Origin of the sequence: Sphingomonas sp. SRS2 (assembly GCF_000971055.1) — a bacterium.
In the GTDB taxonomy this organism is placed as follows: domain Bacteria; phylum Pseudomonadota; class Alphaproteobacteria; order Sphingomonadales; family Sphingomonadaceae; genus Rhizorhabdus.
On record NZ_LARW01000077.1, the window covers coordinates 1 to 55,538 of the forward strand.

Genomic DNA, 55,538 nt, shown 5'->3' on the forward strand with positions numbered 1-55,538 from the left:
GATCAGCGCCTCGGCCGACCGTGACAAATGCAGTCAGGACAATTGCGCGATCAGCGCCTGCGCCGCAGCCGGGTTGCGCTCCTTCGCGCCGCTGATGAAGAAGACAAAGGCGTCCTTAACCGCCGCCATCGTGCCCTTCACGTGGCCGGCGACGCCCATCTCGCTATGGACGAAGATGATCTTGCCGTCGGGGGCGATGACATAGGAGGTCCGGTCGGTCCGGCCAGACGAGATGCCGATCATCTTCAGCGGCACGTCATAGCCCTTGATCATCGCCGGAGTGGCGACGCCGACCGCGAATTTGTTGCGGCATTCCTTGACCGAGAAGCGGTTGAGATCCTCGATGCTATCAGCGGCCATGCCGATCACCGTGGCGCCCATCCGGTTGAAATCGTCGGTCGCCTCCGCGAACTCATGCGCTTCGACCGTGCAGCCCGGCGTGAAGGCGGCCGGAAAGAAGTAGAGCACCACCGGTCCCTTCTTCAGCGCCGTGGCGAGCGAAAAGCGGGAATTCTTGCCGGCGAGCGCCGCCTGGGTCTCGAAAGCGGGGGCCTTGGCCCCGACCGGCAACGCAGCCTGAGCCATGCCCAGTGGCAGAACGAGGGCGGTAAACAGGCAGGCGACATTGAGCAGCGAACGCATGCGATTCTCCATTGGAAAAAGCGGGATGGGGGGGATCATGATCAGCCGCGGCGCGGCGTGACCTCTCCGGCAAGTTGTGGCGGCGGCATCTGCCAGGCGTCGCCCGGCATCAGGAAGCGGACATTGCGGTTCGCGAAATCGATCGAGACCCGGTCGAACATCTGCAACGCATCCATGCCAAGCAGCAGCGCGGGCTTCTTGTCGAGGCCGAGGCGCTGAAAGATTTGCGGATCGGCGAAGGCGATCGGCATGTTGTTGAGCGTCGCGCCGCCAATGCGGATATGTTTGACTGCGGTGTACTCCGCCGGGGTCGTGCCGCCGGTGACGCTGGTGATGCTGATCGGTATCGAGCGGCCCAGCTTGCCGCGACGCGCCAGCCGGTCGCGTAGCGCCGGATTGCCGATCGATACCGCCGAGCCGGTGTCGATGATCACCGCGATCTTCTGCCCTTCGGCTTCGGCATCGATGAGAATCAGCTGGCCAAGCTTCCGGCGCGCGGTGACGACGATCTCGTCGCTGACGGTGCGGCTGTTACGCGGCGCATCGCTGACCGACATCCGCATCTTGCGGAAATCGAGGACCACCCGCTTGGTTTGCAGGCTGTCGATGCCGAGCATGCCGACCGCACCGAGATGATATTCGGCGAGTAGCGGGGCCTCGAGATCGGAAAGCTGGTTACCCCGAGCGGTCAGCCGCAGTTCGGGGACCATCGCGGTGTCGACCGAGTCGCTGCCCGCAATGCTGAGCAGGGTGACGCGCCCGGCGGGGGCCAGTGTCAGCCGCTTCGCCAGTTCCCGCGAGATCACGGTGCGCTCGGCTCCGGTGTCCACGACGAAGTGATAGGGGCCGCCGCCGTTGATGGTGACGGGAACGGTCAGCCGCGCGCTCAGATCGCGGCCGCCCTGGACGTGGTCGGTTTCGGCGCTTTCGGGAGTGGCGGCATTCGCGGCGCAGGCCAGCAGGCCAAGGGCGGCGAGCGCCATCACGCGGTGACGAATCGACAGGAACGCGCGCATCGGCCTCTCCCAGATTATACCGGCAGAATACGCCTTTGGCGGCCCGCCTACAACATGAACGTCGCCCGCGACACGGAACCAGCCCCGTCCAGGCCGGTTTAGCGACCGTGCAGAAGTGATCGGAGAGTGACGACCATGAAGAAACTTATGATGATCGGGCTCGCAGCCGCGAGCCTGTCGGCAATTGCCATGCCCGGCGCGGCGTTCGCCGGCGATGAGGACGACGCCCGCGTCGCGATCGCGGCGGCCAAGGCAAAGCTCGATTCGGCTGAAAAGGCCGGTGTCGGCGGCAATGCCGGTGACGTGCTGAACAAGAGCCGGACCATTCTCGAGGAGGCCAATGCCCGCTTCAAGAAGGATGAGGACCGCCATGCGACCGTGCTGGCCAATGAAGCCAATGCGCTGGCCGATCTCGCGGTCGCCACCGCCGAGTTGCGTGCGCTCGAAACCGAGCGTTCCAAGATCGCCGTGAATTAAGGAATACATCATGAACAAATTCATGCTCAGCCTAGCGGCCGCCACGGCACTCGCGGGCGTCGCCGCCCCGGCCATGGCCGACAAGACCGACAAATTCGTCACCGATGCCTATCGCGAGAAGATCGCGGTTGCGCGTGCCGAGCCGGGCGTCGCCGAATATGGTCAGGTCTATCTCGATCGCGCGTCGGACCGGATCGCGAAGCTCGACAAGAAGCTCGACAATGACAAATCGGGTCAGGCAGAAGCCGTCGCCGGCGAGATCGACGCGCTGCTCGCCACGGCCCGCGCCCGCGCCCGCATCGCCATGCTGAAACAGGATGTCGACCAGGCCAAGGCACAGGCGGCGGCGAAGACCAATGACAAGCTCGCCAGCGCCGAAGCCAGCGCAGCATCCGCGCAGGCCGACGCCGCCTCGGCGCGCGCCGAGGCCGAGAAGCTGAAGTCCGAGATGCGCGACTATCAGCTCAAGCAGACCCAGCTTGGCGCGACCCTCGTCCTTCAGGATGTGGTCTTCGAAACCGGTAAGGCCGATCTGAAGGCCGGTTCGGCGCAGCGGCTCCAGCCGCTTGCGCAATATCTCCAGGCCAATCCCGAGGTGAAGGTCCGCATCGACGGCCATACCGACTCGCAGGGCGCGGACGCCTATAATCAGCAGCTGTCGGAAGCGCGTGCCCAGGCCGTGCGCACCGCGCTGGGCGGCATGGGCGTCGCGCCGGACAGGATCACCGCCGTCGGCCATGGCGAGAGCCAGCCGGTCGCCGACAACAAGATCGACGCCGGCCGCCAGCAGAACCGCCGCGTGGAAGTCACGCTGGTGGGTCAGCAGGCAGCGTCCTTTGCTGCCCTGAAATAACCCGTCGCGCTGTTAAGGCGCGTCAAAATGCCCGTCCGCCGACCTGGTGGGCGGGCATTTTGCCGTCCCGCTTGTTGCGGTCGGACAACAACGCGGCTTATGTGCGGTGCGTCATCCGCGTTTCAGCGGTGAAATCCTGAGACATGAAAGGGCCGTAGAGCAACGGCATGAAGTTTGACGGTCGCCTTTCCAGCCTGTCACGTCCCGCTCTCGCGGTGGCGGTGCTCGCGCTGTCCGCGTGCAATGCCGGCCCGAATTATCGGCCGCCCAGCGCCTCTGCGCTCGGCATTCCCGACCAGTTCAACGCCTCTCCCACGATCACCGCCGAACAGGATATTGCCGATCTCGCGCGCTGGTGGGAGAGCTTCGAGGACCCGGTCCTCACCCAGCTGATCGACCGCGCCTTTGCCGGAAATCTCGACGTCAGCGCCGCCGCCGCCCGCCTGCGTCAGGCGCGCGCCGCCTTGCGCGGCACCCAGGGACAGGCGCTGCCCAGCGCCGGGGTCAGCGCCTCGGTCTCGCGCAGTATCGGCGCCGACAGCAACGCCCGGATCGACACCACCACCGGCCAGACGATCAGCACGGGCGGCGACACCACCATTTATCGCGGGGGGTTCGACGTTGCGTGGGAGGCCGATCTGTTCGGCGGCATCCGCCGGTCGATCCAGGCCGCGCGCGCCTCGGCCGAGGCCAGCGAGGCCGATTTGCGCTTCACCCAGGCGAGCATCGCCGCCGAAGTCGGGCTCAACTATGTCGACGCGCGGCTCGCGCAGATCCGGCTGCGCATCGCGCGTGAGAATCTGTCCTCGCAGGATGAGACGTTAGAGATCGTCGGCTGGCGGCGACAGGCGGGGCTGGTGTCCAGCCTGGACTATGAGCAGGCGCGCCAGCTTCGCGCGCAGACCGCCGCATCAATCCCGACGCTCGAAAATGATTATATGACAGCGGTCAATCATATCGCGGTGCTGCTCGGCGAGGCGCCGGGTGCGGTGACGGCGCTGATCGATCCGCCTGCCTCGATTCCGCTGGCTCCCGGGGTTGGCGCGCCGATTCCCGCGCAGGTGATCGAGCGCCGTCCCGATGTCGCCAGCGCCGAACGCAGCCTCGCCGCCGAAAGCGCCCGTATCGGCGTGCAGACTGCGCAACTCTATCCGGCGTTGCGGCTGTCGGGCTCCTTCGCGGGGTCGGCCACGTCGGTCGGCGATGTGATCAGCGGGGGAATCGGCGGCCTCGTCGCTGGCATCACCGCGCCGATCTTCGAGGGCGGGCAGATTCGCGCCGCGATTCTAGGCCAGCGCGCGGCGACCGATGCCGCCTATGACGCCTATCGCCTAGCGGTGCTGACCGCGCTCGAGGAAGCCGAGAACGCGCTCAAGGGCCGCGAGGTCGCCGAGCGGCGCGAGGCCGATCTCGCGGTGAGCTATGAGGCAGCCAACAACGCCGCGCGCTATGCCCGGCTGCAATATCGCTCAGGGCTCATCGACTTCCAGTCATTGCTCGACAGCGAGCGCAGCCTGTTGTCGAGCCAGGACGCGACCGCATCGGCGCGTGCCGCGAGGGCGGGCGCGACGATCCAGCTCTATAAGGCCCTGGGCGGAGGGTGGCAGAATGCGCCTATCCCGGCCCCGGGCCCCTATGAAAGCGGTGCGACCGCGACATCCGGAATGAAACGCTGATGACGACCGAACCCGAAAAACAGCCCGAGCAGGATCTCGACGAATTCCTGGGTGTCGAGCCGAGCTCCCCGCGCGCGGCATTGTTCCGGCGGATCGGCATCGGCCTCGCGGTTGTCGTGGTGCTGATCATCCTGTGGCGGCTGATCTGGGGCGGCGACGACAAGGCCGCTTATGCGACCCGCCCGGTTGAGCGCGGCGACCTGACCGTCATGGTTTCGGCGACCGGCAATCTTGCCCCGACCAATCAGGTCGAGGTGGGCTCGGAACAGTCGGGCACGGTGGTCGAGGTCTATGTCGACAATAATGACCGGGTGCGCAAAGGACAGCTGCTCGCCAAGCTCGACCCGTCACGGCTGCAGGATTCGGTGAATCAGGCGCAGGCCGGCCTCGCCTCGGCGCAGGCCGGGGTCGAGCAGGCCGAGGCGACCGCGTTGCAGGCGCGAGCGACCTTGCGGCGGCAGGAGAATGTCTGGCGATTATCGGGCGGCAAGGTGCCGTCCGCGACCGAGCTCGACGTCGCCCGGGCCGATGCGGCCAGGGCGGCGGCCGGCGTTTCGACGGCGCGGGCGGCGGTCGATCAGGCGCGCGCGTCGCTGTCGTCGGCGCAGACCGCGTTATCGAAGGCGTTCATCAAGTCGCCCGTCAACGGCCAGGTGTTGTCGCGCTCGATCGAGCCGGGACAGACGGTCGCCGCCTCGCTCAATTCACCGGTGCTGTTCACGATCGCCGAGGACCTGAGCCAGATGCGGCTGGAGGTGAAGGTCGACGAGGCCGACGTCGGGCAGGTGAAGAAGGGCCAGAAGGCGACCTTCACCGTCGACGCTTTCCCCGGCCGCACCTTTCCCGCGATGATCGAGAGGGTCGATATCGGCGCCAATGCGACGACCAGCGGTACGTCGACGACGACCGCCACCACGACCAGCGGGGTCGTCGCCTATACCGCGCGGCTGACCGTGTCGAACGCACAGGGCGTGCTGCGCCCCGGCATGACCGCGACCGCCGACATCATCACCACTGAGAAGAAGAATGTCGTGCTGGTGCCGGTGGCGGCGCTGCGCTTCTCGCCCGATCGCAAGGCGGCGGCGAGCGGCGGTCTGACCAGTGTGCTCGCGCCACGCCCGATGCGACGCGGCGGCGGAAGCGGCAGCCGCGAAGCATCGATCGGACGCGGCAGCAAGCAGACCGTCTATGTCGTCGCCGATGGCGGCAGCAAGCCCGAGCCGGTGGAGATCACCGTGGGCGAAAGCAATGGCAGCCAGGCCGAAGTGACCGGGGGTAAACTCGCCGAGGGCGCACAGGTCGTGATCGGTCAATATGCGGCCGATGGCGGCGGCTCCGGTGGTGGTTCCGGCGGCGGTCAGTCGGGCGGCGGTTCGGGTGGTGGACAGCGGCGCAATGCCCAGTGACATCGCCCTCGGCGAAACGCTGATATCGCTGCGCGGCGTCACCAAGGTCTTCGGCGAGGGCGCGACCGCCTTCTCGGCGCTGAAGGGCGTGGACATCGATATCGCGCGGGGCGATTTCGTTGCGGTGATGGGGCCGTCGGGATCGGGCAAGTCGACGACGATGAATATCCTCGGTTGCCTCGACGTACCGACCGACGGGCAGTTCCTGTTTCGCGGCCATCATGTCGAACGGCTCGAACGCGATCAGCGCGCATTGCTGCGGCGGCGCTATCTCGGTTTCGTCTTCCAGGGGTTCAATCTGCTCGCGCGGACCACCGCGCTGGAGAATGTCGAACTGCCGCTGGTCTATCGTGGCGAAGACAAGGCGCGTCGCCACGAACTGGCGATGGCCGCGCTCGACAAGGTCGGCCTCGCCGACTGGTGGGATCATACCCCGGCCGAACTGTCGGGCGGCCAGCAGCAGCGTGTCGCGATCGCGCGCGCGATCGTCACCCATCCCGACGTGTTGCTCGCCGATGAGCCGACCGGCAATCTCGACACCGAACGCTCGATCGAGATCATGGAGCTGCTCACCGACCTCAACCAGAATAGCGGCATCACCGTGCTGATGGTGACGCACGAGGCCGAGATGGCCGCCTTCGCCCGCACGATCATCCACTTTCGCGATGGCCTGGTCGAGCGGATCGAGAACAAGGATGGGGCGGGGGTGAAGGCGTGATGGCGAATATCGTCCGTCGCCTCGGCGGAGGCCGGGGCCGCCAGAGGCTCTTGCTGCAATGCCTACCCGCATTCGGTAGCGGCCCCGGCCTCCGCCGGGGCGACGGTAATGTGCGAGTGCGCGCCTGATGTATGCCACCACCTTCCTCCTCGCGCTGCGCGAGATACGCCGGCATCTGCTGCGCTCCTTCCTGACGATCCTCGGCATCGTCATCGGGGTGTGGGCGGTCGTCACGATGGTGACGCTGGGCAATGGCGCGACCGCGGCGGTGAAGCAGCAGATCTCCAGCCTCGGCTCGAACGTTTTGCAGGTCCGCCCCGGCCAGGGCTTCGGGCGCGGCGGCGGCGGTCCGCAGCCGGCTGATTTCAAGATCGAGGATCTCGACGCGATCCGCACCCAGCTGGTCGGCGTCACCGCGGTGGCGCCACTGGTCCAGTCAACCGGCGTGGCCGTGTACAATGCCGCCAACTGGTCGACGACGGTCAACGGCACTAACCGCGAATATTTCATCGCCCAGCCGTGGACCTTCACGAGCGGGCGGGAATTCAGCCCCGCGGAGGAGCAGGCCGGCAAGGCGGTGTGTATCATCGGCAACACCGTGCGCTCGCGCCTGTTCCGGGGCGCCGATCCGGTCGGCAAGCGCTTCCGCATCAAGAATATCTCGTGCGAGATCATCGGCGCGCTCGCATCGAAGGGGCAGGGCGGCTTCGGCAACGATCAGGACGATATTGTGCTGATGCCGTACAAGGCGGTGCAGCGGCGTATGACCGGCAACCGCGACGTCCGTACGATTATGGTCTCGGTCGACGACGCCTATGACAGCCAGCAGATCCAGGCTTCGCTCAAGAAGTTGCTGCGCGAGCGCCGCCATCTGACCGCCGATGCCGACGACGACTTCAACATCTTCGACACCAAGCAGATTTCGGACACGCTGTCGGGGACGACCCAGATCCTGACCTCGCTGCTCGGCGCGGTCGCGGCGGTGAGTCTGCTCGTCGGCGGCATCGGGATCATGAACATCATGCTCGTTTCCGTGACCGAGCGGACCCGCGAGATCGGCATCCGCCTCGCGATCGGCGCGGTCGCGCGCGAGGTGCTGCTGCAATTCCTTGGCGAGGCGGTGACTTTGTCGTGTCTCGGCGGCCTGCTCGGCCTGTTCCTGGCGCTGATCTCGACGATCGTGCTCGCGCCGGTGCTGCAGGTGCCCTTCATCTTCGATCCACAGATCAATTTGCTGGCCTTCTTCTTCTCGGCGCTGATCGGGGTGGTGTTCGGATATTTTCCGGCCCGCCGCGCGGCGTCGCTCAACCCGATCGAGGCGTTACGGCACGAATGAGACGCGCGATCCTCCTCCTCCTCCTCCTCGCGCTCGCCGCGACGCCGCTGACCGCGAAGAAGGCCGAGCTGCCGCCCGCGGTCTGCCTCGAACCGATCAAGGCGCAGCTGTTCATGTCACCGGTCGGCGAACCCTTTCGCCCCAAGGAGGATGCCGACGATCCGGTCCGCCGCTGGTTCGAGCAGGCCGATCGCGACCACGACGGCAAGCTGACCACCGGCGAGATGATGCTCGACGCCGACCGCTTCTTCGCGCGGCTCGACAAGAATGGCGACGGTGAGCTGCTGCCCGATGAAGTCCATGCCTATGAGGACGGGGTTCCCGAAATCCGGCTCTACCAGGCGCGGCGCGAGCCCGAGGCCGGCGCGAAGCCGCGCGACGGGGAGCGGGAGCGCGCGTCGAAACGCAAGCCCGGCGGACTGGCCTATGGCGGCGCGATGGGCGCGGGGCGCTACGCCTTCCTCAACATCCCCAATCCGGTCGCGGCGGCGGACAGCGACGTCAACCGCGCGGTAGACGCGAAGGAATTCCGTACCGCGGCGGCCGAGCGCTTTCGCGATCTCGATCCCAACCAGGTCAAGGCGCTGAGCTTCGCGCTGCTGCCGAAGACGCCGGCGCAGGTCGCCGCCAATGCCGCCTGCCTCGACCGTGTGAGGGAACAGGCGAAGGAGCGCCGTCGATGAGCCTCACCAACCCCTCGATACTGGTCGTCGATGACGATGCCGAGCTGCGCAACCTGATCACCGAATTCCTGCGCGCGAACGGGCTGCGGGTCGAAAGCGCCGCCGATGGAACGGAGATGGATTCGCGGATCGCCGCCGAGCGCCCCGATCTGATCGTGCTCGACCTGATGATGCCGGGTGAGGACGGGTTGTCGATCCTGCGCCGTGTGCGCAAGCCCGGTGGCCCTGCCGTGATCATGCTGTCGGCCATGGGCGAGGACACAGACAGGATCATCGGGCTGGAAGTCGGCGCGGACGATTATCTGCCCAAACCCTGCAACCCGCGCGAGCTGCTCGCCCGCATTCGCGCGGTGCTGCGCCGGCGCGGCGAGGAGGGGGCGATTTCCGCGTCGGGTGGCGCGGTGCGGCGCTTCGGGCCCTGGACGCTCGATATCGTCCAGCGTGAGGTGCGGCGGGCAGATGCGCCGGCTGCGCCGCTGACCGACGCCGAGTTCCGCGTACTCGCCGCATTTCTCGATCGGCCGCAGCGCGTGATGAGCCGCGATCAGCTGATCGAGGCGGGCAAGGGTGTCGACAGCGAAGTGTTCGACCGAGCGATCGATGTGACGATCAGCCGGCTGCGCAAGAAACTCGGCCCCGACGATCCGATCCGGACGATCCGCAACGAAGGCTATATGTTCACCCTGAAGGTCGAGGGTGAGTGATGACTCGCGGCGGCGGCCTTTCGATCTTCTGGCAGACGCTGCTGCTGCTGCTCGCCAGCGTTGCGGTGGTGTTCGTCGTCACGGTCGGCCTGTTCCTCGCCTCGCCACCGCCGCGCCCGGATTTCAACAGCCTGTCGGACATTGCCGAGGCGTTGTCTGGCCGGAAGCTGCCGCGCGAGCGGATTTGGGATATGGTCAACCCGCACGACAAGGGTGTGAGGAAGGAACGCCGCAGGGACCGGGACCGGGGCGATGCCGATGAACGTGAACGCGAACGGCGGCTGAGCATCGTCGAGCGGCCCGCCGCGCCGCTGTCCGAGGGCGCGATGATCAGTTCGGAAGCGTTCAGCGAGCGTCTCGCGGCGCGGATCGGCGTCCCGACCGCTGACGTCCGACTCTATTTCGAGCCCGACCAGCGCAGCAACATGCCTTTCCACAGCCGCCACGAACGCCGCGTGATCGTGCGCCGGGGCGAGCCGATCTTCTTTGATACCGTCGTCGCGGGGTTGCGCACCGATGCGGGCTGGCGCGTGGTGCGCACTCCGCCGCGCGCCTGGATCGCTCCCTGGCAGCAGCGCATTCTGATGCTGTTCGGGGTGAGCGTGCTGGTGATGATACCCTTCGCCTGGATATTCGCGCGCGCGCTCGCCCGGCCGATCCGCCGGATCGCCGACGCCGCCGATCGGCTGGGCGCGAATCCACAGGCGCCGCAGATCACCGAGGAAGGCCCCGCCGAGCTGCGCGTGACCGTCCACGCGCTCAATCGGATGCAGCAGCGGCTGTCGGCCTATCTGACCGAACGGACCAACATGATCGGGGCGATCGCGCACGACCTGCGCACGCCGCTCGCGCGTATCGCCTTTCGTATCGAGGGCGCCCCCGACGAAATGCGCGAGAAGGTTCAGGCCGATATCGAGCAGATGCGCGCGATGATCGCTGCCACGATCTCCTTCGTCCGCGACACCGGCAGCATCAGCGTCGTCGAGCCGATTGCGCTCGATCAACTGCTGCGCGACCTTGCGGGCGATGAGCAGGAGGTTGGTCGGCCGGTGACGCTCGGCGCGGTCGATCCGGTCGAGGTGTCGGGCGATCCGATGGCGCTGCGCCGGCTGTTCCAGAATCTGATCGACAATGGCGTCACCTATGGAGGCGGGGTCGAGATCGGCGTCGCGCACATCGATGGCGAAGCCGAAATCCGCGTCGCCGATCGTGGGCCCGGCCTGCCGGCGAGCGCATTGGAGGCGATGTTCCGCCCGTTCGAGCGCGGCGAGCCATCGCGCAATCGCAGCACGGGGGGCATCGGACTCGGGTTGAGCATCGCTCGGGGCATCGCACAGGAGCATGGTGGCAGCCTCGTTCTCGTTAACCGTCCGGGCGGCGGGCTTGAGGCCATCTGCCGGTTGCCGATCCGCTCCTAGGCTTTGCCTTTTGGGCGATGGCGGGGAGAAAAGCCGGTCGCGCCGCGTTCATGCTGACGGCTCGCGACGGGTGGCGCTTGGCAGGCCGACATCATTGTTGTAATTTTATTCCAACGAGCTATAGCTAAAATATGGGTCAGGAATACTGACCATTTAGAAGCAGAGGATGAGCAGTCCATGACCGGCCGTAACCTGCCGCCCTTGTCGCTCCACATACCCGAGCCCGCGTTCCGGCCGGGCGATGAGGCCGACTATAGCGCGTTCGAGATGCCAGTCGCCGGCGCGGTGGCGCGGCCCGGGATCGACATGCATCCAGCCGCCATTCGCGACCTGCCTTATGAAATGATCCGGGTGCTCGACGATGATGGCATGGCGCAAGGGCCGTGGAATCCGCGGCTCGCGCCGGAGACGCTGCTCAAGATATTGCGCAGCATGGTGCTGACCCGCGCTTTCGACGACCGGCTCTATCGGGCGCAGCGCCAGGGCAAGACCAGCTTCTACATGAAATGCCTGGGCGAGGAGGCAACCTCGGTCGCGGCCGCGCACGCCCTCGATTATGACGACATGCTGTTCCCCAGCTACCGCCAGCAGGGCCTGCTGATCGCACGCGACTGGTCGATCGTCGACATGATCAACCAGATCTATTCGAACAGCGCCGACCGGCTGAAGGGCCGTCAGCTGCCGATCATGTATTCGGTCAAGGGTGCCAATTTTTTCTCGATTTCGGGCAACCTGACCACCCAATATCCGCAGGCGGTCGGCTGGGCGATGGCGAGCGCGGCGCGCGGCGATACCCGCATCTCGGCGGTGTGGTGCGGCGAGGGATCGACCGCGGAGGGCGATTTCCACTCGGCGATGACGTTCGCGTCCGTTTATCGCGCGCCGGTGATCATGAACGTGATCAACAACCAGTGGGCGATCTCGTCCTTCTCGGGTTTCGCGGGGGCCGAGGCGACGACCTTCGCGGCGCGCGCGGTGGGCTATGGCATTGCAGGCCTGCGCGTCGACGGTAACGATGCCCTCGCCGTCTATGCGGCGACGCAATGGGCGGCGGACCGGGCGCGGGGCAATCATGGCCCGACGCTGATCGAACATTTCACCTATCGCGCCGAAGGCCATTCCACCTCCGACGATCCGAGCAAATATCGTTCCGCCGAAGAAGGGGTCAAATGGCCGCTCGGCGACCCGATTGCACGGCTCAAGCAGCATGTCATCGCGCTCGGTATCTGGGATGAGGAGCGCCATGCTGCGCAGGACAAGGAACTCGCCGAGATGGTGCGCGCCGCGCAGAAGGAGGCCGAGAAGAACGGCCTGCTTCATGACGGCCTGAAGCTGTCGTTCGACAGCATGTTCGAGGATGTGTTCGAGGAGATGCCCTGGCACCTGCGCGAGCAGCAGCAACAGATGCTCGAAGAGCGCAAGGCGGCGGGAATATGAGCGTGATGGCGGAAGCTGCGGGCGAGACCCGCACCATGAACATGATCCAGGCGATCAATTCGGCGCTGGATGTCAGCATGGCCCGCGACGACAAGATCGTCGTGCTGGGCGAGGATGTCGGCTTTTTCGGCGGCGTCTTCAAGGCGACCGAGGGCCTGCAGAAGAAGCACGGCAAGACTCGCGTCTTCGACACGCCGATCAGCGAAAACGGCATCATCGGCGTCGCGGTCGGCATGGCGACCTATGGCCTGCGCCCGGTGCCCGAGATTCAGTTCGCCGACTATATCTATCCCGGGCTCGACCAGCTCGTCTCCGAAGCAGCGCGGCTGCGCTACCGCTCGGCGGCTGAATATACCGCGCCGATCACAGTGCGCACGCCCTTCGGGGGGGGTATCTTCGGCGGACAGACTCACAGCCAGTCGCCCGAAGCGTTGTTCACCCATGTCTCTGGCGTGAAGACGGTGATTCCGTCCAATCCCTATGACGCCAAGGGCCTGCTGATCGCGGCGATCGAGGATAACGATCCGGTCATCTTCTTCGAGCCCAAGCGCATCTATAACGGCCCGTTCGACGGCCATTATGATCGCCCCGTGTCGCCCTGGAGCAAATTCGCCGAAAACGAGGTGCCCGAGGGCTATTACAAGGTGCCGCTGGGCAAGGCGCGCGTCGTGCGCGAAGGCAATGACGTCACCATTCTCTGCTATGGCACGATGGTGCATGTCGCGCAGGGCGTGGTCGCCGACACCGGCGCAGACGCCGAGATCATCGATCTGCGCACGCTGGTGCCGCTCGACATGGAAACGATCGCGGCCTCGGTGAAGAAAACCGGCCGCTGCCTCGTGCTCCATGAGGCGACCAAGACCAGCGGCTTCGGCGCGGAACTGTCCGCGCTGGTCCAGGAACATTGCTTCCATTCGCTGGAGGCCCCCGTGCAGCGCGTGACCGGCTGGGACACGCCATATCCCCATAGCCTCGAATGGGCTTATTTCCCCGGCCCCGTGCGGCTGACCGAAGCGCTCAAGCGCGTGATGCAGGATTGATCCGAGATGGGAACCTATAGCTTCAAACTCCCCGACATCGGCGAGGGCATTGCCGAAGCGGAGATCGTCGCCTGGCATGTCTCGGTAGGCGACGTCGTAGAGGAGGATGCGCCGATCGCCGATGTGATGACCGACAAGGCGACCGTCGAGATGACCGCTCCGGTCGCCGGCAAGATAGTGAAGATCGCGGGCGAGGCCGGCGAGATGATCGCGATCGGCTCGATCCTCGCGGTGTTCGAGACCGAGGGCGACGAGGCCCCCGCGTCCGAACCGGCGCCTGCGGTCCAGACCGCGCCCAATGAGGCGGCGCAGGTCGTGAAGCCCGATCCGGTGCCTGAGCCTGTCGCCGAGGCGAAGCCGGAACCTGTTGCCGAAGCGCGGTCCGAAGCCGCGCCCCCCGCCAGCGCCGGACATGCCCGCGTCCTCGCCTCGCCGGCGGTGCGCCAGCGCGCCAGGGATCTCGGCATCGACCTGTCGCATGTGAAGACTGCCGAAGGTGGTCGCGTCCGCCATGCCGATCTCGACGCCTTTCTCAGCTACAATAGCGGCGGCGGTTATCGCCCTGCGGGCGGCAAGCGCGCCGATGAAGCGATCAAGGTGATCGGGATGCGCCGTCGCATTGCCGAGAATATGGCCGCGTCGAAGCGCACCATCCCGCATTTCACCTATGTCGAAGAAATCGACGTAACCAAGCTCGAGGATCTGCGCGCCGATCTGAACGCGACGCGTGGGGCCAAGCCCAAGCTGACGATGCTGCCGCTGCTGATCACCGCGATCTGCAAGACGCTGCCCGATTTCCCGATGATCAACGCGCGCTATGACGACGAGGCGGGGATCATCAACCGATCGGGCGCGGTCCATCTCGGCATGGCGGCGCAGACCGACGCCGGGCTTATGGTCCCGGTGATCCGCGACGCGCAGGACCGCAACGTGTGGCAACTCGCGACAGAGATCACCCGCCTCGCGGAGGCCGCGCGCGCCGGCAAGGCGAAGTCGGAGGAATTGTCGGGCTCGACGCTGACGATCACCTCGCTCGGCCCGCTCGGCGGCATCGCGACGACGCCCGTGATCAACCGGCCCGAGGTTGCGATCATCGGCCCGAACAAGATCGTCGAGCGCCCGGCGTTCGACAAGGACGGTAATATCGTCGCCGCCAAGCTGATGAACCTGTCGATCAGCTGCGACCACCGCGTCGTCGACGGCTGGGACGCCGCCAGTTTCGTCCAGGCGCTCAAGCGGCTGATCGAGACGCCCGCGCTGTTGTTCGTGGATTGATCTATTGCGTCGCCCCGGCCTCCGCCGCGGCGACGCGGATGGCTTGCGCTCCCATGTCCCGGAAGGCTAGAGAGCCCGCCACTCAACGATAGATTCAGGATGGGGCGGCAATGGCCGGTCATAGCAAATTCAAGAACATCATGCACCGCAAGGGTGCGCAGGATAAGAAGCGCTCGTCGCTCTTTTCCAAGCTCAGCCGCGAAATCACCGTCGCGGCGCGGATGGGCCTGCCCGATCCGGCGATGAATGCACGTCTGCGCTCAGCGGTGATCACCGCGCGCAAGGAAGGCCTGCCGAAGGACAATATCGAGCGCTCGATCAACAAGGCATCGTCCAATGACGGCGCGAATTACGAAGAGATCCGCTATGAGGGCTTCGGCCCGGGCGGCGTCTCGCTGATCATCGAGAGCCTCACCGACAATCGCAACCGCACCGCGACCAACGTCCGCACCGCGGTCTCGAAAAATGGCGGCAATCTCGGCGCGGGCGGATCGGTCAGCCATGCCTTCGACCGGCTCGGCCTGATCAGCTACAGCGCCGCCGCGGGTGACGCCGAGAAGGTGTTCGAGGCCGCGCTCGAAGCCGGCGCCGAGGATGTCAGCTCATCCGAGGACGGCCATGAGATCTGGACCGCGCTCGATTCGCTGCACGAAGTCGCCAAGGCGCTCGAGCCTGTGCTGGGCGAACCCGAAGGCGCGAAGCTCGCCTGGCGTCCGCAGACGATGGTGACGGTGGGCGAGGACGACGCCGCCAAGCTCCTCAAGCTGATCGACGCGCTCGACGACGATGACGATGTCCAGACCGTGTGGGGCAATTATGACGTGCCCGACGATGTAATGGCGAAGCTGGGCGGCTGATCCGGGGTCGCCAAACCACAGGGTCGTCATCCCAGCGAAAGCTGGGATCCCACTGCCTTTCGGCGCCCCGTTCCTGACAGGCGATAGGGGAACTGAGATCCCGGCTTTCGCTGGGGTGATGAAAGGGCGTTATTCCCCCGACGCTTTTCGCTTCACAAATCCGGCCACTTGCGCAAAACAGAACATGTTATGAACATGGCTCGCGCGCTCCGATGATATTGATAGGCTTCGATCCTGGCCTCGGCACCACCGGCTGGGGTGTGATCGCGGCTGACGGCAACCGATTGTCGCACATCGCAAATGGTCAGATAAAGACCGAGCCGTCGATGGAACTGGCGCGGCGGCTATCGCTGCTACACGGCGCGCTGGTCGACGTGATCCATCAGCACCAGCCCGATGGCGCGGCGGTCGAGGAGGTTCTTGGCAACAGCAACCCGCAGTCGACGCTGAAGCTCGGTCAGGCGCGCGGCGTCGTGCTGCTGTCGGCGGCCAATGCCGGGCTCCATGTCGGCGAATATCATCCATCGGTGCTCAAGAAAGCGGTGGTCGGGACGGGCGGCGCGGAGAAGAGGCAGGTGCAGGCGATGGTCCAGGTTCTCCTGCCCGGCGTGAAGCTCGCCGGGCCCGACGCGGCGGATGCGCTCGCGGTCGCCATCACCCATGCCCATCATCTCGCCAGCGCGCGCGCGATGCGCCGGGTGGTCGCATGATCGCGCGCTTGCGGGGCGTGCTTGCCGAAAGCACGGCGGATCATGCCGTGCTCGATGTCGGCGGGGTCGGCTATCTGGTCTGGTGTTCGGGCCGTACGCTGTCGGCGATCGGTGAGGTCGGCGGCGATGTGCTGCTGTTCACCGAAATGCAGGTGCGCGAGGACGCGATCACCCTCTACGGCTTCGGATCGTCGGCGGAGCGCGAGACATTCCGCCTGCTGACCAGCGTCCAAGGTGTCGGCGGCCGCGTCGCGCTGTCGATCCTGTCGGTGCTCGACGCCACCGAGCTGTCGCGGGCGATTGCCGGTGGCGACAAGGCGATGGTTGCGCGCGCCAATGGCGTCGGCCCAAAACTCGCGATGCGCATCGTCAACGAATTGAAGGACAAGATGGGTGGTGTCGCCATCGGTCCCGGCCTTGCCCCGGCGACAGCGGCGAAGGGCGGCGCGGCGCACGACGCGCTGTCGGCGCTCGCCAATCTCGGTTTCCGTCCCGCCGAAGCGAGCGCCGCGGTCGGCGCGGCGGTCGAGGAACTGGGCGACGACGCCACGTTGGATGCCGTGGTGCGGCTCGCATTGCGCAAGGCGGCGAAATGATCGGACCCGTCACCGCGCAATGCCACTGTGGTCAGCTGACCGCCACCTGCGAGGGCGATCCGGTGCGCGTGTCGGTGTGCCATTGCCATGATTGCCAGCGACGTTCGGGCAGCGCCTTCTCCGCGCAGATCCGCTTCCCGGTCGACAAGATCGAGATCGGCGGGACGTACCGCAGCTGGATGCGCATCGCTGCCAGCGGCGGCAAGGGCTTCCACCATTTCTGCCCCGACTGCGGATCGACGCTCTTCTACGATGTCGATGCCATGCCGGGCGTTCGCGCGGTCGCGATGGGCGGCTTTGCGGGCACCGACCTGCCTGCGCCATGGTTTTCTGTCTATGAGAACCGCAAGCTGCCCTGGGTCGAGATCGTCGGCGACGGAATCGAGCATGACTGAGATCGACAGCCGCACCCAACCATGGTTAGGCCGGGCGCGACCATGACAGACAGTGATCGCCTGATCGCGGGCAACCGCCGCCCCGAAGATATCGACGCGGCGCTACGGCCGAAATCGCTCGAGGAATTTGTGGGCCAGCAGGCGGCACGCGACAATCTGCGCGTGTTCATCGAAGCGGCCCGCCAGCGTGGCGAACCGCTCGACCATGTCCTGTTCTTCGGGCCGCCGGGGCTCGGCAAGACGACGTTGGCCCAGATCATCGCCAAGGAGATGGGGGCGGGTTTCCGCGCGACGTCGGGGCCGGTGATCGCCAAATCGGGCGATCTCGCCGCATTGCTCACCAATCTCGAGGATGGCGACGTTCTGTTCATCGACGAGATCCACCGGCTCCAGCCTGCGGTCGAGGAGGTCCTCTATCCGGCAATGGAGGATCGCGCGCTCGACCTTATGATCGGTGAGGGACCGTCGGCGCGCAGCGTGCGGATCGATCTGCCGCGCTTCACCCTGGTGGGCGCGACGACGCGGCAGGGGCTGATAACCACCCCGCTTCGGGACCGCTTCGGCATTCCGATTCGCCTGCAATTCTACACGGTCGAGGAACTGGAGAAGGTGGTCAGCCGCGCCGCCCGGCTGCTTGGCCTGCCGATCGCACCCGATGGCGCGGTCGAGATCGCGCGCCGCGCGCGCGGTACGCCCCGCATCGCCGGGAGGCTGCTGCGCCGGGTGCGCGACTTCGCCAATGTGCTCGGCGCGCCGATCGTCGACCGGGCGGTGGCCGATCAGGCGCTGACCCGGCTGGAAGTCGACGCGCTCGGCCTTGATGCGATGGACCGCCGCTATCTCCACATGATCGCCGACATCTATCGCGGCGGCCCGGTCGGCGTGGAGACGCTCGCCGCCGGCCTGTCCGAGCCGCGCGATACGATCGAGGACGTGATCGAGCCCTATATGATCCAGCTCGGCCTGATCGCGCGCACCGCGCGGGGCCGCTGCCTGAACGGCCGCGGCTGGAAGCATCTCGGGCTCAATCCGCCGCCCGAGGCGGGGCAGAACGGACTGTTCGACGCGGTCTGAACAGGCGTTATCCCGGCTCAGGCTGTGATCCCGGCCGCCGGGCCGGATATGAGGTGGCGGGCCTCGCCGGGGTACCCGCCTTCGCCGGGATGACGCTTGAGTGAGACAAGCGCCCGAAAATCCCAACAAAAGGGATTCATTTCGGTCCCCGATCGCTTAGAAAGGCGTTCAGCATGCATGAAACGCCTTATTCCGGCCGCTTCGAAGCGGGTGCGCATCTGTTCGCGCTGCGCGTCTATTTCGAGGATACCGATGCGGGCGGCGTGGTCTACCACGCCAATTATCTGCGCTTCATGGAACGGGCCCGATCCGACATGATGCGGCTGGCCGGGGTCGATCAACGGCGCGCGATGGAGGGCGGGGAGGGCGCCTATGTCGTCGTCGAGGTCGCCATGCGCTACAAGGCGCCGGCGCGGCTCGATGACGATCTCCTCGTCGTCAGCCGGGTCGGCAGGATGAGCGGCGCGATGTGCGCCGTTCATCAGAGAGTCATGCGCGGGGCCGAAACACTGGTCGAGGCCGATATCTCGGTCGCTCTGGTCGGCCCGAACGGCCGGCCGAAGCGCCAGCCCCGCCAGTGGCTGGAAACGTTCGAACGATATAGAGGGACGGAATAAGTTGATGATGCAGGAGGTGGCGGTCGCCGCATCGACATCGGCCATGTCGCCGATCGCGCTGTTTCTTCAGGCGGATATCGTCGTGAAGTCGGTGATGATCGGGTTGCTCGCCGCGAGCATCTGGACCTGGACGATCATCCTGTCGGGCAGCATGGCGCTCAACAAGGCGCTCAAGGCCAGCAAGGCGATCGAAGCCGATTTCTGGAAATCGGAAGATATCGACAAATTCTACGAAGGCCCTGGGCGGCAGGACGTGCCCGCCGCGAAAGTCTTCTCCGCCGGGGTCGCCGAGTGGCGGCGTTCGGTGCGCACCGGCAAGCCGGTCGACCGCGACGGCACCCGCGCGCGGCTTTCCAATGCGATGGCGTCGGCGGCAGGGGCGGAGATTGACCGCCTGTCCGACCGGCTCAATATTCTCGCCACGGTCGGATCGGTCACGCCCTTCGTCGGGTTGTTCGGTACCGTCTGGGGCATCATGCGCAGCTTCACCGATATCGCGGCGTCGCAGAACACCTCGCTCGGCGTCGTCGCACCCGGCATTGCCGAGGCGCTGTTCGCAACCGCGCTGGGCCTGTTCGCCGCGATTCCGGCGGTCATCGCCTATAACCGGCTGCTGCATAAGGTCGGCAAGATCGAGGGCCAGCTCCACCGCTTTGGCGATGCGCTGCACATGACCCTCAGCCGAGAGCTGGAGCGCGCCTGATGGCAATGGGCCCCGTCTCGGGCCGTGGCGGCCGGCGTGCGCCGATGGCGGACATCAACGTCACGCCGCTGGTCGACGTGATGCTGGTGCTGCTGATCATCTTCATGGTCACGGCGCCGCTGCTGCTCGCGGGCGTCCCGGTCGATCTGCCCGAAAGTTCGGCGGGCGCGCTCGATCAGGACAAGAAGCCGGTCCAGTTGTCGATCGACAAGGGCGGAGCGGTGTTCATCGATGACCGCGAGGTGCAGATGTCGGCGCTTCCCGAACAGCTCGCCCAGATCGCCGCCAAGTCGGGCACCGGCAAGGACGGTCCGCAGATCTTCCTGCGCGCCGACCGCGCGCTCGACTATGGCCGCGTAATGGCGGTGATGGGCGCGCTCAATCATGCCGGGCTGAACCGCGTCGCGCTCGTGACGTTGGGCGAGAGCGAAGCGGGCTCCTCGACCGGCGGCGCCCAGAGCGGCGGAGGGCGAATCGACGGGGATGAGGTCCCCGAGCCGGCAGTTCCCTGATGCAGCGGGCGGAGCGCGCGGGGCTTGGTCTGTCGGTGGTGGGCCATGTTGGCCTGCTGGCGATCCTGTCGCTCAACCTGATGAGTGTGCGCGAACTGCCGAAGCTCAGCGAACCGATGGACGTCATGCTCGTCGACAAGGCCGGGCTGATCTCCGCCGCGCCCGAAATGTCGAAGGAAGCGCCCCAGGCCGCCGAGGCTCCCGAGGTCGCGCCGACCGTCGAGGACGCCCCGCCCGATCCCGCGCCGACCCCGCCGCAGCCGCAACCCGCGCCGCCCAACCCTTCCCCGTCGCCCCGCCCGGCAGATAAGCCGGTGCCGCCCCCGCCGAAGACACCACCGGCGAAGCCCGCCCCCGCGTCACCTGCGCCCCCGGCCAAGGCGAAGCCCAAGGCGACATCGCTCGGCACCGATTTCCTGAAAGGGATTCCGGTCGAGAAGTCGACCGGCAAGGCGACCGCGCCGCGTGTGGCTGCGATCAGCCCGATCGCAATGAATGGCCTGTCCGCGCTGATCGCGAGCCAGGTGAAGCCCTGCTACACCATCCCGACCGGCGGCACCGACGCCTTGACCATCATCACCAAGGTGCGGATGCGGCTGAAGAAGGACGGCTCGATCGCGGTCGCGCCCGAAGTCGTCGGCAATACGGGCGTCACCGGCTCCAATCAGGCCTATGTGCAACAGATGAACGAAGCCGCACGTCGCGCCCTGCAACGCTGCGCCCCCTATAAGCTGCCTGCCGAATATTATGAGGGCGGGTGGGAGGATCTGATCTTCAATTTCCGCCCGGCACAGATGGGCTGACCGTACAATATTTGACTTACCCCCCTGCTTTCGGGTCTAACCACGACAACAGGGGCACAGGAGACGAGAATGCGCCTTCCCCTTGCCCTGTCCTTTCTGACCGCGATGCTCGTCCTCGCCGCGCCCGCCCGGGCGCAGCTCGAGGTCGATATCATCGGCGGCATCGCCCAGCCGATGCCGATCGCCATACCCGGCATGGCCACTCCCGCAGTGGCGAACACGCCCGCAGGCGACACCGCGTCGCTGGGCCAGCGGATCGCTGACATCGTCACCAATGACCTTAAAAATAGCGGCTTGTTCAACCCGCTGCCGAAGAGCGCGCTCCAGACGGTCAGCCAATCGCAGACCAACGCGCCCGATTATATGTTCTGGACGCAGAGCGGCGCGCAGGCGCTGGTTCAGGGGTTCGTCCAGCTCAATGGCGACGGCTCGCTGACGGTCGCCTGCTATCTGTTCGATGTCCTCGCCAAGACCGAGCTGACCCGCAACGGCTTCATCGTTCAGCCGGCGCAGTGGCGGCAGGCGGCGCATAAATGCTCGGACATGGTCTACACCCGCCTGACCGGCGAAGGCCCCTATTTCAACAGCCGCGTCGTCTATGTCTCCGAAACCGGTCCCAAGACCAACCGCATCAAGCGGCTGGCGATCATGGACCAGGACGGCGCGAACCACAGGTTCATCACCAACGGCCAGACGATCGTGCTGACCCCGCGCTTCGCGCCGGACCGGCAGAGGCTGGTCTATATGTCCTATACCAACCAGCGGCCGCGCATTTACGTCTATGACGTCGGCTCGGGCAGCCAGCGGCTGGTCGTCGATCAGCCGAACATGACCTTCGCGCCGCGCTTCTCGCCTGATGGCCGCCACATCATCTTCTCGATGGCGGTTGGTGGCAACACGGATCTCTATCGCGTTCCGGCGGGCGGCGGCCGTGCCGAGCGGCTGACGACCTCGCCCGGTATCGACACCGGCGCCAGCTATTCGCCCGACGGATCGAAGATCGTCTTCGAAAGCGACCGATCGGGCGGGCAGCAACTCTATGTGATGAACGCCGACGGCTCGAACCAGAACCGGATCAGCTTCGGCGGCGGCCGCTATGCCACCCCGGTGTGGAGCCCGCGCGGCGACCTGATCGCCTTCACCAAGCTGGGCGGGGGTTTCGCGGTCGGAGTCATGGGCACCGACGGTTCGGGCGAGAAGATCCTGACCAACGGCTGGCAGGACGAGGGGCCGAGCTGGTCGCCCAACGGCCGGGTCATCATGTTCTTCCGCACCGGTCAGGGCTCGGGCAAGGCCGATCTCTGGTCGGTCGATCTGACGGGGGTCAACGAACGTCCGGTCCCGACTCCGCTCGACGGGTCGGACCCGGCTTGGGGGCCGCTGCTGCCGTAAATGGGGATTTTCGGGAGCATATTGGATTAAAATACGTTATCGATCCGTAACCAGTTTGAAGAAGGAGAATCATTATGGCGCATCTGACGATGAGAATCGCTCTGGTGTCCGCACTGGCGCTGAGCGTCGCGGCCTGTAGCAAGAAAAAGGTCGAGGAACTGCCGCCGGCGCCTGCCGCCACGGCGCCCGCCCCGGCCTATGAGCCACCGGCGCCTGCGCCGACCACCACCACGGTCCCCGGCTCACGCGCCGACTTCCTTGAGCAGGCTGGTACCGACACGATCCATTTCGGCACCGATCTCTATGATATTGATGGCGAGAGCCAGGGTATCCTGACGAAGCAGGCGGCGTGGCTGAACAAATTTCCGAACGTCGCTGTGACGATCGAAGGCCATGCCGACGAACGCGGCACCCGCGAGTATAATCTCGCGCTCGGTGATCGCCGCGCCAACGCCGCGAAGAACTTCCTGGTCAACGCCGGCATCTCGGCCTCGCGCCTGTCGGTGATCAGCTATGGCAAGGAACGCCCGGTCGCGACCGGTTCGGATGAGGCCAGCTGGGCCCAGAACCGCCGCGCCGTCACGGTTGTGCCGAACTGAACTCCGATCTCATTCCCCTCCCGCTTGCGGGAGGGGCTTAGAGGTGGGCAAGAAAGGCCGGGGGCTCGGTGCCCTCGGCCTTTCTTTTTGCCTGGTTTGTAAAGGCCCACCTCTCGATCCCCTCCGTAAACGGACAGGAAGGTCAACATCACCGCACGAACCGCAGATCCTTGAAGTCTTCGGGTACATAATCGACGGTCCGCTTGGCATAGCGCACGACGATCTTGTGGACTGCATCATCGAGACCGGCTTCGACGTCGGTGACGATCCCGGCCACACCCTTCATCGTCCGGGTCGAATGATCGTCGACCAGCGTCTCGATGATGTCGCCGCGCTGCGGCGCGCGTTCGGTCAGCAGCGGCCGCGCGCCGAGCCGGGCGAAGACGATACCCGCCATATCGTCGTAATTGCGGGCGATCGTCCTGGCGTCGTCGCCGGGATCGACCTGAACCGCGATGTCGGCGAACAGCATCAGCACCGGACCACCGGTTTCCACGACCGCCTGCATCGCCAGTGCGATCGTCGCCTCGAAGCTGCGGCCCGTGACCGCCGCGATGATCGGCACCGTCATCGCATCAGTCCAGTGCGATAAGATGATCGCGCAGCGCCCGCGCATCGTGGAGCGCGTTGTGCGGCACCTTGCTGTTACGCGCGGTCGAGAAGCCGGGCGTGCGGCGGAATTCGAAGCGCATATGGCGAATGTCGACGATCTCGGTCTCGCCGATCAGCAGCAGGCGACAGAACAGGGCGATATCCTCGGGCCAGTCTGCGATGACCGTCACCTCCGGATCGTTGGCGAGATAGGCGGCGATGTCATGCGCCGCCGCGACCCGGTCTAGCCGGTTATAGAGCATCGGCGGGACGCTCTCGAGATAGGGCACCACATGCTTCTCGACCCAGGGATGATAGGGCCCGTCGATCGGGATCACGACATAATAGTCCTGGTCGCCATCCTCGGGCACGAGGGCGACGCTCATCAATTCGCCGCCGAAGCCGTTGAACTCGGTATCGAGGAAATAGCGCATTCAATTCTGTCCTACTCATCATGCCAGCGCAGGCTGGCATCTCATGAGAGTAGCGGTGCGCTTACCGCCGGAGATGCCAGCCTTCGCTGGCATGATGCAAGGGCTAGATCAGCCCAAAGCCTCGTCGAGCAGTCTCGCCAGGCGCAGCCCGCCGCGCTGCACCTGCAGGCGCAGCACCGGTACGAGCTCGACGATCTTCTCGTTGGTCAGCACCGGGCGCGTCGCGGGCCTGGGGCCGCAGGCGTCGCCGGTCAGCGCCTCATAGGCGGTATGCGCAGCCTGCCAGTTCTCGCGGCTCCAGTCCTCGACCGATCCGTCCGCCATGCCCGCGCGATCGGCGGCGGGAATCCCGGACAGCAGGCCCGCCGGCCCGTCCGGCGGGGTCGAGATCGCCCGATCGGCGAGCAGGCCGTCCCAGATGCTGTGGATATTGCTGTTCGGGCGGAAGCCGTAATCGGCCTTCATGTCGTTGCCGCCGCGATCGTGGCGGTCGCCGGCGTGGAGCGGTTGGTGGAGATCGCCGACGAAGTGGGCAAGAAAGGCGAGCGCCTCCACGCGGACGCGCATCGGCTCGCTGCGATCCTTGAGCAGCCGCGCCATCCGCTCGATCTGGCGCGACACGCAATTGCCGTCCGGGCAGTTCGATTTGATGTCGAACGGCTTGCATATGTCCACATTCTGATAGTGCCAGTTATAGGCATGGCTGTAGCGGTCGCGGTACGGCTTGGTCTTGATGCAGTCGGCCCAGACCGACGCCTGTTCGATCGTCCGCGCCGGGCAGACCGGGGTATCGAGCAGGTCGGACCGGGCCAGCAGCCGCGCAATCGCCCGCTTCGTATCGGGCTTCACCGAAGCCATGGCGATCGTCGCGATCGTCTCATGGCCATATTCCCACCAGGCCGAGGCGGGACTGGAGAGCCCGGCGAGGGCCGCGAGGGCAAGCAACCAGCGCAGCATCATTCGTCTCCGTAGATCGCCACGACCTGAGGCTGGTCGGCGCGCGCCATGCCGCGATACATGCCGCCGCTGTTGAAGCTCCAGCCGCCACGCCCCTCATGGTCGACGCTGATCAGTCCACCGACCCCGCCGATCGCGCCGATCTCCCCGATCACGCCGTCGCCCGCTTCGCCCAGCGCCGCGCCGGCCAGCCGCACCCGCGCCGACAGCTCATGCGCGGCGCCGACACGGATGAAATGCTCGCCCGATCCGGTGCAGGAGGTAGCGGCCCCCCGGTCGTCGGCCCAGGTGCCCGCGCCGATCACCGGCGAATCGCCGATCCGGTTCCAGCGCTTGCCGGTGAGCCCGCCGGTCGAGGTCGCGGCGGCGAGCCGACCCTGCGTGTCGCGCGCGACCGCGCCGACTGTGCCATATTTCAGGTCGGCGTCGAACGTGCCGCCCGCGCGCAGCTCTTCATATTGCCGCCAGCGTTCGTCGGTGTGGAACCAGGCCGGGGCGGCCTGCTCAAGTCCATGTTCGGCGCCGAAGCGGTCCGCGCCCGCCGCGGTCAGCATGACGTGCGGACTCTGCTCCATCACCGCGCGGGCGAGGGCGACGGGGTGCCTGGCCTTGGTCACGGCGCTGACCGCGCCTGCTTCGCGCGTCGTGCCTTCCATGATCGCGGCGTCGAGCTCGTTGATGCCCTCGGCGCTGAACACCGATCCGCGGCCGGCGTTGAAATGCGGATCGTCCTCCAGCACGCGCACCGCGGCCTCGACGGCGTCGAGCGCGCTGCCGTGGCCCGCGAGTATCGATGCGCCGGCATCGAGCGCGGCGGCGATCGCGGCGCGGGCATGGGCGTCGCCCTCCGCGCCGACCTGCTCGCGTTTCAGCTGCCCAGCGCCGCCATGAATGACGAGCGTCCAGCCCTCGGTCGGGCCGGTCCAATGCGATGTGATCTGGCGGGTTTTAGCCATGATGTACCTGAAATGGGGGAGCGTCTTCATATCGACGCCGGGAAGGCCTATACGGGTCCCGACACTTTTCAAAGAGCTTACATAAATGTCCATTCGTCCGTGGCGCGACATCCAGCGCCGCCAATCCCGTCAGATCATGGTCGGCAACGTCGCCGTCGGCGGCGGTGCGCCCGTCACGGTCCAGACGATGACCAACACACCGACCGACGACGTCCGCGCTACGATCGATCAGATCCGCCGCTGCGAAGAGGCGGGGGCGGATATCATCCGCGTTTCGTGCCCCGATGAGGCGTCGACCGCCGCGCTGAAGCAGATCGTCCGCGCCGCCAAGGTGCCGATCGTCGCCGACATCCATTTCCACTATAAGCGCGCGCTGGAAGCCGCCGATGCCGGGGCGGCCTGCCTGCGGATCAACCCGGGCAATATCGGGTCCGAGGCGCGCGTCGCCGAAGTCGTCCGCGCCGCCAAGGCCAATGGCTGCTCGATCCGGATCGGCGTCAATGGCGGCAGCCTGGAAAAAGACCTGCTCGAAAAATATGGCGAGCCTTGTCCCGAAGCGCTGGTCGAAAGCGCGCTCGACCATATCAAGCTGCTTCAGGACGCCGATTTCCACGAATATAAGGTCGCGGTGAAGGCATCCGACATCTTCCTCGCGGTGTCGGCTTATATGCAACTGGCCGAGGCGGTCGATTGCCCGCTGCATCTGGGCATCACCGAGGCGGGCGGGTTGATCGGGGGAACGGTCAAATCGTCGATCGGCATGGGCAATCTGCTATGGGCCGGGATCGGCGACACGATCCGCGTCTCGCTGTCGGCAGAGCCCGAGGAGGAGATCCGGGTCGGCTTCGAGATGCTCAAGGCGCTCGGCATCCGCAACCGCGGCGTCCGGGTAGTTTCCTGCCCGAGTTGCGCGCGCCAGGGCTTCGACGTGATCCGCACCGTCCAGACACTGGAGGAACGGCTGCAGCATATCCGCGTGCCGCTGTCGCTTTCGGTGCTCGGCTGCGTCGTCAACGGCCCCGGCGAAGCGCGCGAGACCGATATCGGCCTGACCGGCGGCGGCGCGGGCAAGCATATGGTCTATCTGTCCGGCGTCACCGATCATACGGTGCAGGACGCCGACATGGTCGAGCACATCGTCAAGCTGGTCGAGGCCAAGGCAGCCGAAATTGAAGCCGCTGAAGCCGCCCAGGCGCAAGCGGCGGAGTGAAGCCCCCCGTCGTGGTCGCCTTCGCGGTCGCCTGTCTCGGTATTGCGCTGTTCGCCTCGATGGATGCTGTGATCAAGGCGCTCAGCCTTGCGATCGGCGCCTATAACGCACTGCTGTGGCGCAGCTTTGCCGGGATCGCGGTGAGCGGCGCGCCCTGGCTGTGGCGACGGACGGCCTGGCCGTCACGCCCGGCGATGAAGTTGCATATCGAACGCGGCGCGGTGTCGGCGGTGATGGCCTTTCTGTTCTTCTGGGGGCTGGAGCGCACCCCGATGGCACAGGCTATCGCGCTGACCTTCATCGCGCCATTGATCGCGCAGGGGCTCGCGGTCCTGTTGCTCAAGGAGCGGATGCAGCGCGGCGCATTGCTCGGCTCGCTCCTGGCGTTCGCGGGCGTGCTGGTGATTCTGGGGGGACAGGCTTCCGCGAAGATGGGCCCGGACGCCTTTTGGGGCGCGATCGCGGTGCTGCTGTCTGCGGTCGCCTATGCCTATAACATCATTCTCATGCGACGGCAGGCGCTGCTGGCCGATCCCTATGAGGTCGCCTTCTTCCAGAGCCTCGTCTTCGCGGTCTGCTTCGCGCTGGTCATGCCGTGGTTCGCCGAACTGCCGTCGCTCGAACATGTACCGATGATCGTCTTCTCGGCGGTGCTTGCCACCCTCTCGCTGGTATTGCTCGGCTGGGCCTATGCCCGCGCCGAGGCGAGCTATCTCGCGCCGGTCGAGTTCACCGCCTTCATCTGGGCCAGCCTGTGGGGATGGCTCTTCTTCAGCGAAGCGATCGGCTTCGCCACGCTGGCCGGGGCGGCGCTGATCGTCGCGGGCTGCTGGTGGGCTGCGCGCCCGCCCGATCTAGAACGGGACATAATTCCATGAATGTGACGATCCGCCGCGCCCGGCCGGGCGACGAGCATGACATCCTCCGGCTGATCCACGCGCTCGCCAGCTATGAGCGCGAGCCCGAGGCGGTGAAGGCGACCCCCGCGGGTCTCGCGGCGCTGCTGTTCGGCGATGCCCCGAAGGTGTTCGCGCATGTCGCCGAAATGGATGGCAAGGTCGTCGGCATATCGGTGTGGTTCTTCAACTTTTCCACCTGGACCGGCCGGCACGGCATCTATCTCGAAGATCTGTTCGTGGACCCCGATGTGCGCGGCGGCGGGGTCGCCCGCGCGCTGTTCAAGGCGCTGGCCGACGAGGCGAAGGCGCATGACGGGGCCCGGATCGACTGGGGCGTGCTCGACTGGAACGACCTCGCCAAGGGTTTCTACCGGCGGATCGGCGCGCGGCATATGGAAGGCTGGGAGCCGTGGCGGCTCGATGGTCAGGCGTTGAAGGCGCTGCAGGAAGAGTGATGCCGGTTCTACCGGGAAGGTTCAACTTCCCAGCACGTTGATCGTAAAGGCCAGCACGCCGATATTGAAGACGAAGGCGGCGAAGCAGTGGAATATCACCACCCGCCGGATCGCCCGGCTTGGGACTTCGACATCCGATGTCTGGAAGGTCATTCCCAGGGTGAAAGCGAAATAGATGAAGTCCCAATAATCGGGCCCTCCATCGCCCGGGAACTCAATCCCGCCGCCATCAGGGCCGTAGAAGAGATGCGCATAATGCAGCGCATAGACCATGTTGCTGAACAGCCAGGCGATGAGCAGCGTCGCGATGATCAGCGCGATCTGCGGCCAATGCAGCGCCGCGCGCTGGGATAGCTCGATCGCGATGGCGACGAGGATCACCGCGCAGACGATGCCGGTGATGCCGAGCAGGGTGGCGCGATTGGCGTCGTTGCGCGCCGCCGACGCGCGGATCGCGTCGGTCGGATGATCCAGCAGCGCGATGCAGGACAGCAGGAAGACTATCGCGCCGGCATCGAAGCCGATCAGGACGGCGCTGGTCCAGCCTGCAGGGCCGAGCGCCGCGCCGAAGCCGATCAGGGCGATGGCGATGAATGCGATGAAGCGGGGCGGTGCGATCCGATGACCGAGGCCGGGCCGGGATGATGTCATGGCTTAGCCTAGCCGCGCATGGCCGGCGGCGCTATGGCGGTCGCATGGCGTGGATATGGTTGATCATCGGCGGGTTATGCGAGGTGGGCTTCACCACCTGCCTTCGCTTCGTCGACGGCTTCCGCAATCTGCCCTGGACGCTCGGTTTCCTGGTTTCGGTCGGCCTGTCGATGGCGCTGCTCGAAGTAGCCAGCCGGTCGATCGCGATGGGCACCGCTTATGCGGTATGGGGCGGAATCGGTGCGATTGGAACGGTGATCGTCGGCATGATCTGGTTCCAGGAACCGTCGACGCCAATCCGCATCGTCCTGATCTTCGCGATCGTCGCCTGCATCGCCGGGTTGAAGCTTACGGCCCACTAAGTCGGGCCTGCACTGGCATGACCGATTATCGAGTCACAACCTCGTCGGCCCCGCTATATTCACCTCGTGCTGGATCAGCTCGACGATCTCGTCGATGACCGGTTCGCACCCCGGAAACTGTCCGAGATAATGCATCGTCCAGTTGCACCCGGTCGGGCTCTCGCTCGCGGTCGGCTTGGGCATCGGCGCGAAGACCTTCTTGTCGCAATCGCGCAGCCGGGCGTCGGCATCGATCATCGCCTGCACGCGAAGCTGGATATCCTCGCCCGATACCAGCGCCCGCTCGACGCTGCCCTGCTGGATGGCGTCGGCGTGCAGTTCCAGTGGTTCGCTACCCATGATTCGTCTCCTCGTGCCAACCAAGCGCCGAGACGGGTATTGGTTCCGACCCCCATGGCGCAGGAATCGCGCGGCGCCGGCGCAGATTCATGCTATGAATCGGGAAGGCAGGGAAAAATCCGACTGTGACGCGCGTAACAGTTTCGGATGCCGATTGCCCCTAAGGTAGCGTCTGGATGAGATCGTCTTGCTTTGAGGGCAACCGGGCCGCGCTTCGCTCCGTAGAGGAAGCAGGGCCCAAACAGGGGAATGACGTATGAGCGCTCGGATGTCGCGTCTTGTCATTATGGTTGCGCTTGCCGCAGCAGCGGCGACGCCCGTGGCGGTCCAGGCCGCCGATGCGCCGTCGATTCAGGCCTATAAGCGCGATCCGCTGCCGGTCTATGACGATGCGGGCGCAAAGCTGCGCGACGTGCCGGTCGCCTCGATGCCGGCGGCGGGATCGCCGGGCGCGCGCGTTATCCGCGCCAAGACCGGCTTCGTCGGGGTCCAGCTTGACGGCAAGCTCGCCTGGCTGCGGCTGTCGACGGTCGATTATGTCGGCGATCTCGCCGCGATTACCTGCAACGCCAACGCGATGAGTTTCGCGAAGATGGAGGAAGATGGGCTTCAGCAGTCGCTGGGGCTCGGCTGCGGCGGGGGCAAATAGCGCCGCAAATTGGGCCAACTGGGGGGCAAACAGGAGGCTTTTTGACATGCGATACAGTGTTATCCTGGCCGCGATGACGGTCGCACTCGGTGCTGCTCCGATGCTTGACGCCGCACCGAAGAAGAAACGGGCGGCGACCCCGGCGAGGATTGCCGCGCCCGCCGAACCCGCGATCGCGATGCTTCCCGATGCGCCCTATGTCGCGTTGACCGGTTGCCCGGCGCCTGCGGCCGGTGCGCTCGTGGCGGCCAGGAAGATCGACAAGAAGGCGCGCGGGAAATTCTCGATCGAGAAGGCGCCCTATATTTCGACGCTCGATCCCGGAGACCTGTGCGTCAACAACCACAAGATGCGCACCGGGGCGGGCGATGCCGCCGGGGCGATGGGCCTGTCGGGGCAGGTGATGAACACACGCTCGGCGCGGATGGACCTGATGGCGGTGCCGGCGCTCGAACTCGAATTGCGGCCGGTGCTTGAATCCTTCGCCAGGGCCTGGCCCTATGCGCCGCTGGAGCGAACGCCGCGCATCCTGTTCCGCGCCGACGAGGCCTATCAGGCGCAGGCATTGCCCGACAACACCATCATCGTGTCGATGGGGCTGCTCGAAGCGGCGCAATCGGACTCCGAGGTGCTGTTCGTCCTCGCGCATGAATATGCCCATCTCCTGCTCGGCCATTTCACGAAGGCCGAGACGATCGCTGGCGCGAAGGGCGCGACCCAGGCGGTGTCGTTCGCCTGGCAGGCGGGCAGCGCGTTCAACGCGATGAAGAAGAGCGGCGGCGGCGCGAACATGCTGACCAGCGCGCAGAGCGGCATGGACGCCGGCGCGCGCAGGTCTGCGCCGATTGCCGAGGCGCTGCGCTTCGCGGTCGACGATATCTTCGCGCCATCGTGGAATCGGGACCAGGAGAATCAGGCCGACGCACTCGCGATCGACCTGCTGGTGCGCAGCAACGTCACGATTGATAGCTATGCCAATGTCTTCGCGCGGCTGCAGAAGGCGTTCGAGACCGAAAAAGCCTCGCGCGACAAGCGCAAGGTCGCCGCCAATGCCGTTCAGGCGAGCTTCGCCGAGTCGATGAAGGGCTTCGCCACCAGCAGCGTCACCGCCGCGAGCTTCACCGGCGGCGCGGGAATGCAGGGCTTCGGCTCGGGCCTGCTCAAGACCGCGGGCGGCGCGTTGCTCAACAATATGGGCAACATCACCAAATCGCTGGGCGGCGACACCCATCTGCCGCCCGAGGAGCGCCGCAAGGGCCTCGCCGCCTATTTCCAGGCGGGCTATCCGACCGCCGACCCGCCGATCGATACCGGCGCGCTGGTCGGCAGGATAAAAAGCAAAGCCGACTATGGCCGTACTATCGCCACCCGCAACGCCTATCTCAGGGCGCGGAGCAGCTATTTCGCGCAGGATTATGCCGGAGCAACCGCGCAGCTGCGCGCGATCGGCGCGGGCGGCCGCGCCGCACCGGTATTCGTCAACTATGTGGCGGGACTGGCGGCGCGCGACCAGGGCAATATCCCGATGGCGGCGGGCTTCTTCGATGCGGGACGCGGCAGCCCGGTGCAGAATCTCCAACTCTACGAAACCTATACCGAAATGGAACTGGGCGCGGGCGACTTGAAGGACGGCGACAGGCTGATCTCCGAAGGCAAGGCGCGCTTCCGCGATCCCGACCATTTCAAGAGCATCGAGATCAAGCGTGGCATCGTGGCGGGCGACATGGCCAGCGCTCAATCGATCTATACGGCGTGCATGAGCGTGAAAGGCCGCGACTATATCACCGAGCGGTGCAAGGCGGCGATGCCGCAGGCGGCCCAACAGCAACAGGCCAATCCGCTGGGCTTCAAACTGCCGTTCGGCGGATGAGCCGATTGATCGTCGCCCCGGCGGAGGCCGGGGCCGCCACGCTCTCGGGACAATGTTGCGATGCTGCTCGTAGGGGTCCCGGCCTCCGCCGGGGCGACGTAATCGGTTGGTTCCTGGCGTGCCTGATTGTTAGCGCCAGTCCGACGCATGCCGCCGGATCCGATGACCGCCTCGCCCGGATCGAAGCCGAAATCCAGTCGGCCACCGCCGCGCGGCGCTGGGGCGATGCCGTCGCGCTCGGGCGTGAGGCGCTGGCGATCGAGGAAGCGGCCAAGGGCGCGGATCACCCCGAAGTCGGCGGCACGCTGTCGCTGATCGCCGGCTGGCTGGTCGAGCAGGGCAAGCCCGCCGAGGCGACTCCGCTGTATCGCCGGTCGCTTGCCATCTTTACCGCCAGCCTCGGGCCGGATCACGAACTGGCCGAGCAGGCGGCGTCGAACCTGGCCGCCAATCTCCAGGTGCTAGGCGGCTATGACGAAGCCGAAGCACTTTACCGCGCCGCACTCGCTCGCGCGCTGACGAAGGCGGAGGCGAAACGCCCGGCGGCGCTCGCCTATAATAATCTCGCCTATGCGCTAGGCCGGCAGGGGCGCTTCACCGAGGCACGCGACCTTTATGCGAGAGCACTGACAATCGCGCTGAACTGGGATCCCGAGGATCTCGACCTTGCGCTGATCGAAAGCAATGTCGCCGCCAATCTCGACGCTCTTGGCCGCCCGCTCGAAGCCGAGCCGCTCTACCGCCAGGCGCTCGCCGTGCGCATCGCCGAGTTGGGCCCGAACGACCCTGCGGTTGCGACCAGCTACAATAATCTCGGCTTCAACCTCGACGGACAGGGCCGCTATGCCGATGCCGCACCGGCCTATGCGCGCGCATTGAAAATCCGCCGCGCGATCGATCCGGACGGGCTCACCGTCGCGACCAGCTACAATAATGCTGCGCACAATCTTAACCGGCAGGGAGACTATGCGGCGGCCGGGCCGCTCTACCGCCAGGCGCTCGGCATCTGGCGCGGGGTCTATGGCGATCGTCATCCCATCACCGCGATCGGGCTGTCCAATGTCGCGGTCAATCTCGAGCGGCAGGGCAAGGCCGGCGAGGCTGAGCCGTTGTTCGCCGAGGCGTTGGCGATCCGCACCGCCGCCCTGCGCGCGGGCCATCCCGATATCGCGACTGCGCAGCTCCGGCTGGGCCACAATCTCGTCATGCTGCGGCGGTTCGACCGCGCGCTGCCGCTCTATGATCAGGCGGTGACGGCGCGGCGCGCGGCCTTCGGGCCGGATCATCCCGCGCTGGCCGAAGCGCTGACCGGTCAGGCCGAACTGTTCCTTGCGCTTGGCCGCACCGGCGATGCGGTAAAGGCGGCGCGCGAGGCTGCCGAGATCGTCCGCCGTCGCCGGTTGGGCGGGATCGGTGAGAGCCGAAATGGCGATGCCGCGCAGCAGGCGGGTGGTGGCGCAGCCAGCGACGCGAGCCGGTTCGACCCGCTTTCCGGCGCATTCGCGGTCTTGATCGGCGCGAATTGGGCGCATGCCGCCGTCGCGCCCAAAGAGGCCGCCATGTTGCGTGCCGAGGCGTTCCTCGCCGCGCAGGATCTGTCGGTTTCGGCGGCGGCGCGCAGCATGGCGCGCACCGCCGCGCGCACCGCTGCGGGCGAAGGGCCGCTCGGTGATCTTGTCCGCCGCCAGCAGGCGCTGTCCGATCGCGCCGTCGAACTCGATGCGCTTTTGCTGCGCCAATTGCTGCGCGGCGATATCGACAGGATCGCCGCCACCCGCGCCAGGCTCGATGCCACCGCCAAAGATCTGGTGGCCGCCGATCGGGCGCTTGCCACGGCTTTCCCCGACTATAGTCGCTTGATCGGAACGGCCGGCCTTTCGCTGCGCGATGCGCAGGCCCGACTGGGGGGCGATGCCGGCCTTTTAATGATCCTTCCGGCGGGCGGCGATCTCTACAGCTTCGCGGTCGGGCCGAAGTCGATCGCCTGGTCGCGGCAGGCGGGCGGCGCGGCGGGAGCCGCGACAGCGGTGCGGGAGCTGCGCTGCCAGGTCGATCCCAAAAGCTGCGGCGACCGCTCGGCCGAATGGCCCGCCTTCGATCGCGCGCTGGGCTACACGCTCTACCGGGACCTTATCGCCCCGGTCGAACCGGCGTTGAAGCGAGCGAGCGCGCTGTTCGTCGTGACCAGTGGCGCTCTTGCCGAATTGCCACTGAGCCTGTTGCCGACAGCGTCGTCCGAAGGCTCCTGGTTCGGCGACCGCTATGCGATCACGGTGCTGCCGGCCGTTTCGGTGCTGCGCGCAAAGGCGGGAAGCGTGGCGCAGGCGACAGATCGGGAGGAGGCATTCGTCGGCTATGGCGCGCCGCTGTTCCTCGGCGCGGCGAGCAGCGAGCGCAAGCTCGACGATTTTCTCAGAATTCCCCAGCCGGTCGACCGCGCCGGAATCGGCCTTGCGGATGCGTCGGCGTTGCGTGAGCTTAGCCCACTGCCGGGTACCGAGATCGAGCTGAAGGCCATGGCGGCGACCCTGCGCGCGCCGGCCGGACGGCTCCACCTCGGCCCCGCGGCGACCGAGACCTCGGTGCGCAGCGATCCGGCCCTGGCGGGTGCACGCATCATCGCCTTTGCCACCCACGGCATATTGCCGGGCGAGATCGGCGGCCTGCGCGAGCCGGGTCTGGCCTTCACCCCGCCTGCGCAGGTCTCGCGTGAGGATGACGGGCTACTCGCCGCGTCGGAGGTGGCCGGTATGCGGCTGTCGGCGGACTGGGTGATCCTGTCGGCCTGCAACACGGCCTCGGCCGACGGCACGCCGGGGGCGGACAGCCTGTCGAGCCTTGGCCGGGCCTTCCTCTATGCGGGGGCCGGGGCGCTGCTCGCGAGCCGCTGGCGGGTCGCCGACGATCCGACAGCCGCGCTGACCGTCGAGACGCTCGCCGCGCGGCAAACGGGGCTGAGCCGGGCGGCGGCGCTGCAACGCGCGACGATCGTCGTGCGCACCGGGCGGCGGCCGGACGGCAGCGCGCTACCCGGCTGGCAGGCGACCTGGGCCCACCCGGCTGCCTGGGCGCCCTTTACCGTAATCGGCAGCGACGACCGTTAGATTTCAGCGGAGACCTCTAGCTCAGGAAACGCCCGAGATCGGCCACGTCGATCATGACCTCGCGGCGGCCAACATGATCGGGGGCCGAGACGATCCCGTCCTTTTCCAGCCGCTCGATCAGCCGCGCCGCCGAATTATAGCCGACCCGCAATTGCCGCTGGAGCCAGCTGGTCGATGCCTTGCGGTTCTCGACCACCAGCTGAATCGCACGGCGATAGGTCTGGGTCTCGGGATCGTCGGGACCGGACGGGCCGCCCTCCATCGCGAAGCCGCCATCCTCGGGCTCCTCGGTGACGGCGTTGATGTAATCGGGCGTACCCTGGCCGCGCCAATGGTCGGCGACCGCGCGAACTTCGTCGTCCGACACGAACGGGCCGTGGACGCGGATGATCTGCTTGCCGCCGGGCATGTAGAGCATGTCGCCCTTGCCCAGCAGCTGTTCGGCGCCCTGCTCGCCGAGGATGGTGCGGCTGTCGATCTTGCTCGTGACCTGGAAGCTGATCCGGGTCGGCAGGTTCGCCTTGATCACGCCGGTGATGACGTCGACCGAGGGCCGCTGCGTCGCCATGATCAGGTGAATGCCCGCCGCGCGCGCCTTTTGCGCAAGCCGCTGGATCAGGAATTCGACCTCCTTGCCGGCGGTCATCATCAAGTCGGCGAGCTCGTCGACGATCACCACGATCTGCGGCAGCGGCTCAAATTCGAGCTTCTCCTCCTCATAGATCGGCTGGCCGGTATCTGCGTCATAGCCGGTCTGGACGCGGCGGCCGAGCGGCTGGCCCTTCGTCTTGGCGGCGCGCACCTTCTCGTTGAAGCTGGCGAGGCCGCGCACGCCGACCGAGGACATCATCCGGTAGCGGTCTTCCATCTGCTCGACCGCCCATTTGAGCGCGCGGACCGCCTTGGGCGGATCGGTGACGACTGGGGAGAGAAGATGCGGAATGTCGTCATAGATGCTCAATTCGAGCATCTTGGGATCGATCATGATCATCCGGCACTGGTCAGGCGTCAGCCGGTAGAGCAGCGACAGGATCATCGAGTTGAGACCGACCGACTTGCCCGATCCGGTGGTGCCCGCGACGAGAAGGTGGGGCATCGGGGCGAGATCGGCGATCACCGGATCGCCGCCGATATTCTTGCCGAGGACGAGGCCGAGACCGGCGATATCCTCGAAGGCGTCGCTCGCGATCAGTTCGGACAGCGACACCGATTCGCGCTTGGCGTTGGGGAGCTCGATGCCGATCACGGTGCGCCCCGGGATCACCGCGATGCGCGCCGACATGGCGGACATATTGCGCGCGATATCGTCGGCCAGCGCGATCACCCGGCTCGCCTTGATTCCGGCATTGGGTTCCAGCTCGTACATGGTGACGACCGGGCCGGGGCGGATCTCGACGATGCGGCCCTTGACGTTGAAATCGTCGAGCACGGTTTCGAGCAGGCGGGCGTTGCGTTCCAGCGCGGCCTTGTCGATCACCTTGTTGCCGGTAGGCGCGGGCGGGGCGAGCAGCGAGATGCTGGGCAGCTTATAGGTGTCACCCAGCGCGAGGCTGCTCTGCCGTTCGCGCGCGGCGACCTTGGGGGACGGAGCGGCGGCCTTCTTGCGGTCGGCGATGACGGGCGGCGGCGCCTGAGCTGCGCCCTCCTCGATCGGCGCGTGGCGCGGTGGCCGGGGGGGCACGGGGACGCGATCGATCGTGTCGATGTCGGTCTCGTCGATATCATCGTCGATGTCGAACGGCTCGGCGGGCTGTCGCGCATAGGCGCCCCGCCGCAGCAGCCAGTCGCGCTCGTCGGCGAGCAGGCCGAGGCCCCAGACCCAGAAGGAGAGCCCGACGATCGCGAGCAGCGCCGCCGAACCGAGGCGAATGCCGTTGGCGAGCATGGGATCGGCTAGCTGGTCGAGCCCGATCGTGATCAGCGCCGCCCCGCCAAGGCCGAGGCTGCCGCCGAAGCCCGCGGGCAGCCCCGCGACCGATCCGCCCCGGAACAGAGCGAGGCCGATCCCGATCAGCAGCACCGCGAACAACGCGACCGCGGATGAGCGGCCCCAGCGGCCCACGGGGTGGCCGCGCCACAGCCGCAGGCCCCAGACCAGACCGAGCGGCAGCATGATCGCGATGCCCGGGCCGAACAGGCTGAGCGCTATATCGGCTATCCATGCGCCCGGCGGCCCAAAGATATTCTGTGGCGGCCCGCCCGCGGCGGTGTTCAGCGCGGGATCGGTGACATGATAGCTGGCAAGGACGAAGCCGAGCGCAATCGTCGCGCCGATCAGGGCGAGCGCGGCGAGGATCGATCCGGCGCGCCGGCCGAGTCCGGCCATGGCCCCGCGCCAGCCGCCTGGCTGCGCGTCCTGCCCGCCGATGACGATGCTGCGACTTGCCATATCGATATGCCTTGAGATTCCCGCTTCGTTCCAGAATCCCACAGCGGGGAGTCGCGGTCAAGCGACGGACGAATCGGGCTACCGCAAGCCGGCTCGCACGCCTAAGAGAAGCCCATGGATCGGCACGACGTCATCATTCTCGGCGGCGGATTGGTCGGGCTCACGCTCGGCATCGCGCTCGCCCGGCATCACATCAGCACGGTCGTGATCGATCCCGCCGATCCCGACAAGATGCTCGCGGCCGGCTTCGATGGCCGCGCCTCGGCGGTCGCCAGCGCGCCATGGCGGATGCTCGAGGCGATCGGCGTCGGCGAGCGGCTGGCGGGCAAGGGCTGCCCGATCGCGACGATCAGGGTGCAGGACGGGCTGAGCCCCGAAAGCCTGATGTTCGAGCCCTCCGCCGAGGACGGCGCGCTTGGTCATATGTTCGAGAATCGCGATCTGCGCCGCGCGCTGGACGAGACCGCGCGGGCCGCCGAAGGGCTAACCCTGCTGCGCCCCGCGCGCCCGGTCGACGTCGAGCGCGACCTCGATGGCGTGCGGGTGACGCTCGACGATGGCCGTACCGTCGCCGGATCGCTGCTGATCGGCGCGGAGGGCCGTCAGTCGCCGACCCGCGAGGCGGCGGGGATCACCGTCGCGCGCTGGAGTTACGATCATGTCGCGATGATCGCCTCGATCGCGCACGAAAAGCCGCATGGCGGCGTCGCCTATGAGATTTTCTATCCGACCGGCCCCTTCGCGATCCTGCCGCTGATCGATGGAGCGGAAGGCGAGCACCGCTCGGCGCTGGTCTGGACGGTCGACAAGAAACATGGCCCTGCGATGCTGGCCCTGCCCGACCGCGCCTATCAGGCCGAGGCCGAGAAGCGCATGGGCGGGATGCTGGGCGCGGTGCGTCTCCTCTCGCCGCGCTCATCCTATCCGCTCGGCTTTCACCATGCCGCGCGGATCACCGATACCCGCCTTGCGCTGGTCGGCGACGCCGCGCACGGCATCCACCCGATCGCGGGGCAGGGGGTCAATCTCGGCTATCGCGACGTCGCCGCACTCACCGAAGTGCTGGTCGAGGGGATGCGCCTCGGCCTCGATCCCGGCGATGCGCAACTGCTCGCGCGCTATCAGCGCTGGCGCAGCCTCGACAGCTTCATGGTCGCAGCCTCCACCGACGGGCTGACCCGCCTGTTCGGCATTCCCGGCCGTCCCGCGCGCGCGATCCGCCGCTTCGGGCTTGGCGCGGTGCAGCGGCTCGGGCCGCTGAAGGGGCGCTTCATGGCCGAAGCACGCGGCGAGACGGGGAAACTGCCCCGGCTACTGCAAGGGCAGGCGATCTAGGCACATCCGTCATCGCGATTTGCCCTGGCACGACGATCAGGTGGTCAGCCGCCGCGCCTCTTCGACCAGCATCACCGGCACGCCGTCGCGCACCTGGAACGCCAGACCCGCTGCCTCGGACACCAATTCCCCCGCCGCTTCGTCATAACGCAGCGGCGTGCGGGTCACCGGGCAGACGAGTATCGCGAGCAATTCCGGATCGAGGCTCATTGAAGCGTCGCGGGTTCGTCGTCGCCGCGGCGAAAGAAGCCGAGGAATTGGGCGAGCAGGTCGGCGCGTTCCATCAGCGTCACCGCTTCAAGCAGCGCCTGCTTCGCCGCCGCGTCGAAGGGCGCGATCGACGCGATGGCGTTGACCAGCGTCTCGTCGTCGAGGCGGCTCACCCCGGTCCAGTCAACCGCTACGCCGCGGCTGTCGGCGAAGCGCCGCGCCTCGCGCTCGATCTCGGCGCGGACGACGCTGGGCAGCGCATCAGGCGCCTCGGCATCGGCGAAGTCGGAGATGTCGGCTTCGATCTGGCGGAAGGGCGTCGTCACCACCAGTTCACGTAGCACGCGGAAGCGATTGATGCCGTCGAGGACGATGTTGAAACGGCCGTCGTCGAGCCGCTCGACCTCGCGGATATGGCCGATGCAGCCGACGTCGAACAAGGGCGGCGGCTCACCCTCGCCGCGCGGCTGGATCATCGATATCCGCCGGTCGCGCGCGAGCGCATCCTCGACCAGCGCACGATAGCGCGGCTCGAAGATGTGCAACGGCAGTTGGGCGCGCGGAAACAGCAATGCGCCGGCCAGCGGGAAGATCGACAAGCGCTGCGCCGTGGTCTGGCCCATGATCAGGTGAAGAGAATTGCGGAGAGGCGGCGGCGCTGGTCGCGCACCCAGCCGTCTTCGAGGCCGACGACTTCGAACAGCTTGAGCAGCCGCGCCCGCGCCGCGCCTTCGTTCCACTCACGGTCGCGGGCGATGATTTCGAGCAGATGGTCCGCCGCGCCGTCGCGGTCGTCGGCGGCCATGAGCCCGCCCGCAAGCTCGTAGCGTGTCTCGTGATCGTCGGGATTGGCGTCGACTTTGGCGCGCAGCGGCCCGAGATCGTCGACCGGCTGCGCCTCACGGGCGAGCGCCACCGCGGCCTGCGCGCGCGCGATCGGCGCTTCCTTCGCCTTTTCGGCCGGTACTTCGGCCAGCAGCGCATCGGCCTCGTCAAGCTGCCCCGCGCGGACCAGCGTCCGCGCCAGCCCGGAGACAACTTCGACATCCTCCGGCGCCATCTCTATGAGCTGGCCGAAGACGGACGCCGCGCGTTCGACATCGCCGGCTTCAAGCGCCTCCTCGCCCATCGCGATCAGCGGGGCGATATCCTCGTGCAGCTTGTCGGCCTCACCCTGGATCGGCAGTTGCCGCAGGATCTGGTCGAGCATCTGCTTGAGCTGGCTCTCGGTGCGCGCGGGGGTAAGATCGGCGACGAGCTGGCCCTGGAACAAGGCATAGACGGTAGGGATCGACTGGACGCGGAACTGCGCCGCGATCATCTTCTGTTCGTCGACATTGATTTTGGCGAGGATGACGCCCTGATCGGCATAGTCGGCGGCAACCTTTTCCAGCACCGGGGTCAGCGCCTTGCACGGCCCGCACCATTCGGCCCAGAAGTCGAGGATGACGAGCGAGGTCATCGACGGCTCGACCACGTCGCGGCGGAACGCCTCGACCGCTTCCTTCTCCGCCGCGCTCATCCCCAAAGTCGCCACCTATGATTCTCCTGAAGGCTGGTTTCGCGCTCCTTATGTGGGAGCCCGCCCGCATATGCCAAGTCCCACGACATTTATGTAGATTCAGGCTTGCGGAGGGGACACCCCCAAGCTAATAGCCGCGCCTCGACCGCAGGGATGCCCCTGCGGACCGACGCCAGAGCGGGCGTAGCTCAGGGGTAGAGCACAACCTTGCCAAGGTTGGGGTCGAGGGTTCGAATCCCTTCGCCCGCTCCAGTTTCTTTCATTTAATATAGTGACTTAGGAACTGGAGCGCCGCTATCGGTGCGTGACCTTCAAGTGCTGGTTGTCACATGGTTGCCAACGGGACAATCACCCAGCGCAGGTTAGCGCAATTCTGGTCGAATTTTCTGATACATGGTTCGATGGCGTTGGGCTTCGCAATGTCGAGGTTCTGGTCGAGGATATTGATCATGCTGCCGGTGGAGATGTGCCCCAACTTCCATCAGGCGCTGGATCACAGACGCGTACGCCTGCTACTCGATCAAATCGGGCAAGGCATAGAGAACAGGTCGACCCAGTTTTCGAAACATCGGGCCGCCTCCGATCACTCGATCGTGCGTGCCTTGACGAAAGAATGATCGCTTAGGGGAAATACGCTGGGCATCGCGAGTATCAGCCCGGGTACCGACTCCTCATGCCATAGCTTGCAGCGTAGGGCAGCGCGTAATCACGCAGCGCTTCATTGAGATCGGGCGTAATCGTGATGGCCAGCTTGATCGGGGTCTGTCCGACAAGCGTGCCAATCTCAGCTTGGGCATGACCTGTTCCTAACCGCGCCACGGCGCGAGAATGATCTCCTTGTGGACGACCAGCCGAATGGTCGCGGCCGGATCGTGATCGTCGGCTGGATATTGAGATGGCCCGACGTGCGTTGATCGCCGGCGCGCGACACATTCTGCTGGGTCGATTCCCTGATCGCCTGGACGAGGTCGCTCTCGCTTGTGACCCTCAGCTGGACCCCACTCCGAGCAGCCTGGACAGGATAGTGCACCACTCTTGAGCAGTGCCCATCTGTGGAAATCTACTTTGCCCTGCAGATCGGCATAACCCGACGCATCGGCCGTCGGCGCGAAACGAGAGGGCTGGTCATCTCGATCGGCCGTCCTGCGGCCTCCGCAGAAAGTTATCTCTCAAAAACTATGGTCGGGCATTGACGATAAGATTCTTTCACGTATCTTATATAAGATAGCTTAGCGGATCTAATAGGGACTCAAGTTGATGTTCGCCGACAGGGTCGATCCATCCACACCGGCCTCGGCCGCCTTGGGGCGGACTGATGGGCTGATGCTATTCGCCGGTATCGCAAAAAGGACCGTGTCGACCTCCCAAGGACGCACGGGACATCCACAACCTTATGATCAGCCGGGTCGCGCAGCTTCGGGACCAAGCGAACCAATGGCAGATTTCCCACTTTCATAGGAGCAAGGAATGGCGACCGTCTCCGTCAAAGGGCGTGACATCGGCTATGAAGAGAGTGGCTCAGGGGAACCACTGATTCTCATTCACGGCGGCCAGTCGGATCGGCACCAGTTCGACCTCTTCCGACCGCTTATGGAGAAGGGAATTCGCGCGATCGCTTATGATCAGCGTGACACCCGTGAAAATCTCTATGAAGGCGCGCCTCCTTATACGACCCGTGACCTGGCTGAAGACTGCGCAAACTTTCTCGACGCGATGGGTCTCTCAAAGGCCCATATCATGGGCACATCCTATGGCGGTTTGATCGCGATGATGACCGCGATACATTTTCCCGAGCGGGTTCAAAGCCTCATCCTCGCGGCGACGACCCCAAGCTTTGCGATGGCGGAACCGGTGGTAACCCAGGCCACGGGTAATCGCGATGCCGCCGCAATCGAGCAATTTTCGCTTCGGCACGTCGGCGGCTCGGATGACGTCGACGCCGATCCGGTAAGGGTGGCCGAGACCAAGGCGGCGATCCGGCCCGGCCCTCCGGAAGCGGTTGCACGTCGAATGTCAGCCGCGCGGCAGCACGAATGCCGCGACGACCTGCATCGCATAACGGCGCCGACACTGGTTCTGCGGGGCGGAGCTGATCCTTTCATCAGCGACGCGACAGCCGCCTGGACCGCCGGCCAGATCGATGGCGCTAAACTCGTGCTCGTGCCCGACGCGGGGCACAGCCTCACCCGGCATCACCGTGCCCAAGTGGCACCGATCGTCTGCGAATTCGTGTTGAACAATAAGATCCGAGGGCACTGCAGCAATTAAAAAGGGGGTAACAATGAGCTACAAATCCGACAAATCGCTTCGTCTACGCGCCTATGCCAATGCATGGCCGATCTGCCTTCCACTGATGATCGTCGCCGCGCCAGCACCCGCCTTTGCCGCAGACGCGCGCGCCGAAAGCGGCCAGAGCGACGATATCGTCGTCACGGCGCGCAAGCGTGAGGAACGCCTCATTGATGTACCGCAGACAGTGCAGGCGATCTCCAGCCAGGAGATCGCGAGGGCAGGTATCGAAAATCTGGAGGATCTCGGCCGCCAGACGACCAACATCACGCTCAACACCCGGTCCGATAATGAACCGAATGTCGTCATCCGGGGCGTAGGCTCATTCGGCAATACCCAGGGCGTCGGCTTCTACTTCGACGATGTCCAGAATTTCACAGACCAGTCGACCAGGCTGGAAGATATTGAGCGGGTGGAAATCCTGAAGGGTCCGCAGGGAACCCTATATGGCGGCAGCAGCATCGGCGGCGCGGTCAAATATGTGCTGCGCCGGCCGAGGATGGACAATTTTTCCGCTGATGGCAGTTTCAGCTACGGCTCGTTCGATACAAAGTCGCTTTTCGGCGCCATCAATGCGCCAGCGTCGGAGACACTCGCTGTCCGTATCTCCGGCTATTTGAGCGACACCGACGGTTGGATCACCAACACGTTCAACGGGAAACCGCTTCGGTCCCGCAAGGAATATGGCACGCGCGTCGCTGCTGTCTGGGCTCCGAGTCCCGATTTCGAAGCTTATTTGTCCTATCGCTTCGGAAAGCTCGAAGGGTCATTCAACGGCCAGGTGCCCGCCAACAGCATCCGTGATTTTCGGCGTACAGCCGCGGTCAACGCCCAGCCCCAGGGTTCGCGAACGACCCATGCAGTAACGCTGCAGCTCAAAGGCTCGGTGGGCGCTGTCGATCTTTTCTCGATTTCGTCTTACGCTCAGGCGCACAAGATATACTTCACCGATATCGACCAGACCACACGCGACCAGACCGAAATCCGCGCTGACTACACGACAAAGGTCTACACTCAGGAACTCCGCGCCCAGTCGAACGGGGACGGTCCACTTGATTGGGTTGCCGGCGCCTATTTTTCACGCGTCGAAGATCGCAATATCAACAACTCCGTCCTCCGGCTCGGAACGGTCCTGCCCGCGCCTCTCAGGGGATTTTATCCCCTAGTGAAAAACAAGATCCCCGAGTTAACCTATGCTGCCTTCGGAGATCTCACGTATAAAACCGGCCCGTTCGCGGTTAGCGTCGGTGGCCGGATCAGCCGAAACGAGGTGTCGGGCACGTATCCGCTCCTTGGCACCCGCAAGGAAGAATCCAACCACACCATCTTCATACCGAAGCTCGGATTGTCCTACGATCTGAAGCCAGACGTGATGGCCTATGCGACCTTTTCTAAGGGTTTCGAACCCGGCCGGGTGAATTCCGGCTCGCTCGCTCCTTTTCAAGGACCTGAGGACGCGATCAGCGTGCCTTTCCGTCCGGAAGTCGCCATGAACTATGAGGTCGGGCTGAAGGGCGCAGCCGCCGACGGCAAACTCGTCTTCGAACTGGCGGCTTTCTACATCAGCACCAAAGACCGGCAAGTCGAAAGCCGCGCGCTGCTGAATAATAGTCCCGTGGAATTCATCACCAACGTCGGCGACTCGAGAAGTTACGGCGTCGAGGGCGGCGCGACTTTGAAGCCGGTGCGCGAACTCACTCTGCGCGCCGGGGCAGGCTATCTCAATGCGAAATGGAAGAACGGGGTCTTCGATCAGCCGACCACCGAGGCTTTCGATCCGCTACCGGTAAAAGGATATCGCATTCAGTATGCGCCATCGTTCTCGGCCAGCGGTAGCGCCGAGTGGCGGCACGAAATGGGCGAGGCCTACGTCCTGTCCCTGCGCGCCGATGCAACCCATACGGGGGCGCTTTACTGGGATGTTTTCAACAAGGGCCGCGCAGATCCCTATACGCTGGTAGGGGCCCGAATCGCATTTGGTGACATCAGCCACAAATGGGAGCTGTCGCTGCGCGCCGACAACATCTTCGATAAGGGCTACTTCACGGAGCTGGGCTTTGGAGCACTTGGTGCCTTTGGGCCTGATGGTACTTGTCCAACGGGATCGCGCTGCCACCAGGGTTATCCTGGCACGCCTCGGAATTTCACCGGCACGCTCAGCCTTTCCTTCTGACGCTTGGCGACGTCCTCCCAACCACGGCGGATTGATGACGATAATGTTTAGCTGGTCCGCAACCAGTCGGAAAATCGGGAATATGTCCTGAGATCGCTGGGGCGCCGACAGAATGTCGGCGTCCCGTTTCTCGCTAGGAAATTTGAATATGGTCAAGAATGTCCTCATCTCGGGTGCTAGCATTGCCGGACCTGCAGCTGCTTTCTGGCTCGCTCGCTCTGGCATGAACGTCACTGTGGTCGAGAAGACGGAAAGCCTTCGCGGAGGTGGTTACCCGATCGATATCCGAGGCAGCGCGATCGAGGTCGTCAAGCGCATGGGTCTCTACGAGCGGCTCAAGCTCAACCATGTCGACACCCGCACCTTAGAGTTCGTCGACGAAAACGGCGAACGCATCGCGATGATGACGCCGGAAGATATCACCGGCGGAGAGCAGGGAAACGACATCGAGATCAGGCGCGGGGACCTTGCGGCCGCTCTATATGAAGCGACGCGCGACACGGTGACCTACAGATTTTCGGATTCCATCGGGATGCACCGGATGCCGCCTGGACCGCGCTGGTTGAAAATGGCCTGACGCGACTGTGGATAAGCGAAACCCATGGCGGGTTCGGTCTATCGCCGGTCGAAGGTTTCGGTCTGGTCAGGCTGGCGGGCGCATATGCGTTGCCGGTGCCAATCGCCGAGACGCTTGTCGCGACCTGGCTGCTGAGCGAAGCCGGGCTTGAACCGCCGCTGGGGAGAAGCAGCATCTTCATCGAGGGCTGGCAGCGCGGCGTGCCGTTCGGCGACAGCGCGGATTATGTCGTTCGAGTCAGGGGGCGATCGCTTTCGTTGCACCGCGGGCCAGTCGCCGGGACCCGTGCCACGGTCGGCGCGGACCCGCTGGCCGCCTCCGACGGCCTTACCGGAGCGGCCATTGCGACGGGTGAGATGCGCCACGACATCGCCCTTCCCCTTGCCGCCCTCACCCGCTCCGCGCAGATATGCGGCGCGCTCGAAGCGGCGTTGACGCTCACCATCGGATTCGCCGAACAGCGTATTCAGTTCGGGCGAGCGCTGTCGAAATTCCAGGCAATCCAGCATCTTCTGTCCGAAATGGGAGCCGAAGTGGCGGCGGCTGGCGCGGCGCTGGACGCCGCAATTCGCACCCTCCAAGCCGGCGCACCGCTCGACCGTCAGGCAGTCGCGGTCGCAAAGATCCGCGCGGGGCTGGCCGCCGGCATTGTCGGCGAACATGCCCACCAGATCCACGGCGCGATCGGCTACACGGAGGAATATGCGCTGGCGCGCCTTACCCGCCGCCTGTGGCAATGGCGCGAGGATTTCGGTGGCGAAAGCTATTGGGCGAACGAATTGGGGCGCGCGGCGCTTTGCGATCAGACGCCGTTATGGCCGAAACTTACGGCCGGGAGTGCATGACGGCGAGCGGTAACATAATTGGCACCGGATCCGGCAGACGATGACCGAAACAGACAATCTGCTGTTCTCGACAATGACGCATAATCCGCACCCCTGCACCTCGACATCAAGGCCGGAGCAGCGGCTTTAGGCAGGTCCTCGTCAACTCCACCTTTACCTTCGCACTGATCGTCGAGCCGTTGGTCGGGGAGACGGCGCTGGGACGCTTATCGCCAGTCTCGGCTTCGATAAGCTGCACCGCAAGCCATCCGCTTCGCCGCTCGAAACGGGTGACTTTCTACGAGTGCCGGACCGAGCCGGCTGTTTCGCGCTACGCATACGACTTGACGTAAGATCCTATTATGTATCTTATCCTCAAGTCGTATGCGTAGTGCTGGGAGAACGGAATGCCGCCGCCTTTGACGATTTCGAACCGGGCCGCAGCGATGAAGCCGTCCGCGAGTATCGCGGCGAAAAAGATCGTCGCTGATCTCCAGGCGGCTGGGCAGAAAATTGTCGATCTGACGATCGGCGAACCCGATATCGCGACCCCTTCCCACATCATCGCCGGCGCGCTCAAGGCGATGCGCGCAGGGGACACGCATTACACGGCATCGGGCGGTCAGCCGGCGCTTCGCCGCGCAATCGCCGAGACGATCAAGCGGGAAAAGGGGCTGGATTGCAGCTCCGACAACGTCGTGGTCGGGAGCGGAGCGAAACAACTGATCTTCGAGGCCTTCGCGGCGACGCTGAATCCGGGCGACGAGGTCGTTATCCCTGCGCCCTATTGGGTGTCTTACCCAGACATCGCCACCCTGCACGGCGGCAGCCCCGTCATTGTCACCTGCGGTCAGGATGTCGGGTTCAAGCTGACCCCGTTGAAACTCGAAGCGGCCATTACGCCGCGCACCCGCTGGCTCGTTCTCAATTCACCGAACAATCCGACCGGCGCAGTCTATTCGCGAGCGGAATTGAACGATCTCGCTGAAGTCCTGCGCCGTCATCCGCATGTCTGGGTGATGACCGACGAGATATACGAATATCTCTGCTATGACGGCGCCCGTGCGCCCAGTCTCGTTGAGGTCGCGCCTTTCCTCTTCGATCGGGCGCTGATGATCAACGGCACGTCGAAGGCCTATGCGATGACCGGCTGGCGCATCGGCTACGCCACCGGCCCCAAGGCGTTGATCGACGTCATCATCAAGATGATCGGACAGAGCACGACCTGCGCCAGTTCGGTCGGTCAGGCAGCGGCACTCGTCGCGCTGATCGGCGACCAGAGCTGTGTTGGCGACGCAGCCGAGATGTATCGGGCGCGACGCGACCACATGCTGAAAATCCTTTCGGAAGCTCCGGGCTTAGCGCTGAATTCGCCGTCGGGCGCTTTCTATCTCTATGTCGACGTCTCGGCTTTGCTGGGCAGGACCTCCCCGGCCGGCAAGCTGATCGAGACCGATCTGGATTTCTCCCTTTATCTGCTGGAGGAGGCCAAGGTGGCGGTGCTCGATGGCGGTGCTTACGGCCTCTCGCCTTACCTTCGCGTGTCATTCGCAGCGTCGCCGGAGGCGGTTGAGGCGGGCAGCAGGTCCATCGTCGAGGCATGTAGGGCGTTGGTCGGGCAAGCGAGCGCATCGGGAGGCATGCATGCATAACGGTCCCCGCACCACTGCCGACCCGGACACGCTCGAAAGCCTAGTCGCGGCGTATAAGCGCAGCTCCACGGCGATCATCAGCGACAATCTCGACCGGCTGCCCGGCGCGATCGACATCCGGCCCTTTCATCGGGTGAAGGAGGTCATGGTCGGTCCCGCCCTGACGGTCCGCGTCGCCGCGGGCGATAACCTGGCTATTCACAAAGCGCTGGATCTCGTGAAGCCAGGCGATGTGGTCGTGGTCGACGGCGATGGCGACGTCAGCCGCGCCCTAGTCGGCGAAATCATGATGACCATCGCGCAGGTACGCGGCGCGGCCGGCTTCGTCATCAATGGCGCAATCCGTGATCTTCATGCCTTCGTGCAATCAGGATTCCCGTGTTTCGCACGTGCCGCCATCCATCGCGGGCCTTTCAAAAACGGGCCCGGCGACATCAACGTTAAGGTATCGATCGGCGGCATGATCGTCGAGCCAGGCGACATCGTTGTTGGTGACGAGGACGGAGTCGTCGCATTTCCGCAAGCAATCGCAGCGGACCTTCTGAAAGCGGTGCACGCCCAGGAGGCCCGGGAAGAGGACATACTGCGCAGCATTCGAGACGGCAGCTATACCGGTGCCTATGGGACAAAGTCCTAGCGGCGGAAGGGAGAGCTAATCGTCTCGCCCGGAACGACCAGCCTTCTCAGTTCGGCGTCGTCCATCGGGTTGGGGTCAGCGGTAAGGCTCTTCCGTCCACCAGGGGAAATAGTCGGGCATGTCGCGGGAGACCTGATCAGGGAAATGCGCAGTGCGTTTTTCAAAGAACGCCGTGACACCCTCGGCCGCATCGTGGCTCTTGCTGCGCGAGAACACACCGCGGCTCTCTACCCGGTGGGCCTCCATCGGGTGGGTCATACCCAAGCCGCGCCACAGCATCTGTCGCGTCAATGCGGTCGACACCGGCGCGGTGTGGTCCACGATTTCACGCGCCAGGGCATGGGCGGCGCCCAACAGATTCTCTGCTGGATGCAGTCGCGAGACGAGCCCGCCCGCCAGGGCTTCGCGCGCGTCGAATATCCGGCCCGTACAACACCATTCCAAAGCCTGGCCAATACCCACGATCCGCGGGAGAAAGTAGGATGAAGCGCCCTCCGGTACGATCCCACGCCGCGCGAAAACGAAGCCGAAGCGCGCTGTGTCGCTCGCCAGTCTGACATCCATCGGCAACAGCATCGTCGCGCCGATACCGATCGCCGGACCATTGACGGCACCGATGATCGGCTTCTTCAGTTCGAACATACGCAGCGTCATACGCCCGCCGCCGTCGCGGATCGTGTCCGAGCTGTAATCGATATCTCCGTTTGGCAGCCGCGGTTCGTCGCCGGAACCGACCCTGAACCCGTCAACGCCGTCGCTGATGTCGGCTCCCGAGCAGAACGCCTTGCCATCGCCCGTAACGATGACGGCACGAACATCGTCATCCTTGTCGACGACGTCGAACGCATCGATCAACTCATGCATCATTTCCGTCGTGTACGCGTTCAAATATCCCGGACGGGACAAGGTGATCGTCGCAACACCGGACGCCACTTCATAGCGGATCGTATTATACGCCATACGCCGTTCATCCTTATAGCCGACACCAAGCTGTTAGCGCATCGGGCTCTATTGCGTTGCCGGGGCTCCGGGCTGGCGCGTAACGGCATCAGGTGTGCCCTGTTGATCGGCCTTGGCGCCATAGCGTCTGGCCAGCACGGCGCAGACGATCAGCTGGATCTGATGAAACAGCATCAACGGCAGCAGAACGAGGCTCAGTTGCGGCCCGGGGAAAAGCAGGCTCGCAATCGGCAGGCCGCTGGCGAGCGACTTCTTCGATCCACAGAATTGGAGGACGATGCGATCCTCGACGGAAAGCGACAACGGGCGCCTTCCGATAAAGTCGGTCAGGATCAGGACAATCGCCAGCAGAAGCGTCAAGATGCCCATCAGGATCAGCAGATGTGAAATGCTCACTCCGCCCCAGACATTTTCCACCGTCCCTTTCGAAAAGGCGACATAGATGATCAGCAGGATCGAGCCACGATCCGCATAGCCCAAAACCTGTTTGTGGCGCTGAATCCATTCGCCGATCCACGGCCGAACGAGTTGGCCTACCAGAAATGGCGCGAGAAGTTGCAACATGATGTCGCGGAACACATCGAAAGACAGGGTGACCCCGCTGGTCTGAAACAGCCAGCCGACCAGCAGCGGACTGATGAAAACACCCAATATGTTCGACAGCGATGCGGCGCACAGCGCAGCCGCGACGTTGCCCCGTGCAATTGATGTAAATGCGATCGACGACTGCACCGTCGACGGCATCAGGCTCAAGACCACTACCCCGACCAGAAGGGCATGGGGCAGCATGCCGGCCATGATGTGACTGAAACCGACCCCGAGGAGGGGAAAGAGCGCAAAAGTGCACAGTAGAACCGCAATCTGCAGCTTCCATTGGATGAGCCCCGCAACCGCTGCTTTTGGCGACAGTCGCGTGCCATAGAGAAAGAACAGGAAGGCGATCGCGACGTCTGCTGTCGTCGCGGCGATCGTTGCGCCTCTTCCGTAGACGGGCGCCACCGCCGCCACGACGATCGTGGCCACCATGAGTGCGATATATGGATCCAGCAACTTCAGCATCTTCTTCATGCCGTTTATTGTTCCATCAAAAGCTCGTAATTGTAAATGTCGATAGCCCACATTACTGTTATCATGTTATGGAATAACCAATGGTGCTTGACCCGGTCTGGTTGCAGAGCTTCGTCGCAGTGGCGCGCACGCTTAATTTCACGCTGGCGGGTGCAAGTCTGAATTTGCGGCAATCGACAGTGAGTGAGCATGTCAGGAAATTGGAAGCTTCCTGCGGAGCGCGGCTGTTCATCCGCGACACGCACTCGGTAAGACTGACGTCCGACGGCGAAGCGATGGTGGGCTTTGCTCGCTCGATCCTGGATACCAATGATCGGGCCCTGCGTCATTTTTCGCGCGCCGAAATAAGCGGGTCGGTGCGTTTGGGAGTGACCGAGGACGTCGTGCTGGCGGGATTGCCCGAGCTCCTGCGACGATTCAAGGGAGAGCATCCTCGCGTCAGTTTGGAACTGATCATCGGACTGAGCGAAAATCTGCGTCAATCACTGGAACTTGGCATGCTCGACCTCGCGTTCATCAAGCGAAGGTCCGGCGAGACGCAGGGCGAACTCGTCTGGCGGGAGCCGTTGATCTGGATCGCCGAGTCAGGCTTCATCTTGGACACCGCGCAACCGGTTCCACTGATTGTGTTGACGCCCCCCGCGATCACCCGGACGGCTGCACTGATGGCGCTGGAGAGCGTCGGCAGCAATTGGCAGGTGGTCTGCACTAGCGAAACCCAGAGCGGTATCCATGCCGCCCTCGCCGCAGGTCTTGGCGTCGCGCCACATGCGCGGTCACTCGTCCCTCCCGGTTTGGCGGAAATCGCTTCCAATGACCTGCCGCCGCTCGGGGATGTCGAGTTCGTGGTGCTGGCCGGCAGGCAGGGGCACCGCAATCCGGCACGCGCCCTTGTCGATGCGATCAAGCAGAATGGCTGGCTGCTGCGCCGAACAGGTGCCCGGAGCTGACATGCCGGACCGGTACGATGTTCGGCGGCGCGGTCGCAGCGTGCCAAGCCATGCAGCGGAACATATCATCGACACATCCGCGTCGGCGGCGCAGGAGATTCGCCTGCCGGGTCTGATGCCCTTCGCCAGCGACCAGGAAGCGCGCGAAGTCATCGATCTCGTTACCGAGGTTCTGAACGATGCGTTTGCTGGCATCCGGAGGCACATGCCCAACGGCATAACGCTTGCGATGCTGAGTGGAGGGCGCAGCGGAGCGTATATATTCAAGGCCGCACTGCTAGCCGAAGACGATCAAACATCCGGCGGTTTTTCAGCGGTGGTGAAAATCGCGCCGCTCGGCGCCGGAATTTCGGAAAAGGCGAACTATGATCAGTTCGTCCGCCCTTTTCTGCCAACCGCTTGTCGGCCCGAACTATACGGCTTCGCCACGGCGCATGATCGCGCCGCGCTTTGCTATTCGTTCTTGGGGGACGGCGACAAAGCGGAAACGCTGACCGACCGCCTTGCCGCCGGAGATCTCGCGTCCCTCGATTCCGTCCTATCTTCGCTTTTCGAGACGCTGCACCGATGCTGGTACGGTGCAGGCCAGGCGCAGGCTGAGACGGATCTGGCCCACTATTATCTGGCGCGCTATTTCAGGGATTCAGGGTCGGCGACAGCAGCCGAGACCGTGCTGTTCGGCTATGCTGCGCGATATTTCGGTGCGCGACGATGCGTCCAAGGATATCGGATCGGCGACACCGTGTTCCGACCCATTTGCGAGACACTGTTCGCTGGTCACGCCGCTCGTACCTATACGAGCTGCGTTCTTCACGGTGATCTGAACTCGGACAACATCATCCTCCGCCGCGGTCGCAAACTGGCGGGGTTGGTCGATTTCCAGCGAACCGGCCGCGGACATGTCTTCCACGATCTTGTGGCTATCGAACTGAGCGTACGGATAAACGATCCGTCAGATGCATCGTTCGACGACATTTTGGAGATAGAGCGGCTGATCGCACTCGGTGAACAATGCGTGCGTTCACACCCCTATGCAGCGGCGATATTCAGTATCCGCGATACCGCGCTCCGACTTTTTGATCTGGATGCGGTGCCTTCGACATATCAATTCGCCGTCGCCAGCATCGGCCTGCGGTTGATGAAGGCGATCGATCTCTCCGACGCGGCGCGCGCCAGAATCACAGCGAGCGTGCTATGGAGCGCAAGGAGCCTGACAGAACACTGAAGCGCCGATGTTCAGCGGCCAATGCAACCGTCCAACGGCTCCTTTTTACCGGTAGCCGCAGGCTAGGATAAGGAAGGGCGGGCCGCGCAGCCACAACGATGTTCAAACCCGCGGCTCCAACGAAACACTCTTCAAGAGCGTCGATTCCGAATGCACGCACAGGTGTTTCGCGACGTCCACATGACGCAGAAGCCGGACATCGTCGGGTAAAGATGCGCGCGCCTATTCCTTCGTCCAATATTGTCTTGCGTCGCCGTTGAAGTCGGGATCGCCAGCCAAATAGAAAGCATCCCATTTCGGACCGTTAGACAGCTCCCAATGCTCGACGGCGATGCCGTCTTCAAAGCGCCATGCGCCCATTCCGATGCGCTCCCAGACATGGTCGCCGCGCGTCGTGCGGGAGCGGAAGTGGAGGATACCATAGGTGTCATCTGCCAGGATCTGGTGGACCTCTATGATCGACACGTCGCCACCATCGCTTAGCGAGGCGCGACGGCGACTGTAGGCCTTCATGAATGCCATGTCGCCTGTCACGGCCAGCCGTACGCCCCCTGTATGAATGATGAGATCCGGCGACATCCGCGCCATATGCTTGGCGATATGTGCAGCGTGACGATGGTCGCGTTCCTCAGCAGTCAGACTTGCATCCGCGGCATCGCCTCCCGGGCTCACATTGTAGATTTCGGCTAGCCAGAGCGCATTGGGGTGATCAGCTGTCAGCATAACAATCCTTGATTTCAATATGTTGCGAATGCTCGCCCCTGCTGTGCGGGCATGGTCGGTGGTCCGCTCAGGCGGTAAATTGTCGGCAAAAAACCCGGGGGTCGCCTCTCCGTCCACGCCGAAAGGCAACAGCTTGGTGAGATCGCGATGAGCCTGGCGCGGCAAAGCATTCCTACCCATTGCCCAGGCAATGTCGGGCAAGACATAAGAACTTCCAATCACGACCTAACGCCCCATCAGTGCACCTCGATCAGCAAGTCTCCAGGGCGGTCCAGCGAGGAGGAGCCCGGCCTCCCTCACCGCCTTTGGCGGGCATTCAAGCCAGACTTGCTCTTCGCTACCGGAGCGCTATTCTTAGCGATAAGAGATGTTAATGCATCTTATTTTTTTCGTCAACTAGGATGCAAGATGAGTCTTGAAGGGACGACGAAGCAGGGCGAGGAGCAGGGACGGGGCGTCAAAACACGACGGCGCGGTGCCGAGCTCGAAGATGCGCTGCTGGATGCGGCGTGGACGGAACTGCTTCGAGGAGGCTATTCTGCCTTCACGATCGAAGGCGTGGCGCTGCAGGCGCAGACCAGCCGACCGGTCATCGCGCGGCGCTGGCCCAACCGTGGCGATCTCGCACTGGCGGCGTTCAAGCATCATATCGAGCGCAAGCCGCTTACTGTCCCGGACGAAAGCGACATCCGCACCGAACTCATTCAGTATATCGTCGAACTTTACGAGCGTGATTTCCCCGTCGTGATGATGATGTGGACCCAGATGGACGAATATTATCGCGAGGAATCGTCCTCGCCTGCGCGTTTTCGCGAGACCTTGCTCGCAGGGCGCGTGTCGGCTGTCAGGTTCTTGTTAGAGCGGGCGGCCCGACGCGGTGAGATCGATACGGGCAAGCTCACGCAGATGGTCATCTCAATTCCCGCCGCATTTCTCGCCTTCATTGCGGCAACGCAAGCGAACATCGATATCCGCGGAGCTGTGGAAGAAATGATCGACACGGTTTTCCTTCCGCTGATCGCATCGAAAAAATACCTCCGCGCCCGACAAATCTAACTGTCTGCGAAGCGCTTGGCCGCGCTAACCACCATCGCGGACGTCGATTTATCAGGTTGGCGCGGATGACGCGCTGATCGGTCGCGGCTCGCCCGTAAACGATTCTCGATGCGATCGTCCGAATTTAAATACCCGCACGCCGAGGCTTGACGATAAGATCGTTAAAAGTATCTTATATCGATATTGTCTTGAGCTGGGTGAGAAAGAGAATGCCACCACTTCGACTGGATCATGTCACGCTCTCGAGCGGGTGCATCGATGATACGATCGCTTTTTACGGCGACATTCTCGCTTTGCGGCCCGGCCACCGCCCTCCGCTCGAGGCAAATGGGGTTCCTGTTCCCGGCGCATGGCTTTATGCCGAGGGTGGCGACTATCCGATCCTGCATATAATCGATCGCGAGCCCGTCGAGGGCCCCACCGGGGCCTTCCATCATTTTGCCTTTCGAGGCACGGGGTTGCTCGCTTTCCTCGATCATCTCCGCAGCCATGCGGTTGAATTCAAGGCGGCGCCTGTCGCCGACACCGCCGA

Annotated in this window: 56 protein-coding genes, 1 tRNA gene and 2 pseudogenes (1 of these 59 running past the window's edge); 43 read left to right on the forward strand and 16 right to left on the reverse strand. The window is 64.8% G+C overall.

The window, feature by feature from the left end:
• Positions 1–33: 33 nt before the first annotated feature.
• Together WP12_RS09080 and WP12_RS09085 are read right to left on the reverse strand one after the other, a co-directional pair.
• Positions 34–642 carry a peroxiredoxin gene (locus WP12_RS09080; protein WP_084691065.1) on the reverse strand — a complete coding sequence of 203 codons (609 nt, stop codon included), beginning with the start codon at positions 640–642 and terminating at the stop codon, positions 34–36.
• Positions 643–683: 41 nt separating this feature from the next.
• Entirely contained in the window at positions 684–1,658 is a 975-nt protein-coding gene (locus WP12_RS09085; protein WP_046193400.1) for a retroviral-like aspartic protease family protein, read from the reverse strand.
• Positions 1,659–1,793: 135 nt separating this feature from the next.
• Here WP12_RS09085 and WP12_RS09090 point away from each other — a divergent pair, with 135 nt between their 5' ends.
• The 23 genes and pseudogenes from WP12_RS09090 (at position 1,794) to pal (ending at position 22,939) form a co-directional block, all read left to right on the forward strand.
• Complete coding sequence (locus WP12_RS09090; protein WP_046193401.1) at positions 1,794–2,135, forward strand: DUF4398 domain-containing protein; 342 nt, start codon at positions 1,794–1,796, stop codon at positions 2,133–2,135.
• Positions 2,136–2,145: 10 nt separating this feature from the next.
• Positions 2,146–2,988 carry an OmpA family protein gene (locus tag WP12_RS26345; RefSeq protein ID WP_052730286.1) on the forward strand — a complete coding sequence of 281 codons (843 nt, stop codon included), beginning with the start codon at positions 2,146–2,148 and terminating at the stop codon, positions 2,986–2,988.
• Between the two features lie 167 nt (positions 2,989–3,155).
• Positions 3,156–4,664, forward strand: coding sequence for an efflux transporter outer membrane subunit (locus tag WP12_RS09100; RefSeq protein WP_046193402.1), 1,509 nt, complete (start codon positions 3,156–3,158; stop codon positions 4,662–4,664).
• On the forward strand, positions 4,664–6,070 hold the full coding sequence (locus WP12_RS09105) for an efflux RND transporter periplasmic adaptor subunit (protein WP_046193403.1): 1,407 nt from the start codon (positions 4,664–4,666) through the stop codon (positions 6,068–6,070). The genes WP12_RS09100 and WP12_RS09105 overlap by 1 nt, the downstream gene beginning before the upstream one ends.
• Positions 6,060–6,788 carry an ABC transporter ATP-binding protein gene (locus WP12_RS09110; RefSeq protein ID WP_046193511.1) on the forward strand — a complete coding sequence of 243 codons (729 nt, stop codon included), beginning with the start codon at positions 6,060–6,062 and terminating at the stop codon, positions 6,786–6,788. Before WP12_RS09105 ends, WP12_RS09110 begins: the two co-directional genes overlap by 11 nt.
• Before the next feature lie 127 nt (positions 6,789–6,915).
• Positions 6,916–8,124, forward strand: a complete 1,209-nt coding sequence (locus WP12_RS09115; RefSeq protein WP_046193404.1) for an ABC transporter permease — start codon at positions 6,916–6,918, stop codon at positions 8,122–8,124.
• Positions 8,121–8,807, forward strand: coding sequence for an EF-hand domain-containing protein (locus WP12_RS09120; protein WP_046193405.1), 687 nt, complete (start codon positions 8,121–8,123; stop codon positions 8,805–8,807). The genes WP12_RS09115 and WP12_RS09120 overlap by 4 nt, the downstream gene beginning before the upstream one ends.
• Positions 8,804–9,511 carry a response regulator gene (locus WP12_RS09125; RefSeq protein WP_046193406.1) on the forward strand — a complete coding sequence of 236 codons (708 nt, stop codon included), beginning with the start codon at positions 8,804–8,806 and terminating at the stop codon, positions 9,509–9,511. The genes WP12_RS09120 and WP12_RS09125 overlap by 4 nt, the downstream gene beginning before the upstream one ends.
• Positions 9,511–10,929 (forward strand): sensor histidine kinase, encoded by a 1,419-nt coding sequence (locus tag WP12_RS09130; RefSeq protein ID WP_046193407.1) that lies wholly within the window; start codon positions 9,511–9,513, stop codon positions 10,927–10,929. Before WP12_RS09125 ends, WP12_RS09130 begins: the two co-directional genes overlap by 1 nt.
• Before the next feature lie 177 nt (positions 10,930–11,106).
• Positions 11,107–12,366, forward strand: coding sequence for a 3-methyl-2-oxobutanoate dehydrogenase (2-methylpropanoyl-transferring) subunit alpha (locus WP12_RS09135; RefSeq protein WP_046193408.1), 1,260 nt, complete (start codon positions 11,107–11,109; stop codon positions 12,364–12,366).
• Between the two features lie 35 nt (positions 12,367–12,401).
• Complete coding sequence (locus tag WP12_RS09140) at positions 12,402–13,406, forward strand: alpha-ketoacid dehydrogenase subunit beta (protein ID WP_046193512.1); 1,005 nt, start codon at positions 12,402–12,404, stop codon at positions 13,404–13,406.
• 6 nt (positions 13,407–13,412) lie between these two features.
• The gene (locus WP12_RS09145) at positions 13,413–14,681 is read left to right on the forward strand and encodes a dihydrolipoamide acetyltransferase family protein (protein ID WP_046193409.1); all 1,269 of its coding nucleotides are present in this window, start codon (positions 13,413–13,415) and stop codon (positions 14,679–14,681) included.
• 110 nt (positions 14,682–14,791) lie between these two features.
• Positions 14,792–15,538, forward strand: a complete 747-nt coding sequence (locus WP12_RS09150; RefSeq protein ID WP_046193410.1) for a YebC/PmpR family DNA-binding transcriptional regulator — start codon at positions 14,792–14,794, stop codon at positions 15,536–15,538.
• A 212-nt stretch (positions 15,539–15,750) separates the two neighbouring features.
• Positions 15,751–16,248: a crossover junction endodeoxyribonuclease RuvC gene (ruvC, locus tag WP12_RS09155; RefSeq protein ID WP_046193411.1), complete on the forward strand. Its 498-nt coding sequence runs from the start codon at positions 15,751–15,753 to the stop codon at positions 16,246–16,248.
• Positions 16,245–16,844, forward strand: coding sequence for a Holliday junction branch migration protein RuvA (gene ruvA, locus WP12_RS09160; protein WP_046193412.1), 600 nt, complete (start codon positions 16,245–16,247; stop codon positions 16,842–16,844). Before ruvC ends, ruvA begins: the two co-directional genes overlap by 4 nt.
• Positions 16,841–17,239, forward strand: coding sequence for a GFA family protein (locus tag WP12_RS09165; RefSeq protein WP_046193413.1), 399 nt, complete (start codon positions 16,841–16,843; stop codon positions 17,237–17,239). Before ruvA ends, WP12_RS09165 begins: the two co-directional genes overlap by 4 nt.
• A 42-nt stretch (positions 17,240–17,281) precedes the next feature.
• Positions 17,282–18,313, forward strand: a complete 1,032-nt coding sequence (gene ruvB / locus WP12_RS09170) for a Holliday junction branch migration DNA helicase RuvB (protein ID WP_046193414.1) — start codon at positions 17,282–17,284, stop codon at positions 18,311–18,313.
• 173 nt (positions 18,314–18,486) lie between these two features.
• A complete protein-coding gene (gene ybgC, locus WP12_RS09175) occupies positions 18,487–18,930 on the forward strand; it encodes a tol-pal system-associated acyl-CoA thioesterase (protein WP_046193415.1) in 444 nt (147 codons plus the stop codon).
• Positions 18,931–18,934: 4 nt separating this feature from the next.
• Complete coding sequence (gene tolQ / locus WP12_RS09180) at positions 18,935–19,633, forward strand: protein TolQ (protein ID WP_046193513.1); 699 nt, start codon at positions 18,935–18,937, stop codon at positions 19,631–19,633.
• Positions 19,633–20,145, forward strand: a complete 513-nt coding sequence (tolR, locus tag WP12_RS09185; RefSeq protein ID WP_046193416.1) for a protein TolR — start codon at positions 19,633–19,635, stop codon at positions 20,143–20,145. The genes tolQ and tolR overlap by 1 nt, the downstream gene beginning before the upstream one ends.
• A complete protein-coding gene (locus tag WP12_RS09190) occupies positions 20,145–20,948 on the forward strand; it encodes a hypothetical protein (RefSeq protein ID WP_052730287.1) in 804 nt (267 codons plus the stop codon). Before tolR ends, WP12_RS09190 begins: the two co-directional genes overlap by 1 nt.
• A gap of 120 nt (positions 20,949–21,068) precedes the next feature.
• Positions 21,069–22,340 (forward strand): annotated as a pseudogene (gene tolB, locus WP12_RS09195) (Tol-Pal system beta propeller repeat protein TolB); the annotation flags it as partial.
• Between the two features lie 74 nt (positions 22,341–22,414).
• Positions 22,415–22,939 (forward strand): peptidoglycan-associated lipoprotein Pal, encoded by a 525-nt coding sequence (pal, locus tag WP12_RS09200; protein WP_046193419.1) that lies wholly within the window; start codon positions 22,415–22,417, stop codon positions 22,937–22,939.
• A gap of 148 nt (positions 22,940–23,087) precedes the next feature.
• Here the strand turns inward: pal and WP12_RS09205 are convergent, their stop codons facing one another.
• From WP12_RS09205 to WP12_RS09220, 4 genes are all read right to left on the reverse strand, one after another.
• Entirely contained in the window at positions 23,088–23,510 is a 423-nt protein-coding gene (locus tag WP12_RS09205) for a hypothetical protein (RefSeq protein WP_046193420.1), read from the reverse strand.
• Positions 23,511–23,514: 4 nt separating this feature from the next.
• Positions 23,515–23,964, reverse strand: a complete 450-nt coding sequence (locus WP12_RS09210) for a 3'-5' exoribonuclease (RefSeq protein ID WP_046193421.1) — start codon at positions 23,962–23,964, stop codon at positions 23,515–23,517.
• A gap of 108 nt (positions 23,965–24,072) precedes the next feature.
• Positions 24,073–24,921, reverse strand: a complete 849-nt coding sequence (locus WP12_RS09215) for a S1/P1 nuclease (protein WP_046193514.1) — start codon at positions 24,919–24,921, stop codon at positions 24,073–24,075.
• Positions 24,921–25,877 (reverse strand): isoaspartyl peptidase/L-asparaginase family protein, encoded by a 957-nt coding sequence (locus WP12_RS09220; RefSeq protein WP_046193422.1) that lies wholly within the window; start codon positions 25,875–25,877, stop codon positions 24,921–24,923. The genes WP12_RS09215 and WP12_RS09220 overlap by 1 nt, the downstream gene beginning before the upstream one ends.
• Positions 25,878–25,962: 85 nt before the next feature.
• On the opposite strand from WP12_RS09220, the gene ispG reads away from it, so the two are divergent.
• From ispG to WP12_RS09235, 3 genes are read left to right on the forward strand one after another with little or no spacing between them, the layout of a single operon-like run.
• Complete coding sequence (gene ispG / locus WP12_RS09225) at positions 25,963–27,087, forward strand: flavodoxin-dependent (E)-4-hydroxy-3-methylbut-2-enyl-diphosphate synthase (RefSeq protein WP_046193423.1); 1,125 nt, start codon at positions 25,963–25,965, stop codon at positions 27,085–27,087.
• Positions 27,084–27,965, forward strand: coding sequence for a DMT family transporter (locus tag WP12_RS09230; RefSeq protein ID WP_046193424.1), 882 nt, complete (start codon positions 27,084–27,086; stop codon positions 27,963–27,965). Before ispG ends, WP12_RS09230 begins: the two co-directional genes overlap by 4 nt.
• On the forward strand, positions 27,962–28,441 hold the full coding sequence (locus tag WP12_RS09235) for a GNAT family N-acetyltransferase (protein WP_046193425.1): 480 nt from the start codon (positions 27,962–27,964) through the stop codon (positions 28,439–28,441). The genes WP12_RS09230 and WP12_RS09235 overlap by 4 nt, the downstream gene beginning before the upstream one ends.
• Positions 28,442–28,462: 21 nt before the next feature.
• Here the strand turns inward: WP12_RS09235 and WP12_RS09240 are convergent, their stop codons facing one another.
• Positions 28,463–29,092 (reverse strand): DUF1345 domain-containing protein, encoded by a 630-nt coding sequence (locus WP12_RS09240; RefSeq protein ID WP_046193426.1) that lies wholly within the window; start codon positions 29,090–29,092, stop codon positions 28,463–28,465.
• Here WP12_RS09240 and WP12_RS09245 point away from each other — a divergent pair.
• Positions 29,086–29,454, forward strand: coding sequence for a DMT family transporter (locus WP12_RS09245; RefSeq protein ID WP_235399076.1), 369 nt, complete (start codon positions 29,086–29,088; stop codon positions 29,452–29,454). The genes WP12_RS09240 and WP12_RS09245 overlap by 7 nt on opposite strands.
• 33 nt (positions 29,455–29,487) lie before the next feature.
• On the opposite strand, the gene WP12_RS09250 is transcribed toward WP12_RS09245, so the two are convergent.
• Complete coding sequence (locus tag WP12_RS09250) at positions 29,488–29,793, reverse strand: hypothetical protein (protein ID WP_046193427.1); 306 nt, start codon at positions 29,791–29,793, stop codon at positions 29,488–29,490.
• A gap of 268 nt (positions 29,794–30,061) precedes the next feature.
• On the opposite strand from WP12_RS09250, the gene WP12_RS09255 reads away from it, so the two are divergent.
• Genes WP12_RS09255 through WP12_RS09265 form a run of 3 tightly spaced genes read left to right on the forward strand, consistent with a single transcriptional unit; the run spans position 30,062 to position 35,416 of the window.
• Complete coding sequence (locus WP12_RS09255) at positions 30,062–30,442, forward strand: hypothetical protein (RefSeq protein ID WP_200894482.1); 381 nt, start codon at positions 30,062–30,064, stop codon at positions 30,440–30,442.
• A gap of 46 nt (positions 30,443–30,488) precedes the next feature.
• Positions 30,489–32,312: a M48 family metalloprotease gene (locus tag WP12_RS09260; RefSeq protein ID WP_046193429.1), complete on the forward strand. Its 1,824-nt coding sequence runs from the start codon at positions 30,489–30,491 to the stop codon at positions 32,310–32,312.
• Positions 32,309–35,416, forward strand: coding sequence for a CHAT domain-containing tetratricopeptide repeat protein (locus WP12_RS09265; RefSeq protein ID WP_084691059.1), 3,108 nt, complete (start codon positions 32,309–32,311; stop codon positions 35,414–35,416). The genes WP12_RS09260 and WP12_RS09265 overlap by 4 nt, the downstream gene beginning before the upstream one ends.
• A 16-nt stretch (positions 35,417–35,432) precedes the next feature.
• On the opposite strand, the gene WP12_RS09270 is transcribed toward WP12_RS09265, so the two are convergent.
• Positions 35,433–37,805, reverse strand: coding sequence for an FtsK/SpoIIIE family DNA translocase (locus WP12_RS09270; RefSeq protein ID WP_046193430.1), 2,373 nt, complete (start codon positions 37,803–37,805; stop codon positions 35,433–35,435).
• A 114-nt stretch (positions 37,806–37,919) separates the two neighbouring features.
• On the opposite strand from WP12_RS09270, the gene WP12_RS09275 reads away from it, so the two are divergent.
• Entirely contained in the window at positions 37,920–39,140 is a 1,221-nt protein-coding gene (locus WP12_RS09275; RefSeq protein WP_046193431.1) for a UbiH/UbiF/VisC/COQ6 family ubiquinone biosynthesis hydroxylase, read from the forward strand.
• 36 nt (positions 39,141–39,176) lie between these two features.
• Here the strand turns inward: WP12_RS09275 and WP12_RS24045 are convergent, their stop codons facing one another.
• Genes WP12_RS24045 through WP12_RS09285 form a run of 3 tightly spaced genes read right to left on the reverse strand, consistent with a single transcriptional unit; the run spans position 39,177 to position 40,872 of the window.
• Positions 39,177–39,350 carry a Trm112 family protein gene (locus WP12_RS24045; RefSeq protein WP_084691060.1) on the reverse strand — a complete coding sequence of 58 codons (174 nt, stop codon included), beginning with the start codon at positions 39,348–39,350 and terminating at the stop codon, positions 39,177–39,179.
• On the reverse strand, positions 39,347–39,973 hold the full coding sequence (locus WP12_RS09280) for an LON peptidase substrate-binding domain-containing protein (protein WP_046193432.1): 627 nt from the start codon (positions 39,971–39,973) through the stop codon (positions 39,347–39,349). Before WP12_RS09280 ends, WP12_RS24045 begins: the two co-directional genes overlap by 4 nt.
• A gap of 2 nt (positions 39,974–39,975) precedes the next feature.
• Positions 39,976–40,872: a tetratricopeptide repeat protein gene (locus WP12_RS09285; RefSeq protein WP_046193433.1), complete on the reverse strand. Its 897-nt coding sequence runs from the start codon at positions 40,870–40,872 to the stop codon at positions 39,976–39,978.
• 177 nt (positions 40,873–41,049) lie between these two features.
• Here WP12_RS09285 and WP12_RS09290 point away from each other — a divergent pair.
• Positions 41,050–41,124: transfer RNA gene (locus WP12_RS09290), tRNA-Gly, on the forward strand.
• A gap of 399 nt (positions 41,125–41,523) precedes the next feature.
• On the opposite strand, the gene WP12_RS26450 is transcribed toward WP12_RS09290, so the two are convergent.
• Entirely contained in the window at positions 41,524–41,805 is a 282-nt protein-coding gene (locus WP12_RS26450) for a DUF2274 domain-containing protein (protein ID WP_443027859.1), read from the reverse strand.
• Positions 41,806–42,339: 534 nt separating this feature from the next.
• Here WP12_RS26450 and WP12_RS09300 point away from each other — a divergent pair.
• The 7 genes and pseudogenes from WP12_RS09300 to WP12_RS09325 all read left to right on the forward strand — a co-directional run bounded on the left by WP12_RS09300 (position 42,340) and on the right by WP12_RS09325 (position 49,024).
• Positions 42,340–43,140: an alpha/beta fold hydrolase gene (locus tag WP12_RS09300; RefSeq protein WP_052730288.1), complete on the forward strand. Its 801-nt coding sequence runs from the start codon at positions 42,340–42,342 to the stop codon at positions 43,138–43,140.
• Positions 43,141–43,153: 13 nt separating this feature from the next.
• Positions 43,154–45,334, forward strand: coding sequence for a TonB-dependent receptor (locus WP12_RS09305; protein ID WP_046193435.1), 2,181 nt, complete (start codon positions 43,154–43,156; stop codon positions 45,332–45,334).
• 148 nt (positions 45,335–45,482) lie between these two features.
• On the forward strand, positions 45,483–45,911 hold the full coding sequence (locus WP12_RS09310) for a hypothetical protein (RefSeq protein WP_152663937.1): 429 nt from the start codon (positions 45,483–45,485) through the stop codon (positions 45,909–45,911).
• A gap of 95 nt (positions 45,912–46,006) precedes the next feature.
• Positions 46,007–46,756: an acyl-CoA dehydrogenase family protein gene (locus WP12_RS09315; RefSeq protein WP_152663938.1), complete on the forward strand. Its 750-nt coding sequence runs from the start codon at positions 46,007–46,009 to the stop codon at positions 46,754–46,756.
• Between the two features lie 28 nt (positions 46,757–46,784).
• Positions 46,785–47,039, forward strand: a pseudogene (locus WP12_RS25795) (MaoC/PaaZ C-terminal domain-containing protein); the annotation flags it as partial.
• 103 nt (positions 47,040–47,142) lie between these two features.
• Positions 47,143–48,387 (forward strand): pyridoxal phosphate-dependent aminotransferase, encoded by a 1,245-nt coding sequence (locus WP12_RS09320; protein ID WP_046193437.1) that lies wholly within the window; start codon positions 47,143–47,145, stop codon positions 48,385–48,387.
• Positions 48,380–49,024 carry an RraA family protein gene (locus WP12_RS09325; RefSeq protein ID WP_046193438.1) on the forward strand — a complete coding sequence of 215 codons (645 nt, stop codon included), beginning with the start codon at positions 48,380–48,382 and terminating at the stop codon, positions 49,022–49,024. Before WP12_RS09320 ends, WP12_RS09325 begins: the two co-directional genes overlap by 8 nt.
• 75 nt (positions 49,025–49,099) lie before the next feature.
• On the opposite strand, the gene WP12_RS09330 is transcribed toward WP12_RS09325, so the two are convergent.
• Positions 49,100–49,984, reverse strand: a complete 885-nt coding sequence (locus WP12_RS09330; RefSeq protein ID WP_046193439.1) for a crotonase/enoyl-CoA hydratase family protein — start codon at positions 49,982–49,984, stop codon at positions 49,100–49,102.
• 48 nt (positions 49,985–50,032) lie between these two features.
• The gene (locus WP12_RS09335; protein ID WP_046193440.1) at positions 50,033–51,052 is read right to left on the reverse strand and encodes a bile acid:sodium symporter family protein; all 1,020 of its coding nucleotides are present in this window, start codon (positions 51,050–51,052) and stop codon (positions 50,033–50,035) included.
• An 80-nt stretch (positions 51,053–51,132) separates the two neighbouring features.
• Here WP12_RS09335 and WP12_RS09340 point away from each other — a divergent pair, with 80 nt between their 5' ends.
• Together WP12_RS09340 and WP12_RS09345 are read left to right on the forward strand one after the other, a co-directional pair.
• Positions 51,133–52,002 carry a LysR family transcriptional regulator gene (locus tag WP12_RS09340; RefSeq protein ID WP_235399077.1) on the forward strand — a complete coding sequence of 290 codons (870 nt, stop codon included), beginning with the start codon at positions 51,133–51,135 and terminating at the stop codon, positions 52,000–52,002.
• Between the two features lie 115 nt (positions 52,003–52,117).
• Positions 52,118–53,227: a phosphotransferase gene (locus WP12_RS09345; protein WP_160299198.1), complete on the forward strand. Its 1,110-nt coding sequence runs from the start codon at positions 52,118–52,120 to the stop codon at positions 53,225–53,227.
• 222 nt (positions 53,228–53,449) lie between these two features.
• On the opposite strand, the gene WP12_RS09350 is transcribed toward WP12_RS09345, so the two are convergent.
• Positions 53,450–54,151 carry a hypothetical protein gene (locus WP12_RS09350; protein WP_160299199.1) on the reverse strand — a complete coding sequence of 234 codons (702 nt, stop codon included), beginning with the start codon at positions 54,149–54,151 and terminating at the stop codon, positions 53,450–53,452.
• Between the two features lie 126 nt (positions 54,152–54,277).
• Here WP12_RS09350 and WP12_RS09355 point away from each other — a divergent pair, with 126 nt between their 5' ends.
• Both WP12_RS09355 and WP12_RS09360 read left to right on the forward strand, forming a co-directional pair.
• Positions 54,278–55,006, forward strand: a complete 729-nt coding sequence (locus tag WP12_RS09355; RefSeq protein ID WP_160299200.1) for a TetR/AcrR family transcriptional regulator — start codon at positions 54,278–54,280, stop codon at positions 55,004–55,006.
• Between the two features lie 209 nt (positions 55,007–55,215).
• Positions 55,216–55,538, forward strand: the 5' portion of a protein-coding gene (locus WP12_RS09360) for a VOC family protein (RefSeq protein ID WP_046193444.1). It continues 85 nt past the right edge of the window; 323 of the gene's 408 nt are visible here — the first part of the coding sequence; the start codon lies at positions 55,216–55,218; its stop codon lies beyond the right edge, outside the window.

Excerpts from the sequence above, each read along its gene's own strand:
- WP12_RS09345 (WP_160299198.1), top strand. The coding sequence starts at position 52,118 with ATGCCCTTCGCCAGCGACCAGGAAGCGCGCGAAGTCATCGATCTCGTT.
- WP12_RS09275 (WP_046193431.1), top strand. The coding sequence starts at position 37,920 with ATGGATCGGCACGACGTCATCATTCTCGGCGGCGGATTGGTCGGGCTC.
- WP12_RS09140 (WP_046193512.1), top strand. The coding sequence starts at position 12,402 with ATGAACATGATCCAGGCGATCAATTCGGCGCTGGATGTCAGCATGGCC.
- ruvA (WP_046193412.1), top strand. The coding sequence starts at position 16,245 with ATGATCGCGCGCTTGCGGGGCGTGCTTGCCGAAAGCACGGCGGATCAT.
- WP12_RS09300 (WP_052730288.1), top strand. The coding sequence starts at position 42,340 with ATGGCGACCGTCTCCGTCAAAGGGCGTGACATCGGCTATGAAGAGAGT.
- WP12_RS09280 (WP_046193432.1), bottom strand. The coding sequence starts at position 39,973 with ATGGGCCAGACCACGGCGCAGCGCTTGTCGATCTTCCCGCTGGCCGGC.
- WP12_RS09215 (WP_046193514.1), bottom strand. The coding sequence starts at position 24,921 with ATGCTGCGCTGGTTGCTTGCCCTCGCGGCCCTCGCCGGGCTCTCCAGT.
- WP12_RS09335 (WP_046193440.1), bottom strand. The coding sequence starts at position 51,052 with ATGAAGAAGATGCTGAAGTTGCTGGATCCATATATCGCACTCATGGTG.
- tolQ (WP_046193513.1), top strand. The coding sequence starts at position 18,935 with ATGATGCAGGAGGTGGCGGTCGCCGCATCGACATCGGCCATGTCGCCG.
- WP12_RS26450 (WP_443027859.1), bottom strand. The coding sequence starts at position 41,805 with ATGTGTCGCGCGCCGGCGATCAACGCACGTCGGGCCATCTCAATATCC.
- WP12_RS09190 (WP_052730287.1), top strand. The coding sequence starts at position 20,145 with ATGCAGCGGGCGGAGCGCGCGGGGCTTGGTCTGTCGGTGGTGGGCCAT.
- WP12_RS09265 (WP_084691059.1), top strand. The coding sequence starts at position 32,309 with ATGAGCCGATTGATCGTCGCCCCGGCGGAGGCCGGGGCCGCCACGCTC.
- WP12_RS09310 (WP_152663937.1), top strand. The coding sequence starts at position 45,483 with ATGGTCAAGAATGTCCTCATCTCGGGTGCTAGCATTGCCGGACCTGCA.
- WP12_RS09205 (WP_046193420.1), bottom strand. The coding sequence starts at position 23,510 with ATGACGGTGCCGATCATCGCGGCGGTCACGGGCCGCAGCTTCGAGGCG.
- WP12_RS09090 (WP_046193401.1), top strand. The coding sequence starts at position 1,794 with ATGAAGAAACTTATGATGATCGGGCTCGCAGCCGCGAGCCTGTCGGCA.
- WP12_RS09165 (WP_046193413.1), top strand. The coding sequence starts at position 16,841 with ATGATCGGACCCGTCACCGCGCAATGCCACTGTGGTCAGCTGACCGCC.
- WP12_RS09285 (WP_046193433.1), bottom strand. The coding sequence starts at position 40,872 with ATGAGCGCGGCGGAGAAGGAAGCGGTCGAGGCGTTCCGCCGCGACGTG.
- pal (WP_046193419.1), top strand. The coding sequence starts at position 22,415 with ATGGCGCATCTGACGATGAGAATCGCTCTGGTGTCCGCACTGGCGCTG.
- WP12_RS09125 (WP_046193406.1), top strand. The coding sequence starts at position 8,804 with ATGAGCCTCACCAACCCCTCGATACTGGTCGTCGATGACGATGCCGAG.
- ispG (WP_046193423.1), top strand. The coding sequence starts at position 25,963 with ATGTCCATTCGTCCGTGGCGCGACATCCAGCGCCGCCAATCCCGTCAG.
- WP12_RS09105 (WP_046193403.1), top strand. The coding sequence starts at position 4,664 with ATGACGACCGAACCCGAAAAACAGCCCGAGCAGGATCTCGACGAATTC.
- WP12_RS09305 (WP_046193435.1), top strand. The coding sequence starts at position 43,154 with ATGAGCTACAAATCCGACAAATCGCTTCGTCTACGCGCCTATGCCAAT.
- WP12_RS09120 (WP_046193405.1), top strand. The coding sequence starts at position 8,121 with ATGAGACGCGCGATCCTCCTCCTCCTCCTCCTCGCGCTCGCCGCGACG.
- WP12_RS09340 (WP_235399077.1), top strand. The coding sequence starts at position 51,133 with ATGGTGCTTGACCCGGTCTGGTTGCAGAGCTTCGTCGCAGTGGCGCGC.
- WP12_RS09115 (WP_046193404.1), top strand. The coding sequence starts at position 6,916 with ATGTATGCCACCACCTTCCTCCTCGCGCTGCGCGAGATACGCCGGCAT.
- ruvB (WP_046193414.1), top strand. The coding sequence starts at position 17,282 with ATGACAGACAGTGATCGCCTGATCGCGGGCAACCGCCGCCCCGAAGAT.
- WP12_RS09085 (WP_046193400.1), bottom strand. The coding sequence starts at position 1,658 with ATGCGCGCGTTCCTGTCGATTCGTCACCGCGTGATGGCGCTCGCCGCC.
- WP12_RS09150 (WP_046193410.1), top strand. The coding sequence starts at position 14,792 with ATGGCCGGTCATAGCAAATTCAAGAACATCATGCACCGCAAGGGTGCG.
- WP12_RS26345 (WP_052730286.1), top strand. The coding sequence starts at position 2,146 with ATGAACAAATTCATGCTCAGCCTAGCGGCCGCCACGGCACTCGCGGGC.
- WP12_RS09145 (WP_046193409.1), top strand. The coding sequence starts at position 13,413 with ATGGGAACCTATAGCTTCAAACTCCCCGACATCGGCGAGGGCATTGCC.
- ybgC (WP_046193415.1), top strand. The coding sequence starts at position 18,487 with ATGCATGAAACGCCTTATTCCGGCCGCTTCGAAGCGGGTGCGCATCTG.
- WP12_RS09080 (WP_084691065.1), bottom strand. The coding sequence starts at position 642 with ATGCGTTCGCTGCTCAATGTCGCCTGCCTGTTTACCGCCCTCGTTCTG.
- WP12_RS09330 (WP_046193439.1), bottom strand. The coding sequence starts at position 49,984 with ATGGCGTATAATACGATCCGCTATGAAGTGGCGTCCGGTGTTGCGACG.
- WP12_RS24045 (WP_084691060.1), bottom strand. The coding sequence starts at position 39,350 with ATGAGCCTCGATCCGGAATTGCTCGCGATACTCGTCTGCCCGGTGACC.
- WP12_RS09210 (WP_046193421.1), bottom strand. The coding sequence starts at position 23,964 with ATGCGCTATTTCCTCGATACCGAGTTCAACGGCTTCGGCGGCGAATTG.
- WP12_RS09255 (WP_200894482.1), top strand. The coding sequence starts at position 30,062 with ATGTCGCGTCTTGTCATTATGGTTGCGCTTGCCGCAGCAGCGGCGACG.
- WP12_RS09260 (WP_046193429.1), top strand. The coding sequence starts at position 30,489 with ATGCGATACAGTGTTATCCTGGCCGCGATGACGGTCGCACTCGGTGCT.
- WP12_RS09220 (WP_046193422.1), bottom strand. The coding sequence starts at position 25,877 with ATGGCTAAAACCCGCCAGATCACATCGCATTGGACCGGCCCGACCGAG.
- WP12_RS09235 (WP_046193425.1), top strand. The coding sequence starts at position 27,962 with ATGAATGTGACGATCCGCCGCGCCCGGCCGGGCGACGAGCATGACATC.
- WP12_RS09270 (WP_046193430.1), bottom strand. The coding sequence starts at position 37,805 with ATGGCAAGTCGCAGCATCGTCATCGGCGGGCAGGACGCGCAGCCAGGC.
- WP12_RS09130 (WP_046193407.1), top strand. The coding sequence starts at position 9,511 with ATGACTCGCGGCGGCGGCCTTTCGATCTTCTGGCAGACGCTGCTGCTG.
- WP12_RS09245 (WP_235399076.1), top strand. The coding sequence starts at position 29,086 with ATGTCATGGCTTAGCCTAGCCGCGCATGGCCGGCGGCGCTATGGCGGT.
- tolR (WP_046193416.1), top strand. The coding sequence starts at position 19,633 with ATGGCAATGGGCCCCGTCTCGGGCCGTGGCGGCCGGCGTGCGCCGATG.
- WP12_RS09250 (WP_046193427.1), bottom strand. The coding sequence starts at position 29,793 with ATGGGTAGCGAACCACTGGAACTGCACGCCGACGCCATCCAGCAGGGC.
- WP12_RS09110 (WP_046193511.1), top strand. The coding sequence starts at position 6,060 with ATGCCCAGTGACATCGCCCTCGGCGAAACGCTGATATCGCTGCGCGGC.
- WP12_RS09325 (WP_046193438.1), top strand. The coding sequence starts at position 48,380 with ATGCATAACGGTCCCCGCACCACTGCCGACCCGGACACGCTCGAAAGC.
- WP12_RS09240 (WP_046193426.1), bottom strand. The coding sequence starts at position 29,092 with ATGACATCATCCCGGCCCGGCCTCGGTCATCGGATCGCACCGCCCCGC.
- WP12_RS09100 (WP_046193402.1), top strand. The coding sequence starts at position 3,156 with ATGAAGTTTGACGGTCGCCTTTCCAGCCTGTCACGTCCCGCTCTCGCG.
- ruvC (WP_046193411.1), top strand. The coding sequence starts at position 15,751 with ATGATATTGATAGGCTTCGATCCTGGCCTCGGCACCACCGGCTGGGGT.
- WP12_RS09320 (WP_046193437.1), top strand. The coding sequence starts at position 47,143 with ATGCCGCCGCCTTTGACGATTTCGAACCGGGCCGCAGCGATGAAGCCG.
- WP12_RS09135 (WP_046193408.1), top strand. The coding sequence starts at position 11,107 with ATGACCGGCCGTAACCTGCCGCCCTTGTCGCTCCACATACCCGAGCCC.